The following is a 57671-nucleotide window of genomic DNA, read 5'->3' on the forward strand; positions in this document are numbered from 1 at the left end:
CAGGCGATCCAACAGTGGCGATCGGGTCCCAGCCCCCTGGGCCGCACCGACCTTCGCGCTCTGTCCAGTACCGGTCTCGGTGCTCTCGTTGATCGTCAAGACGATTCGACTTCCTTCTCCTGGCGACGCGCCCTGGCGAGACACGCCGCTCCCTCCGGTGCGCAGGTGGTCCTCAGCGTTGGGGCCTGATAACGGCGAGGATAGCCAAAATCATGAGGAAATCCTCACGTTTGTTCGGCCACCGGAGCACATACTCCCGAGTATTCATGTACGTGCGTACCAGAATCATGGCAAACATGACCCTTCCTCATGTTTGAACACGCTGGTCCGTCGGGTTACTAACACGTACGAAACATGAGCGCTCCTCATGTTGACAGTTATCTAATCGTTATAATCCCTGGTAGGGTTACTGACCAGTACGCCACGCCCGCCCGATGCTTCGCGAAGTCGGTCAAGCCCGGTAGAGTTTGCACGGTCGTACCATCACGCGCGAGTGGCGAAATTGGCAGACGCGCCAGATTTAGGTTCTGGTGTCCACGGACGTAGGGGTTCAAGTCCCCTCTCGCGCACAACTTGTGTCATCCGTGTCGCGTTCGGGGGTTCAAGAGCCCCCGACCGTGACACATATGCCCCCACCAGGGCTCTTTTAACACTTCCCCGCTATCGAAGCCAGCTACCGTGTTCAAGAGCCCTCGAACACGCGCCCTTTGCACACGCGAGAAGTTTGCCCGGACCGGTCCGGAATCTGTCGAGTACCCGACCGTCTGGCCTCTTCGAGATAACAGGGTGATCGCTGGTCCAACACCGACGAAGCCAGCACGTGTCGGCGTGTCTCATCGAGCACGTTTTCCCGAACGCATGCGAAGCCAGCAACCAAGGTGTAGTGGTCCGACAACCGCTTCTACCGCGAAGCAAAGCCGGTCAAACACCCCCGAACCGGACACCGCAACCCAGCAGCTAGCCCTCGCGCGGCATGAGGAGCGAAAGCCCGTCCCGAGACTCCGGATCCCGCAACGGAGTTAATGCCGGCGACATGATCGCCCAGATCACGCCCTTCTTGATTTTCGGGTTGCCCAGCGGCACTCTCGTACATCGGCTGGACTGGCGCCACAGGTTCGCGTGTACGGTCTGGCTGCAGACGCGCTGGTCACCGCAACCAGGACGCATGTCAAGGAGCAAGGCGGTGGACTGGCGACTGGCCATGTTGTTCGGCGCCGCGGGGGGGGTCGTCGAGATCATCAGCCTCTGGGGCAATCTTGCCGCGTGGCAACAGGCACGAAAAGTAGCGAGGCAACGGCGGCGGCGCCGCCTGCCGTCGTGGCGGTCGCACTTCGACCCGTGGCCTGACGCGCTGGTCGCGTGCACCCGACTGATGCTGGGGCGGTGGCCGGATTGGTCTTCCATGACCAGGTGACCAGGGTACGTACGGTGGCAAGCTCAGAACGCCCGGGTCGCGGCAGAATAGCGCGTTTCGTTCTGGATAGCGGTGGTGCTTAGCGGGAGTCCACACTCGTGGACTCCCTCTCGGACTCGGCCCAGCTTGAACGGGCTGCCGTCCTATCCGAGCTCATCGGCTGCGTTTGACGGCCTGGTCGATATCGAGGGTGAGTCGCAGGGCATCCAGGACACTGGCGGGGGCGATCTGGTTGTCGGCTCCCCCTCGTAGGACCGCCAGCACGTGGTCGATCATCGCGCTGTACTGGTCTGCTGAAGCAAGAGCGAGTTCGTGCACGCCGTCGGCGGTGTAGGCGGTGACGGTGCCGGTGGGTTTGCCGTCGAAGCTCATGGTCGAGGTCGCTTCGAGCACGCCGCCGGTGAAGGTGGCGGTGTAGCCGCCGCGCGCACCCCAGGGCATCGGCATGAGCGAGGACACCGTGTCGCGGACGAACGCGTCCGGGTAGGTGAGCGTGGCTTCTATGCAGGCGCTGTCGTCGTCGCGGGCGACGGTGGCCACCTCGATGCCTTGGGGCAGCCCCAGTGTGCGGGCAACGATATCCATGTCGCTGTGCATCGCCTCGAGCGGCAGCGCGGTCAGCCCCAGCGAGGCACCGGGCCACAGCGGAGCCATGCGATTCCAGAGTGTGAGTTGTTCGAGTCGGCCGTAGGCGCCCTCGCGCACGGCCTCGACGAGGGCTTGGTTGGCCGGGATGAAGCGTTCGAACATGTCCACGAAGACCTGTCGGTCGCTGCGGTCGGCGGCCTCGGCTACCCGCTGCGCATCGGCAAGGTTGTCGGCCAGCGGCAGTTCGACCAGGGCGTGCTTGCCCGCGTCCAGGGCCCGCAGTACGTAGTCGGCGTGCAACGGTACGGGCAAGCAGATGTCGACCAGATCGAACGAGGCATCCTCGAAAGCGGTGTCCATGCTGGTGGAGTAGTCGAACCCGAACTGGGCGGCTGCCTTGGCGGTCTTGTCCGGATCGCGTCCGAACATCACCACCTCGACGTCGTCACGCGCGGCATACACCGCGGCGTGGGCTTGCCCGAATCCGGTGCCGAGTAAAGCGATTTTCATTGTTGTCTCCTTCGAATAGACGGTTCGAGCCGCCGCAGCCCGTCCGGCGAGGGCGCCTGGCCGATCCGTCTCGTCAGCGGCCTGCGAGGGCGTCGATCTCGACGATGTCGGCGGCGCTCAGAGTCAGCTGCGCTGCGGCATAGTTCTCCGAGATGCGTTCGCGGTGGACCGATTTCGGGATCACCGCAACGTCGTGTGCGAGGTGCCAGGCCAGCACCACCTGTGCGGGGGTCGCGCCGTGGCGGTCCGCGAGAGCGGTCAGGCTCGGGTGGGACAGTGGTGGTCGCCGCAGCGGGCTGTGTGCTTGCAGAATCACGCCGCGTCGTCGGTGCGCGGCGAGCAGATCCGCGTCGTAGAGCGCCGGGTTGAATCGGATCTGATTGACCGCCGGGGCGCGTCCGGTCGCGGCGGTGAGCGCGTCGAGTTGGTCGAGGCTGTGGTTGCTGACCCCCGCCGCGGTGACGTTGCCTGCGTCGACGGCGGCGAGGAACCGCTGCCACACTGCCAGGTTGTCGGCCGGATCTTTGAGCGGGAAATGCAGGAGCCACAGGTCGATTCGCTCCACACCCAGATGCCGCAGGCTCTCGGTCAGTGCCTGTTCCTCGCCGCCGGGATGATGTTGGGCGTATTTGGTGGTGAGGAAAACCTCGTCGCGGTCGATGCCGCTGTCGGCGAGGGCGCGGCCGACCTGTTCCTCGTTGCCGTACAACCGCGCGGTATCGATGTGCCGATAGCCCACCTCCAGTGCGTAGCGCACTGCACGGTAGGTGTCATCACCCTTGATCTGCCAGGTCCCCAAGCCCATACACGGCAATGCCAGCGGCGCGGTGGACGCAGCGCCCGGGCTGGAAGCGTGGACACTGCGCTCCGTCGATGCGTCGCTGTTCCTCATCGGTTCCGTCACGACGACTTGCCTGCGTTGCCGGGTTGGCTCTGCAGGACGAACCGCAGGCCCTGCGGGTCGCGCACGCGCGCCGAGCTCGTGCCGTCCGCGCCGGTGTTCGGCACGGCTTCTACTGTGCCGCCGAGGGTTTCGGCTGCTGAGGTGACAGCGGCGGTGTCCTCGGTCAGGAAGGTGGGGATCATGTAGTTCAGGCCGTCGTCGCTGCGGTCGTAGAGGGTGCCCGAGGGCCAGTCGTTGCCGGTGAAGATGAGCTGCTGGCCCGACCCGGCGTCGACGAACCTCCAGCCGAAGGCCTGGGCGTAGAACTCGCGGGTGGTCTGCGGGCCGGTGGTGGCGAGTTCGAATCCTCCCATCCAGCCCGGCTTGGGCTGGAACATCGATTCGGTGATGGCCTGCTCGCCGTATTCCATCCGTTCGGAAAAGCGTTCGGACTCCGAGCGCGAGAACAGCGAGAACGGGTTGCCCAGCGGGTCGGCGAGCACCGCGAACCAGGTGACATCGGACACCTGGGTAACCGGAACCTGCACGGTCGCACCGAGTTTCGTCAGCCGGTCGGTGTCGGCGCGCACATCGCTGGACAGGATCGACAAGTTCGATCGGGTCGGGGTGCCGGGAGCTTCCTGGATCGCGCCCATCGGGAACGGTGCGCCGGGGGCGATGATGCGGATGTAGCGGCGGCCCTCGATCGAGGAGCCCGGGTCGAGCTCATAGGTCCAGCCCAGCAGCTCGGTATAGAACTTCTGCACGGGATCGGCGGCATCGGTGGCGATTTCGAACCAGACGACTTGTCCGGGATTCATGAAACCCATGGTTGTTCTCCTTTGGTGTCGGTGTATTCCATTGCTGCGCCGTAGGGGGCGCGAGACTCACGTACGGATTTCGTCGGCGAGCCAGGCGATCGGCTCGTGCTGATGCCGCGCGAACAGGTCTTCGAGCATGTAGGCCGAGGCCAGGGCACGGAAACGGCCGTAGCGGGCGGTCATGTCGGCGATGATGCGATCCGGGTCGGCGGCCTCGGTGTCGTAGAGCAGGCGGGCATAGAGCTTGACGTCCCACGGCGGGACCGTGTCGAGGGCGTCGTAGTGGTGGAAGGTTTGGTACAGCAGGTAGCCCACCGATGCCGGGCCGATGCCGTAGAGCCGCAACAGCGCCTTGCGGGCCTGGCCCCGGTCCATCGCGCGGATCGCGTCCTCGTCGTATCCGCCTTCGAGCATCGACTCCGCGATCCGGACCAGCGATTTCGCGCGGTAGCCGAGCTCGAGTGCCCGCAAGGGTTCCTCGCCGGCAGCGGCGATATCGCGCGTTTGCCAGAACGCGTGCAGCTCATGGCCGTCGAAGCCAACCCGGGTGCCGTAATTATCGAACACCGCGTGCACCATCTTGCTCAGCCGTCCCGCGGTCGCCATTTGCAGCAGGGCGAGAACGCTGACCCATTCGTAGAGGGCGCCGTCGGCGCGCAGGCGCAGGCCCGGCAGCTGTCCGTCCCCGCGGATGGTCTGCCAGTGTGTGCCCGGCTCGTGCCGGGTTGTCGGGTCGGGCAGGGTCGAGGGCTTCGATGTGGTGGTGTCGAAGTCGAACGGTGCCGGCGGGCGCAGTGTGAGGTCGGCGCGCGGGCTGAGGGTGACCGGGCCGCGGGTGCTCGATGCCATTGCTTCTCGCCTTTCGCGTGGTCGTTGTGCGCTGATGTCACCACCGTAGGAAGCCAATAGGTCGGTGAATGTCCTATTACTGCTCGTGGTCGACAGTGCGGTCGAGATCACGCCGCAGGTACTCGGCGGTGGAGGTCTTCGCCTGCAGCAGTTGGGTAGGCGTGCCTTCGAAGACGATGCGGCCGCCATGGCGCCCGCCGTCGGGGCCGAGGTCGTGTTCGATGACCAGCACCGTGTTGGCCGCGTCGACGAGTCGGTCCAGCAGTGCGAGCAGGGTGTCGATATCGGACATGTGCAGGCCCGTGGTGGGTTCGTCGAGGATGTAGATGCCACCGGACTTGCCCAGTTCACCGGCCAGCTTCAGGCGTTGGCGCTCACCGCCGGACAATGTCGACAGTGGTTGTCCCAGCGTGAGATAGCCCAGGCCGACCTCGATCAACGTGCCGATCTTGCGGCGGATCGCGCGGTCGGTGAAGAATTGCGCGGCCTCCTCGGCGGTCAGGGCGAGCACGTTCACGATGGATTTGCCGTGCAGTGTGTAGCCGAGGACGTCAGGGGCGTAACGGTCACCGTGGCAGCGCTCGCAGACGGTGGTGACCGGGTCCATGAACGCCATGTCCGCGGTGACTTCGCCGCGCCCGCTGCACTGGCGGCACGCGCCCTTGCTGTTGAACGAGAACAGCCCGGCCTCAACGGTGTTGGCTTCGGCGAATGCCTTACGGACGGCGTCCATGACGCCGAGGTGGCTGACCGGTGTCGAGCGGGTCTAGGTAACCAAGCCGGTTTGATCCACCACGATCGCCTCGGGGTGCTTGGCGGCGAACACCTCGCTCGCCAACGTCGACTTACCGGATCCAGTACCGATCGTTCTCCCCCGCGAACCGGATTCCGATGTGCCGCGGGAACTACCTTCACCCGCTCAGACGGGCGGTGGCACAACGGGGTCCACGACTGCGTGCAGTGCGTATCGGAACGCGGCGGGCGGCCTACGGTTGAGATGCAGAGCTGTACGGAACACGCAGACCGGGAAACAGTTCGATCGCGCGCAACGCCGTCAGCAGCTCGCCACTGCTGGCAGGGTCTGAGACATCCGACGCGGTGAGCTCGCCGATCCGTAGTAGCCGATGCCGGGCGGTATTGCGGTGGCAGTGCAGCACTTCGGCCGCCCGCGGTGTCGAGCCCGCGCAGTCGAACCACACTCGCATCGTCTCGAGCAACACATCGCGTTCGGCTGCGGGCAGATCCAGGACAGGTCCGAGGCGAGCACGAACCAACTGACCGGCCTCGGCCGGCGCGGCCAGCAACAGCGTGGCCAGCGCATCGTCGCCGTAGTAGGCCACCCGGTGGATGGTGCCCACCAGACAGGCCAGCGCCAATCGAGCCCGGCGTAGTGCCTCCGGCGTTCCGGCAATATCGGTGTATTCAATGCTCACCCCGACACATGCATCGGGAAGCGAGTCCACGACGGCCTGTATCGGTTGACGGTCCGGGCCCGGCAGCGACAAGACCGCGATCTGCTCATCCTTAGAGACCCGCCAAACGCTGCGCACCGGATCGTTCGGGCGATGCCGCACCTCGAAAGTCACTGAATCCTGACCTGGTGGCGTCGATGCCACCAGTACCCGGAACGTGCCGCGGACCGGGAGTCCCAACGATTCGGCAACGGAGCTGTGCTCCGCGGGGTCGCGGCCGCGACCCGCCAACAGTGATTCGACCAGCGCGCCCCGCCGGTGGTGATCTCGTTGGGCCTGTTCGATAGCTGCCTGCTGGTAGCCCTCCAGCAGGTTGCGCGTCCCGACCCCGACCGCGTCGAACATTCGCGTGCTGAGCACGTCGTGCAGCCCGGGCTCGTCGTCCGGAATGAGTGCGGCCGCGGCATCGCGCATCACCCGCGTGCTCTCCACTACCAGTTTGAAGATCGCCGCGAACGGCACACCGGCTTCGGCCCGTTGACGGCCCGCCGCATACGCGTGGTCCACCGTCATCTCCGCACCGCCCAGATGTGCGCAGATCTGCTGCATCGCCTTTCCGACCGAACGCTCCATCCGCGCGAGCTCATCGGCGTTCAGCGCCGCGATCTCCGGGACGGTGTCCGTCATCAGTTCCATCACCGTGCGGGTCAGTTCAGGGACGCGCGCGGGCATGCTCGCGAAAACCTCCGCCGCTCGCTCCGACGTACCGAGCGATCGTTCGGATCGGACATGATTGTCGGTCATTGGGCCTCCGGGAAGTCCGGCGCCATGCGGGCTGCCACACAGGAGCCATCGAGTTCGCTGGTGCCGAGTCAGGCTGGCGGTTCGACGTCTCCGGTGACTTTGTCCAGCGACGCTCGATCGTTGATGCCGATGAGGTAGCCGTTGGGGTCGCGGAAGTAGAACTCCTTGACCCCGTTGTGGTCGACCACGGTGTCTTTGACGATGGTGGCGTTCGCGGCGACGCGCTCGTGCATGGCGTCGAAGTCGTCCACGGCCAGGTAGAACATGCCGAAGAATCCGACGGGACTGTCGGTGAGTTCGGGCAGCCACTGGGTGAGGTTGTTGCCGTCGTAGATGATCGCGCAGTCGTCGCCTTCGTGTTTTACGAGATGGATGTCCTGTCCGTCGCCGGATATGTCGATGACGACGAAGCCGAGGTCGCGGTAGAACGCGGTGGTCGCGGTGGTGTCGGCGACTCCCATGCACGGCATCAGCTTGCTCATGGCATTGCTCCCTTGGTCGGTCGTTCGGCCGCTGATCGCGACCGCCATTTGGTACATTAGTAACAATACATATGCACCTTTACTTTCGTACTATAGTGTGGCCGACGCCATTCACACGCTCGCGGATGGCACAGAAGGGCTGACCATGACATCCACCGACAAACCACGAACCCGCCGGCGTCGCGACCCCGAACAACGCCGCGACGAAGTGATCACCGCCGCCGAAGAGGTCATTACCGAGCGCGGGCTTGCCGCGCTCACCCACCGCGCCGTGGCCGAGAAGTCCGGCGTCACCCTGGGATCGACGACCTACTACTTCAAGACCCTCGACGACATCGTGGTGGCGGCATTGCAACGCGCGGTCGACCGATTCACCACCTACGTGACGGAGTTCCACGATCGCAGCGGCTTCGCAGACATCGAGGAGCTCATCCCCGCCCTGGCCGACGAGCTCGTCACCTCGTATACCGAACATCGCAACCGCACCGCCATGGAATTCGAGCTGTATACCGCCGCCATGCGGGACGCGGCGTTGCGCCCGATCGCCGAACAGCAGATGCAGGTCAGCACCGCTACCTTCGCCCGATACACCGACCAGCTCACCGCCGAAACCGCGGCCGCGTTCGTCAGCGGCCTGACCGTGCGCGCGATGACCGCCACCACACCGCCCAGTCGAGAGCAGGTCATCGCGATGCTCGAACGCGTCCTGCTTCCCACCCGCTCGTCGCACACCTGACGTCCCGATCCGGACCGGCGCGTTGGGCGAGTAAGCAGCGGGAACCGCCCCGCCGACGTGTCGCCGACCACACATCCACTCCTAGTTAAGATACATATGTATCATTACTTGCGTATCACTCACTCGGCCGATCGTCGCCGACTGGAGCACCTATCCGAAGGAGACCACATGAAGATCGCGATTCTCGGCACGGGAGCGGGAGCACGCTGTCATGCAGACAAGCTGACATCGCTCGGTCATGAGGTCACCGTGGGTACTCGCGACCCGCAAACCACCCTCGCGCGCACCGAAACCGATCCCATGGGCACTGCCCCATTCGCCGAATTCCTCTCCGGCCGAAAAGGACTGACGCTTCTCCCGTTCGCTGAGGCCACGGCGGGTGCAGAACTGATCATCAACGGCATAGACGGGGCGAACGCCGTTGCCGCGCTGACTGCCATCGGCAATGACGTCTTGGCGGGCAAAGTGCTGATCGACTATGCGGTGCCCTATCGCTACAACCCCGACATCCCCCGGCCGTGGCCCACACCCTGGGGTGTTATGCCCGCGCTGGATCCGGTCGACTCGGACAGTCTCAGCGAGCAGATCCAGCGTGCGTTGCCCGATGCGAAGGTAGTCAAAGCCTTCGTCACGCAGGAACAGGAAACGGTGGTGGACCCGGCCGAGTTCGGCGGCGACCACACGATCTTCGTTGCGGGCGACCACCCCGAGGCCAAGCAGGCAGCGACCGACCTGCTCCGGTCGTACGGGTGGACCGACATTCTCGATCTCGGCGCCCTCTATGCAGCTCGGGGAATGGAGATGTACGCGCACATGCACTGTGCGATCGGCCTGGCGCTGGGCGGACGTTTCGGTGTCAAGGTCATTCGCTGACCAATGAGCCACAAGACGCCGGTAGCAAGGGGTCGAGAGCCAGCCCTCGACCCCTTGCTCGTTGCGGACGGCTACGGCGACTACTGACGCGCTCACCGCCTGGGCGGCTGACTCGCGTAGCGGGTCAATGAGTACCTCACCCGCTGAACGCGGCGTGTCCGGTGAGGGCTTGGCCGATGGTGAGGGCGTGTATTTCGGCAGTGCCCTCGTAGGTGAGTACGGCTTCCAGGTTGATGGCGTGTCGCAGTGGCGGGTAGTCGGTGGTGATGCCGCTGCCGCCGAAGATGGTGCGGCATTGCCGGGCAATAGCCAAAGCTGCGCGGACGTTGTTGAGTTTCCCCATGCTGATGTGAACCGGTTTGATTTCTCCAGCGTCCTTCAACCGGGCCAGGTGCAGTGCGAGCAGCATGCTGTTGTTCAACTCGATCGCCATGTCGGCCAGCTTCTGCTGGGTCAATTGGAACGCGCTGATCGGCCTGTCGAACTGAATGCGGGAGCCGGCGTAGGCCAACGCGCTGTCCAAGCTGTCTCGTCCGGCTCCGACCGCGCCGAAAAGGATCCCGAAACGGGCTTCGTCCAAACAGGTCAGCGGAGCGCGCAGCCCGTGCGCCTCAGGTAGCCGGGCACTGTCCGGAAGCCGGACATTGTCGAAGCTCAGCTCCGAGGTGATCGAGGCCCGCAGCGCCAACTTGTTGCTGATGTCGCTGGCCGAAAACCCTGGGGTACCACGGGGAACGAGGAAGCCACGCACTCCTTCGTCGGTCATGGCCCACACAATCGCGACGTCAGCCAAGCTACCGTTGGTGATCCACATCTTCTCGCCGGTCAGAATCCAGTCGGCGCCGTCTCGTACCGCGTGGGTGCGCATGCCCGCGGGATTGCTGCCGAAGTCGGCTTCGGTGAGGCCGAAGCAGCCGACCGCGTCTCCTGCGGCGAGCCGGGGCAACCACTCCTGTTTCTGGTTTTCGGATCCAAAGCGCCAGATGGCGAACATCGCCAACGAACCCTGCACCGAAACGAAACTGCGCAGGCCGCTGTCGGCGGCCTCCAGCTCCAGACAGGCCAGCCCGTAGCTGACCGCGTCGACCCCGGCACAACCATAGCCGTCCAAATGCATGCCCAAGAGGCCGAGCTTGCCCAGCTCCGGGACAAGATCGCGCGGAAAGTGATGGTCTTCGGACCATTGCCCGATGTGCGGGCGGACCCGGTCAGCGAGGAACTCGGCCACCGCGCGCTGGATGTCGCGCTGATCCTCGGTCAAGAGCGAGGAGATGTTCAGCAATTCCAGCGCAGCGCCGACCGGCGCGTCATCGACGGTGCTCATCGCAGATCTCCTTTGTCGCGATATCGGATTCAAGCCGGGCGCGGATGTCTGCACTATCCGCCCCGAGAGCTGGCGGCGCAGTCCGGTAGCGCACGGGACTACCGGACAAACCGATCGGGTTGGCGACCGCAGCCGACCGCTCCGGACCGATCTCGAAGTCCGCACGTGGCTGCAGTCCGAGGCGATCCGCGAGCTCGAACGCACCGGCGATGTCGTTGACCGGCCCGCACGGCACACCCAGCGGAGTGAGCAGCTCATACCACTGCGCGGCGGGCCGGGTGGCGAAGATCGCGCCGAGTCGTCCGGCGAGTTCGTCGACATGGGCGACGCGGCCGGTGTTGTCGGCGAACCTTTCCTCGGCCGCCAGCTCATCGGCACCGATCCCCCGGCACAGCGCAACAAACTGATTGTTATTGCCGACAGCCAGCGCCAATGGCCGATCTGCGGTGGCGAATACCTCGTAGGGTGCAATGGACGGGTGACGATTCCCGAGGATGCCCGGCACCACCCCGGCCAGCGTGTAACCCCCGCTCTGATTCACCAGACCAGACAGCAGTGATGGCGGCAAGGTGGGGTGGACGGGTCGCGGCCACGCCGTACTGAACGAGCGCAAGATAGGACACCCCGCTCATGCCGACCTTGCCGTTGCTCCACGCCTGGGTACCCGCCCATTCGACCAAGTCGTATCCATCCAGCGCCTCTTGAAGCGAAAAATAGGTGGCGTTGCCCTCACAGCCCCAACTCCCCCGGGTGTCGGCGTAAACGACCGCGTAGCCGTGGGCGACCCAGTACGCGGCGGCCGGCGCTTCGAAGACGGTGCCCGCGGGCAGCGGTGGATCTATGTCGGCGCCTTCAGCCAAGTTTGGTTGAAAGTCGATGGTGTTGTGTTTGCCGTAGGGGGTGTAAGCCAGCAAGACCGGAACCCTGGCTTCGGTCTCGGGCCGCAAGATATCGACGTAGAGGATCGTGCCATCCCGCATGGACACAGCGACGTCACGTTCGATCCGCTTGCCGTCGCGCACCTCGCTACTGGGGCGCAGCCCGGGATATCCGTTCTGGTGTGGCGATTTGGCTTCGGTCATCAGCAAGGGGAATTCGAACATGGCAACGCCTTCACTCTCGTCGGGAAAACGCGTTCGCAGACTCCATCATCACCGGCATCAATACCAAAATCCCCTGTGCGGCGCCCCTGTGTTTCACTACTTCGACAGTGCCCCCGCACAGGCTGGGTGCCCATTGCAAACGCGATATAGCCGAGCCCTAGGTCATTCGATGACCTAATAGCAGGGCAGAATCAAGACATGCGTGATCCCTCCGGTCGGCTGCTGCGACTGCTGACGCTCCTGCAGTCACCACGCGAGTGGACCGGCGACGAACTGGCCCAACGCCTCGGCGTCACTGCGCGCACCATCCGCCGCGACGCCGACCGCCTCCGTGACCTCGGCTACCCGGTACAGGCCAGTCACGGCAATGTCGGTGGCTACCGGCTCACCACGATCGGTGCTACAGGCCGGTGCTGTGCTCGCCGCAGGCGGCATGGTCACCTTCGGCGTTCTCGCCACCGCGAACGGCCACGACATCACGCTGTGGCAGACGATACTGCCGCTGATCCCACCTCGGCTCCGGCGATCCAGCGACCCAGGCACCCGAGATGCCCGCCGCCTTCGCGGGCTCGCTCTGGTACGTCGCCGCCGCCTTCGCGGCCGCGGGCGTAGTCCTGTTCCTGCTCCCCCGGCGCAGCCGAGAGCCAGAGAACTACACCGCGGAGTCGGCACTGGTTCACTGACCCAGCAGTCGGGAACGCGGCGATCGCCGCGCGGTCATGGGCGCCGCGGCCAATTAGCCTGATGTATAGGCGAACTCGGGCAGTGCCGGGCCGTATCCGGCTTCGCCCCCTGCTGACAGACCGGCTGGATCGCTGGGGCTCGTGCGCGCGGGATCATCGGCAAGTGGTCCGGATGAACCACCACTCCCCGCGTGACCGGATGAACGGTGGCGCCGTGGCGGGGATGAAACTCCCACTGTGCGGCGATGGTGGCGACGTACACCATCAGCTCGGTCATGGCGAAGATGTCGCCGGGGCACTTGCGCGGCCCGAGGCCGAACGGTATCGCCGCGTCGTGTGGGCGCAGTTTTGCTCGTTCAGGTGCCCAGCGCATCGGATCGAAGAGGTCGGGGTTCTCGAAGACCCGCCGATCATGGTGCAGCATATACAAACTGACCGCCAGGGTGGCGTTGCCGGGCACCCGCACACCGGCAATGTCGGTGGGCGCGTCGGTTCGCATGGGGTTGATCCACGCCGCGTACTTGCGGATCGCCTCCTGCACCACCCATCGGGTGTAGTCCAGTGACCGCAGGTCTGCTGCGGTGACGACGCCCGATCCGAGGACGCTGTCGACTTCGGCGTGGAGCCGCCGCGCCACCTCGGGCTGCTCGGCCAGTTCATGAAAGATCCACCCCAGGGTAGCGGCCGGGGTGTCGACTCCCGCGACGAGCAATCCGCACAACTCGTCGACGACCTCTTCCTGGCTCAGCGTTGCTCCGTTCTCCCCGATCGGCTCGAACATCAAGTCCGACAACAAATCCCGCCGCTCTTTCGGGTTCGAACGCCGCGCGGCTATCATCGCCGCGCATACCGTCCGCAACCGTACCGTTGTCTCCTGAAAGCGCCGACCGATCGGCAGCGGTAGTCCGCGCGACCAGCCAGGCATCGTCTGCCGTGCCACCGCGGCGTGCACGGCGACCGGGAGATCGCGTTGAACTGTGTGCACGACCGCGGGTTCGGGTTCGACACCGAACAGCGTCGCCGACACACCGGACAGCGAGAGCGCGAACAACTCTCGGTCCAATGCGACCGGAACGTCTTCGCGCAGTGACCGGGCCCAGTGGCCGGCATGTTCGGCGAGCATCGGCACGTAATCCAGGACTCGCCGATTTCGTAGCGCAGGTGCGTAGAGCCTGCGCCGATCCCGGTGGATCCGGCCGCTCAGGGTGGCTACCGACGACCCGAACAGCTCGCGGCCACCGTCGGCGAGCCCGTCGCGGTTGACGCCGACTACCCTGCCGACCAGCACGTCACGTGTGAGTCCGGGATCGGTCACCAAGTACATGGGTTGCCTGCCGAGGTAGATCCGGACCACGTCGCCGTAGCTTCGGGTCGATTCGAGAAAGCCGAGGGGGTCGCGACTCAGGCGCAGAGCGTGCCCGAGAATCGGTAACCGTCCCGGTGCAACAGGGATTGTGTCCATCTTGGCCTCCGTTGAGAGCGGGTGAATCACGAGTACGCGGCGCCGAGCGCCACCGAAGTGAGACAACAGATTCCGACGAAACCGAGCGCTGTGCCCACGGGCCAGCGACGCTCGATCGGTGCGCCGTCACCGGCCCAGTAGCGCAGCGCACCCAGGAGGGGCAACCCACCGGCCACAATGGGCACCGTTGCCAGAACCGCAGCGCCACCGGAGAATTGCCACGGCCGGACCAGCACGACGTACACGGCGATCGCAGCGAGTGCGCTCAGCAGGGTCGCAGCACCGCTTCCGTTCGCTCCGAGAAAGTTGGTGTAGAGCCGCTTCTCTCGCCCGCCTGTTGCCGTTTTGCGCGCGAGTTCGACGTGCAGGAACAGCAGTGAGTAATAGCCCATCAGCCCCAGGTACGCGCCTGCGTGCTCAACCGCAGCGGTGCCGATCGACGACACGATCAGATACCCGTTGAGCGCAGCCTGAATCGGAAGGGCCACAGCGAGTTCTATGAGCATGTTGTCCCGCACCAGCGCGACGCGGTGCTCCAACCACCATAGGCCGAGGCCATAACTCAGGACCAGCGCGATGATGCCGCCCGAAGCCGCCGACACGAGACCGTTGACGATCAATATCGGCACGCCCAGCATCGCCATCGCGGCGCGCAGTTCGCCTGGGCTGACCGCCCCGGCCACCAGGGGCCGATCCGGATGGTGCACCCGGTCGTAGCCGAGGTCTTTCTGTTCATCGATCATGCGCATGAACAACAAGGTCGCGGCGACCGTTATCCCACGAAGTACGCTGCCCGGTAACGGTTTCCAATCGGAGCCGCCAACGATCACGGCGGTGAGGCTCTCCACCGACCATGCCCACAGGAAGGCGACCGGAAGGTGTATTCGCAGCGGAAACATCACCTCGACGAAGTCGGTGATATGCCGCAAATGCACTCGGCCGTCGTGGATTCGGAGCGTCGTCACGGCGCCGCAACCGTCCAGCGATTCCAGCACATGATGCTGTCGACGTCGATGCGTGCGGCCGGTCGCGGAATCGACCCGCGCAGGTACCCGACCGGCAGCAGCGCGATCTGCGCGACACGATCGAACGGGATGCCGAGCAAAGTCGCGACCTCTCGTTCATACGTCAAATGCACTGTCGTCAGCGAAGTTCCGAGCCCACGGCTGCGGGCAGCCAGCATGAAGCTCCACACGGCAGGAAAGACCGAGCCGTAGTACCCCGCGAGCCGAACCGGCCCCTCGGTGACCGGTGGCCGGCCCGTCGCGCAGGCCAGGACCAACACCGGAACCCGATGCAGGTGCTCGGCGAGAAACTGTGCGGAGCGGGCCGTCGAGGTCGATCGTGCGGCGCTGGGCGCGGCGGCGACGTACGCCTCGAATGCCTGGCGGTAATAACGTGCGACCGCGGTTCGGGTGCCTGCGTCGTCTATCGCGAGGAATCCCCAGCTCTGGCGATTTCCCCCTGACGGGGCGTATCTCGCCATGTCGAGACAGTCCCGGACGACGTCGCGGGAAACCGGCGTCTCGAGGTCGAGCTTGCGTCGGATCGCACGAGTCGTCATCAGTACGGTGTCGATAGCGCTCGCGCTATCCGCCGTCATCGACGGTGCCCGATCGTAGCGTCGATCAGGTCTGTGGTGAATTCGTTTGCGCTGCCGGGCGCCTCGAATTGCCAGGTCAGTTCGATCTCGGCGACCGCACGGCCGGCCTGGGTCAACGAGGCCAAGGTGCGCCTACCTTCTGCACAGATGCTGCTGAGCAGCGGCAGATCCAACTCGGCGATGTCCCGAAACTGGGCATCGATGGCCGTGATCCGCCCCTCGGGCATCGAGTCCTGCTTGGCGAACGCGAGCAGCGCATGCTGGCGGGCCGCTTCGAGTTCGAGCATGCCGGGCACATGGTCGACGTGGTGATCGAACAAGGTGGGGTTGCCGGTGTCGACTACTACGACAGCTTCGTCCGTGTGCCGTGCAGGTGACAGCACGACATTTCGCGGGTCCGCTCGACCCACCTGCGCCGGTGCGATGCGGTGCGCCTGCGCGGGCTTGCTGATTCCGTGCTGAGCGCGCTCGGCGCGTTGACGTTGCCGCAGCACCTTCCAGTGGTCCGTATCCACCCAGCTCGCCGAGATCTCGACGCGGGCCGCAGGGCGCCCGTCGCGGCAAAGAATGTTTTCGACGACGACTCCGGTCAACTGGTCCCCGCGCGCGTAGCGTCGCATGATCCGGCACCTGCCGACGACATCAGCGGGGACGGACCGAACAGCCAGCAGATCTTGCTCGACCTCCCGAAACTCGAGGGTTCGGATCACGAACTGGCTGCCGGTCGGCACACCCAGGTAGCGATGCACCACGGCCAGCGACCCTTGCCGCGCCGTTTCGATGATCAGCAGCGGGTCGTATTCCTGGCGGCCGAGGTCGGTGTCGGAGAAGAACGGATGCCAGCGGGGCAGTTGCGCGCCGAACCGATAGTTATCCTCGGCGACCTGGTCGGTGGAGGTCACGAAGACCTCGCTGTTTGCCCTGCGATGGACCAGATCACATTCGATGGTGTGACTGAAATTCAACATGAGATGTACCCGCTTTCATTGTCAGAGAAGGGTTTTGACCCCGGGTTCGCTCATCGGGAACACGGCGGCCCCGGCGACGACGACGTTCCATGGATCCAGCGACACTCGGTGGCGGTGGGCCAGTCGCAGGAAGCAAGCCAGTCGGGCTGTCCGGTCGCCCGCGCTGGTCGCCCAGCTCGTCCGCAGCTCGGCGGCCAGGCGCGGCGGGCCCTCCGCCAGAATCTCGCGAGCTTGGGCTTCTATTGCCCGCGCGGCGTCCTCGAAGCGCAGGCTGCGCCGCGGTGTGCCGAAGTACAGCTCGTCGATCAGCCGCTGTGCGGCGTCGGCGCGGTCCACACCGCGGGATGCGGATCGGAACAGCTCAGCTCGCTCGTCACGGTCGAAGTAGATGCCGAGTTCGCGGATCACATCGGCCGGCTCGTCGGTGCTGTGCACCAAGTTCAGCAGATAGCCGTAGCGTCCGAGCTCATAGCGCAGTTGTCCGGGTCGACGCCGCTCCGGGTCGGTCGGCCCCTTCCGCTCGGTCAGTTCCACCGACACCGGCCTTGCATCCCCAGCCCGGGTGACCACCAGCACCAACGCATCGGCGAGGGTACCGAGTAGATCCGCCAGGAGTCGCCGCTCGGGCGAAGCGGCGTTCCACTGGAAGTACCACACGGCGCGCACGATGTGCGGAGTCATTCGTATCCGGCGGGCTGCGACGATTCGAAAGCCGTTGTCCGTCAACCAACTAACAGTCTGATCGAGGACGTGACCCAGTACCGCGTCGGGCTTGCACAGCAGAATGGCGTGCCGGTATGCGAACCCGGTCGGGTCCTCGGTCTGGGCACAGAGCTGCTCGAAGCTTTCCCGGAAGTAAACGTCCTCGCTGTAGCGGCGCAGTTTCGCCGCGCTCCCCGAAAGGCGCGTGGACAATACTGCGGCCGAGCCGATTTCGGGTGTGGCGTCAGTCGTTGCGGTCATGGTTATCGGCTCCGCGCGGGTAGGTGGGGCTGGGATCCGGTGGTCAGGAGGTCGAGGGCCTCAGGGAACAGGACATCAAGGCCGAGAGCGGAGTTCAGGCCGACCCAAGCTCGGACGATGGCATTGAGCCGATGGAGTCGATCCGGACAGCTCAAGCTCCCCGCTGCCTGCCCGCTCCCGGCCTCGGCTCGGACGCGGCCGATCAGATCGTGCAAGGTCTGTGTCAGCTGCTCGGACGTGACCGGAAGTTGCAGTGCCGCTATACATTCAGCAGCGATGGTCCGATGTTCGCAGGCCAGACCTCCCAGGTAGCGCACGATCTCGGTATCTTGTGGGAGTGGCTCGACACCATGCGCGGACAGCAGGCTACGGCAGGCGAACATGACCATCCGGTGCGCAGCGGTGCGGGCAAGTGGCCAGTCCCGGCGTTGCAGCGCACCGGTCAGATCCTCACGAGTGATCTCGAGGAAAAGATCCGACCAGACCAGGCTCATGCCGGCGGCGGCGAATCGGGTCGCGGGCAGCGCCGATAAGCCGATCCGGGCGATGTCGACAACCCCGCCACGCATCGTGACCGCGATATCATTCTTGGACGGCGGCGGCGTTACCGGCCGCACCGGGGCACCGATCAATTGCCAAGGCCGCAACGGCGTGTCCTCGGCCCAGCCCACCGTAAGAAACCCCAGGCGCAGGAACTCGGCCACAACGCCGGTGGCCTGCCCATCCACTCCGTCGGAGGTCACTTCGGTAAGTAGTTGGGTGCGGGACAGCGACCGCCATCCCTCCGCGGCCGATCCCTGCAGGACGAAAACATCGAGCCTGTCCCGAAATACGTGCACCACATCGTCTGCTTCCCAGGTGAGCAGGTTGTCCGCGACGTCGAGCCGGACGTCATCACGGCCGGTGGTGATCCGGGACAGACCGGCCTGGCGGGCCAGATCCAGGACGTCTGTGAGAAATCCGGATCCGCTGGCGCCGGATTCGCTGTCAGCGGGCAGCCCTCCCGTCAGCGCGCGGTACTGCTGGATCAGATCCGTTTCAGCGCCGAGCCGATCGAGTTGGTGGTCAAGCCATTTCGGTTCCATGTAGCATTCGCCGCGTCGTGCCGCCCAGTACTTCATCGCCTGCATCGCACCGTTGCGGGCCCAACCGTCGGCGTCCTCGCGCGCACCCAGGGCGGCGAGCACCACCGCATACCGTAACGACAGCCGTGCCTGCCGAGCCCACCACCGAGCGGTGATCGCGTCGAACTGCGGCAATGGCAGTCGTTCGCGGATCCGATCGATCAGCTCGCCACACCACACCGGTACCGCATACAGGAATCGCTGGCAACGGTCCAGCAGATCTTCGGAGAGTTCGTCCGCGCTCGCCGCCACCACCTCGAGCAGCTGTGTGGTCAGTTGTGCCACCGACTGGGAACGGACCTCCACTCGATGTGTCGCCAGGTGCAATGTCGTCCGCAAGGTCGGCTGGATGGTCGAGTCCGGGTAGATGACCAGGAAGTCCACGTCGGAGCAATCGTTTCCGAATCCCTCGGCGTGCGATCCCTCCAGTGCCAGTGCGGTGCCCGGCGGCAGATTGAGCTCATCGGCCAGCAGGTCGGCGAGGTGGTCGATCTCGGCACGCGGCAGTGACGTATTCGAGCGTGGGACAACACGATCGGCACTACGCGTCATGGCTGTTCCCGTCGGCCAGTGCGAAATCCGCTGTGGCGTCGGCCGGTACGCCCAGCACCGTGACGGTCCCCCCTGTGCCGTCGACCCGCACCCGCGTGCCGGTAACCAGGCGTTTAGTCACGTCCGCGATCTGCACGACGGTCGGCACACCCAACTCCCGGGCCACGATGGCGACGTGGGTCAACGGGCTGCCGCGCTCGATGATCAACGCCGACGCAGAGGCCAGTGCCGTCACCCAACCGGGATCGGTGCGGTACGTGACCAGCACTCCACCGTCGACGTCGCTCGGCGTGCTCGTCACTACCGCGATACCCTCCGCGACTCCGCCGCCGGAGGCGACGCCACGCAATACCGTGCCCGCACCGGACGAGCCGCCTCGACTGCCCGCCGCGAATCCGGCGCGTGTCAGCTCGTCGCCTCGGTAGGGGAAACCCGTGGTGCGGAACCGCGGTGGCGCCTCCAGCACCTCGTCCTCGGCCCGCTGGCGCTTGCGCGCCGTCACAGTCGAGCGCAGATCAACATCGGAAGCGCTACCGTCGAAAAGCGCACGCACCTCATCGAGCCGCAGAAAGAACACGTCGGTGTCCGACTCGAGCACCGATTCCCCGGCAAGACCGCGTCCGAGCGCTCGGATCATGGCCTTTCGGAGGCCGAACGACCGGGTCCGAGTGAATCGCAGCCGCTCACGGTAGGCGAGGCCGCGCTGTGTCTTTCGGCGGAGCAGTTCGTAGATGCGGCGCCGGAACCCGTGCAGATGGTCGTTGAGGAAAGCATCGGCCGAGTCGGTGCTCGCCCGGTATGCGGTGGTGGGTGCCTGCCGCAGCATGGTGAAGAACTCGCGCGGGTCGTCGCGTAGGTCCGGGCTTTCCAGTTTGAGTTCATTCGGGCTCCGGTCGCCGAACGCTGCCAGGTAAGCATCGATTCGCTCGATCAACGTGTTCTTTCCGGCGTCACGGAGCGCCTGACGGAAGGCTTCCGGCGGGGTTTGGTCGAGGAGTTCAGCGGCAACGACATCCGCGCGCACCGCGGCGGCGAGTTCCACCAGCGCGGAGGCGGGGTTGATGGATTCGATGTCAGGTCCCGGACTGATCACCACCCAGTCGAACCAGGGTGGCGGTTGCGGTAGCCATCGTCGCCCGAGTGCGTATAACAGCCCCGCGGAGCTCAGCAGTGTCGCGTCCAGGATCAGCATGGGCCCGGCATGCTCGACCTCGTCGTTGTCGAACTCGCGCCACAGCTCGAACACCTGCGCAACGGGCATGGTGTCGTAGTCGATGGCTTGGTATCGGCTGTGGCGCTCGTAGAAGTCCTTCAGGAATCGCTCACAGGCCCGCGACACCGTCGCATACTTGGCCAGGTATATCGCTGAAGCCCTTGCCCGCCACAATAACTCGCGGAGGCGGGACTCGAACCCGAAGGCGCGCAAGGACTCTGCCTGCGCCGCCGGTAAGGTTTCGGATACACCCAGCGACAGTTCGAGCATTGCTCGACTACTGCGGTACCCCGGTGCGATCCACACCATCCGATACCAATGCAGGAGGTTGTAGTAGACGCGCCCGTGGAAGTAGCCGAGCATCGAGGGCAACCAGCGGTCCATCTGGCGCAGTTGCGGTTCCCGCACACCCAGGACACGCGCGTACTCCCGGTACATTCGACCGTAGAGGTCCGCCGCGACAGTGAAGGTCAATGGTGCGCAGACATCACCGTAGCTCTCGATGATGTTGGAGTTATCCCAGATGCGCTGGGCACCAACGCTTTCCTTGTGGACCGGTGTGGTGATCGCACGGCTCTGCAAGATCCACAGCCGGTCGTTCTCGAAGGCCCATTCGATGTCCTGATCGGCGCCGAACGCCTCGACGATCGCGGCTCCAGTGCTGCGCAGCCGCTCGATGTCATCGTCGGTGATCGATAGACGAGCGCGCGCCGCGGTTTCGACGGAGACCGTATCGACGCCACCGCCGGAATCAGCTACCCGAAAACGGCGCTCCTTCGCACCGATGAGCCGGTGGACTATCTTGCCGGTCGATCGGTGCACCAGTACGGTGTCGGCGTCGACGGCACCGGAGACCAGTCCCTCGCCCAATCCGTATACCGAGCTGATCACAAACTCTTCGCCGCGCCCGGCGCTGGGATCGCGGGTGAACAGCACACCACTAGCGGTGGCATCGACCATCCGCTGCACGATCACCGCCATCGCGGCGGTGCCCGCGCACTGGTGCTGCCCGCGGTACGCGAGAACGCGCTCGGAGTATGCCGAAGCCCAGCAGTCGATGATCGCCGTGACCACCGCCGAAACTCCCTCTACCCCCAGGAACGACTCGAACTGCCCGGCGAACGAGTATTGAGCCCCGTCCTCCTCGGCCGCCGAGGATCGCACCGCCACCCGGCCGCTGCCGACCGACGCATACGCGTCCGCGGCAACCTGGCGCAGTTCCAGGGACGAATGAAATGCTTCGGTGACCGTGCGCAGCCCCACAGCGATCTCGGCCGGTTCGAGGTGGGCGATCGAGGAACGCAAGGTCTCCACCTCGCTTCGCACGCCGGTTTGCTCGGCAATGCTGTCGAACGTCTCGCCACTGATAACCGTCCACTCCGGCACCGCGAAGCCATGACGGTCGAGCAACCACAGCGCGCGGGCCTTACCGCCGATCGACGACACCTGTGGTGCACGTTCTTGATCCTTGGAGAATCTCATTCCGCTCCTTCCACCAGGCCCCCCGCTTACAGGATCATCGGCATCGCGCGCAGCGCCGATGGTCCACAGCAACCCGTTTGCGGAGGCGAATTGGGCCGCGGCACACTGCATGCCTACCGTGGAGCGCCGATAGCGTCGCCGACTGCGGGTCGGTGGGATACAGCCGAGAAATCTGAGCCGCATACCGGCTGTCACCGGCGCGAAACCAACGGCGGGCACTACACAAACGCGCAGAGGCAGCGATGCACCCCTCGGAAACCTGGCGGGACCATCGGTTCACCGAGGCGGCGCTACTCGCGAGCGCATTGAAACAGCGCTCGAAACGTGATGCTGCAGCAAGGCCTGGTGCACTCGCGGGCCAGCCGATGGACGAGAAGAATTTCCAATCCAGGCGAAACGCTGCAGCCTCCAATATTGGGCAACTACCCGCAGTCAGAGACGCCAGGTCCATTCATCACCAAAGGCACCGACCACTTGTGCTCAGTTGAAAAAGAACGCGCTGAAATTCTCGATATCCGACACGAAGGTCTCGTCTGCCGCGATCCGGCCATTCTCTAAAGTGCAGACATGGACTACGTATTGGTCGAGAGTTCTGCCGTTGTGTTGCGCGGTATTGTGCTGGGTTGTAGCGACATTGCCCATGCTGACATGGCTGTGCAGGAACCGGACACTAATGCCGAACTCGTTGTTGAGCTTGTGCATCCGAGCGATCATCGCGTCGACTCCCACGGTTATCCCGGATATCGGGGCATCACCGGGCAAGGTCCATGCGACAAATCGACACGCCGAAGGTCTACGCAAGCGACCCATCACAAGACTAACGCCAGGGTTGTCGGTGGCCGCGATGGCTATCGGGCGGCTGTTGTGCGACGGCACAGCACGGTTGGCAGCAGTCGTGGCCGTCGACCATCGTTTCGGGAACGCCGCCGCATCAAGCTGGAACCGAGCGGGACTCGTCCGCCTACATCGAGGAGGAAACTGTGCACTCGTTGAGCGATCGTGGCCGGGTGGTGCGTCGTTTTGATGCCGAATACGCAGAACTGCATGCAGGCTGGAACGGCAGGTTCCGGACAGAACCCGTAGAGGTCGTGTTCCCGAGCAGCGCACGAGAAGTCGCGGCGGCTCTGCTGAATGCTCGTGATCGCGGGTTGCCGTTCCGAGTTCGCTCGGGAGGCCATTCGGTGGACGGGTTCTCCAGCGTCGAGGGCGGGATCGTCATCGATCTGGGCAAGCTCGACAGCATCGAGGTTTCCGACGATATGGCGTATGCCACCATCGGTGTCGGCACCCAGATCCACTGCGTCTACGAGAGATTGGCCGACGTCGGCCGCGCGGTTCCCGGCGGTATCGGCCACACGGTGGGGGTGGGCGGGTTCACCACTGGCGGTGGGATGGGGACGCTGGCGAGGTGGCTAGGTGCTATGGCGCACAACGTCGTGTCCCTCGAGGCCGTTGACGCCCAAGGGCGCATCGTGCATGCCGACCGCGAGCAGAACTCCGATCTGTTCTGGGCCTGCTTGGGAGCGGGCGGTGGGAACTTCGCGATCATTACCTCGCTGCGGTTCCGCATCACTCCCCTGGCTTTTGTGACCACCTATCGGCTGTCCTGGTCCTGGGAGGATTTTGAAGACGTTTACCGGGTTTGGGAGAGTTGGGCGCCCTATACCGACAATCGGCTCACCGCCTACATCGCCCTGTGGCCCACCACCTTGGCGAACCGTGTCGACGTCGGCGGCGTGTTCCCCGGCACCGAGACCGAGCTTCAATCCCTACTGCGGCCACTGCTGCGTGAGGTCCCGCGCCCTATCGACCGCCGCGCGCGACGATCCAGCTTTCCGGAAGCAATTCGCACGCTACTCGCCGGCATCGCCGAGGAGAGTTTCGATATCGGCGCTCGCGCTATCACTGCCTCGCCGACCTTCGACGCACCTCTCGACGACACGGCGGTACAAGCGCTGCGGGAGTGGCATACCAAGGCACCGTGTAATTCATTCACGTGGAGTTTCCCCGGCGGCGGGGCACTGACGACCGAAACCGAGACCGGGGCAACCTCGTTCGCGCACGGCGTTTCGGCTCAGAACATGCTGTTCCGCTCCGATTGGACTGAACCCGCTGACGATGCCGCGTGTGTCGCATGGGCGCAGGGGATTTACAACGATGTCCGGCATCGAGTCACCGGCGCTTACCTGAACTGGACCAACGTTGAGATCGAGGCCCGCCCACACATGTTGTATGGGGATGGGTTTCCGCGATTGATGCAGATCAAGCACCGGTACGACCCACAAGGAGTTTTCGGTTTTTCCCACTCGATTCCGGCGACGTTGTCCCGCACGGAATGCGTCAATCTGGAGCTCCCCGGAACGATGGTCGCCGAGATCGAACGACGTGGCCTGCTACGCGGCTGACGATGTCAACTAGGGAGAACTCGATAGTGCTGAGGAAACGCTTGCCCGCCGCGATAGCCCTCGCGGCAGCACTAGTCTTTGGTATTACGAAGAGCCATGCCTTGGCTGCGCCGATGACGTAATCCGAACAACTCAAACGGGCGACAACGATCCTCAATTTTGTCTGCAAGGACGGCGGCACAAAAGAGTACAGCGAGTCCTGGTACCAGGAGTACTCGGAGATTAAACGCGTTTTCCATACGACTTGAAAAGTGATGAGCAGCCCTTTTATAAGGCACTGAATCTCCTCTACGGTTCCGTCGGGTTCAATCCGTATAGCAGGCAGGCGATGTGCGGGGACCTGGAGAACTGGGCCGTAAAATTCAAAGAGGTAGTGACGGCGTCCAAGGGTAAGCTCAAGACGTGCTGTACGACCGCCCAAGGAATATCGGACTTCCTCGAGGAGAATTTCGACGACCTCGACGACCTCAACTCTCGGGAATACAGAGGTGAGGGAAAGTACGAGAAGAAATGGCCCTGTCGCGAAAAAGACGGAATCTGCCAGGAGGGGAAGCTGGCCGGTTAGCTCTGGGCGAGGCCCGTGCACACGCTGCGATAGCCCACTGCGCGCCATCCCGGTAGCAGCCCCTGAAAGAATTCGCCAGGGATAGGAAGTTAACCAATAGATCTCGCAGGATGCCGTGTACAGCGGAACCTGAGAGGGCCCAGTAGTCGAGGCCTTCGCCGACCTCGCCAGGTGGCTTGAACAAGAGGCGTCGGTCGAGGAGTGTTGGACGTTTCGGAACGGGTGAGCCGCTAACAGCTGGGCGTACGTTGGTCATGTGTCCAAATCAGTTGGCTGGCAGCACTTCTCAACGCACTATATTACCGAAGTGCGTGCACTGGCCGCCGGCGAGAAGTCCGAATCGGAGGCTGGCCCCCGGAACACTGATGGGCTGGGGGTACCGGTGGCGTGTGCATAGGTTACGGGGGTTCCTGGCGGCACCGGTGCATCCAGAGCATTCATGACCTGGCGCTGTTAATCGCTCAGATCAGCTACCGGAAACTCACGTAGCAGGTACCTGCAACTCCCGGGCGCGACGCCGAAGCGCGGGAGTGGGCCCATGCTTCGGCGACGCTCGTATCCGAACGCGGCGCATCGGTGTGACTCGTGCGAAAATGATGCACCACCCAGAGATTCGGAGCCGCAGGCTAATTGGATGGGCCCGATCTCATCGGGGGCCGAGATATTTCTTCAGCCGGTTCAACCTGTCCCGGATGCGGGCATTGCCGTGGGCAAACCGACAGAGGGACTGGATCAGGGGTGAAATGGGTTTGTATGCACACCCGACTCCTACAGGCATCCTCTGGTCGGCAGTCACCGCTTTGCGGCGGGACCCGACTAGGAATTCCGGCACCAACTCGACGCCACCGAAACCAACGCCGTCTTCGAGCCGACCATCGAACACCACCCCCTGGATCGTGACCCACGTCGGCTTATCCGCGTCATGCCCGAAAAGCCGCCGCCATCGCGCGCAACGCGGATCACGGTGCGGCGCGCCCGCGGATCGCCTCACGAAAGGCTATCGGCGTCTGTCCGGTGCGCTGATGGAAGTACTTGCTGAAGTGGGTCGCGCTGGCGAAGCCGAGCCGGTCGGCGATGCGGGCTGAGCTCTGATCGCTGTGCGCCAGCAAGCGTTTTGCTTCGAGTACGACGCGGCGGTCGATCAATTCCTTGGCCCCGATTCCGGCGGCGGTGAGGGTGGCGCGGGAGAGGGTGCGGGTCGAGTAGCCGAGGGTCCGCGCGTAGTCCTGCACCCGTCGGGTGCGGGTGAAGTCCTGCTCGACGGCGTCGCGGAATCGCAGGTAGGTGGGGTCGGGTTCGGTGGTGGGTGCGTCGGCGGGCGCGGTGAGGTGGGCCAGGCGAAGTACTAAGACGGACAGCAGATGACGCAGGGCCGTGGCGTGGACGTCGAGGGGCAGGTGCCCGAACGCGTGGAACTCGGCGGTGAGGTGCTCGGTGGCCAGGTGCAAGGCGGCGGCGTCGCTGGGGGGTGCGTGGTGCAGGACGGAGGCATGGGGGTCGTCTATGCGCGCAGTGGTGACGGTGGCCGGGGTGAGAAAGCTCTGCTGGAACAGGATCAGGGTGCCCTCGGCGCGGGTGAGGTCACCCCACTGGTTGACCTGGCCCGGGCGTATCCACAGCCAGGAGCCGGGTTCGAGGGTGTAACTGGCGAAATCCACCGTGTGTCGCAGAGTGCCGCCGGTGAGGGTGAGCAGGTGGTGAAATTCTGGTCGCTGAGGGATCGCTAGCTGTTCGCCCGACACGCGACTTCGCAGTTCATCGAGGGACAGCACCTCGACCCCGGCGGGGGTTCCGACGGGTGCGACGAACGAGATCGGACGGATCTTCACGGCGAGGGTATGTCGGTTTTTGACCATCAATAGTCGTCAGCGTATCTCGTCTCAGCAGCAATTTCCTCGTAAATTGAAGTTGTTGAACCCCTCCGGCACCGTATTGGTGTCGGAAAATAGCAAGACACAGCCAGGATGTCGACTCCAGCTAGCAGATCCCTTTCGGCCTGAATCTACGACGTGTGCCGCATTGTTTCCACAAATTTGCTATGTGCCGGAGTTGCGGCTGTCTGTCTCGTTGATCCAGAAGTGGAGCCGACCAATGCAGATCAGCAAACGCGGCAGTGCGACGGCCGCCGTCGCCCTGAGCGTGATGCTCAGCCTGACCGTCACCGCGTGCGGTGACGACACGACAACCTCTGTCCCCCGCACTTCCCCTTCATCTGTGAGGAGTACTGACATGAGCGCCAAGAACATTGTGCTGACCGCCACCACCGAGCTGTTCGCCAAGAAGGACCCGAGCGCGGTGGACCACTGGGTCGCCCCCAACTACATCCAGCACAGCTCCCTGGCCGCTGACGGTCCTGAGGCCTTGCGCCAGCTGGTCGCGGGTCTCGGCCCCGACTTCCGGTACGAGGGCGCGCGGGTCATCGCCGACGGCAACCTGGTCGCGTTGCACGGTACCTACTACGGTTTCGGTCCTGACCCGCTGGTCGGCTTCGACATCTTCCGTGTCGATGCCAACGGCAAGCTCGCCGAACACTGGGACGCCCTGACCCCCGTCGTGCGGAACACTGCTTCCGGGCGCACTCAGACCGACGGTCCCACCGAGGTCATCGACACCGGCAAGACCGAGGCCAATCGCGCGCTGGTCACCGAGTTCGCGCAGCAGGTCTTCGTCGACGCGGACTATTCGGTGCTGACCGACTACATCTCCACCGAGACCTTCAGCCAGCACAACCCGGAAGCCGCCGACGGCCTGGCCGGATTCGGCGCGGCCGTGGCGAAGTGGGGCGAACAGGGCAAGAAACTGGTCTACCAGAAGGTCCACAAGGTCATCGCCGAGGGCGATTTCGTCCTGCTGCAGTCCGAGGGCGAATTCGGTGTCCCGGCGGCCTATTACGACCTGTTCCGCGTCCAGGACGGCAAGCTCGTCGAGCACTGGGACGTCATCGCTCCCGTCCCGGCGCAGCTGCCACACCACAACGGCCTGTTCTGATGAGCATCCTCACCTACGCCGGCCGGACCCTGATCTTGCGAGTCGACAACGGAGTCGTCTTCCGCAATACCTACGCGGCCGATGGCGCCACCCTGCATTACGAAACCCTCGAGGGGTCGGCCAAGGGTGCACAGGAGACCGTCGTACTGCACGCCGCCGAGGTCGGCCCCGGCCTGTTCATGCTCGGCTGGGTCGAGACCTCCGGCATGACGATCACGCACGTCATGAATCTCACCGCCCGCACCGTGCACGCCTTCTGGACTTACGAAGCTGGTGGCAACCGCGTCGCTGAGCTGCACACGGGAACCCTCGAACCCGCGTGAACACCCCTGGGGCTGTGATGACGCACGCGGTCGCGGCGGTGATCGAACAGGCCGGTGCGCCGTTCGTCCGGGTTGATATCGATCTCGACGAACCGCGCGCCCACGAGGTTCTGGTACGGATCGAGGCGGTGGGCATGTGCCACACGGATCTTTCGGTGCGCACGGGCAGCATCCCGTTTCCGTTGCCCGCGGTGCTCGGCCACGAAGGTGCCGGGGTGGTGGAAGCGGTCGGGGCCGGGGTCACCAAGGTCGCTGCCGGTGATCGCGTGCTGATGAGCTTCACCTCGTGTGGGCAGTGCGTGCCGTGTCTGACCGGACGTCCGGTGCAATGTGTGCATTGGCCCGCGCTCAACCTGCTGGGCGGGAGCAGGCTGGATGGCTCGGCGACGGTTCGCCGCCGCACTGGTGAGGCACCGCTGCACGGGCATTTCTTCGGGCAATCGTCGTTCGCGAGTCATGCGCTGGCGAGCGAGCGCAACGTGATCAGAGTCGACGCGGACGCGCCGCTGGATCTGCACGCGCCGCTCGGTTGCGGAGTGCAAACCGGTGCGGGCGCGGTCTTCAATGTACTTGCACCGCAAGCTGGTTCGACCTTAGTGGTGTTCGGGGCAGGCGCGGTCGGCCTTTCCGCGCTGCTCGCGGCGGTGAACACCCCGGCGACGCGGGTCATCCTGGTCGACCTCAACGAATCCCGGCTGGCGCTGGCCAGGAAGCTGGGCGCCACCGAGGTGATCAACGGCAAGGACACCGCCGTGGTGGCGGCGATTCGAGACCTCACCGGCGACGGCGCCGACTACACGTTGGAGACGACAGGTAATACGCGAGTCCTGCGTCAGGCGGTGGACGCGCTGGCCGTCGGAGGTGTCTGCGGGGTGGTCGGCGCACCACCGTTCGGCAGCGAAGTGCACTTGGACGCCGCGCAGATGCCGGTGCGCCACCCCCGGATTGTCGGCATCAGCATGGGCAACGCGGTGCCCGAGGCGTTTCTGCCCGCCCTGATCGAACTGCGCAGACAAGGCAGATTCCCGGTGGACGAGCTGATCACCCATTTCGCGTTCGACGAGATCGAATCCGCGGCCGCGGCGATGCACGGCGGCGAGGTCATCAAACCGGTACTCCGGCTCTCTTGAACAGGAGATCTCATGTCCGAAATTTCCCGAGGCCTGATCATTGGTGGTCGCGAACGCCCGGCCGAAAACGGAAACACGGTAGCCGATATTTCGCCGTGGACAGGTGAGACGTACGCGACAATTGCCGCCTGCACCCAGGATGATGTGACCGCCGCGGTCGATGCCGCGGCCGAAGCATTCACCGCCTGGTCGAAGACGCCACCAGTCGAGCGAAGTGCGATCCTGCACCGCGCGGCCGACATCTTGACCGCCCGGACCGACGAGGCGATCGAGATCATGGTGAGTGAGGTCGGTGCGACGCGACGATGGGCGCGGTTCCAAGTCGGTCTCGGCATCGACCATCTCCATGGGGCCGCCGCCCTGCCGAGCGCCCCCCTCGGCCGCGTGGTGGCCACCAACGCGGCGACGACGACATACTCCATGGAGATTCGGGAGCCACTGGGTGTAGTGGTGTCGCTGTCACCGTGGAACGCCCCGTACGCCTTGGGAATTCGAGCGATCGCCATTCCTTTGGCGGTCGGTAACACGGTCGTGCTGAAGCCCAGTGAAGACTCGCCGATCGCCGGTGGACTGTTTCTCGCCGACGTGCTGACCGAAGCCGGGCTGCCCACGGGTGCGCTCAACGTACTCACCAACGATCCACACAGCGCGGCCGATATTGTGGCAGCTCTTGTTTCGGATTTTCGCGTTCGGATGGTCAACTTCACCGGATCCACGAAGGTGGGGCGCATCATCGGCGCGCTGGCCGGGGAACGGCTCACACCGGCGACGCTCGAACTCGGCGGCAAGAACTCGCTCATCGTACTGGAAGACGCCGACATCGAATTCGCCGTTCGCGCAGCGACCTTCGGCTCCTATATGAACTCCGGTCAGATCTGTATGTCGTCGGACCGCATCGTCGTGCACAAGAACCTAGCTGCTGAATTCCTCGAGAAGTTGGTCGCCCGAGTGGACTCGCTACCGTACGGCGATCCGACCGATCCGGCCACGGCCATCGGCCCGGTGGTCAACACCAAGGCCGCACAGAACTTCAGCGAACTTATCGCGGATGCCATCGCCAAAGGCGCTGTGCCCCTTGTCGGTTCCGGCAAAGCCGAAGGCGCGAGGGGTGTGTTGTTCAAGCCGGTGCTGCTGACCGGGGTGACCAAGGATATGAGAATCTATTACGACGAGATCTTCGGTCCGGCAGCGGTCGTGCACATCGTCGATTCCGTCGACGCGGCAATAGAACTCGCCAACGACACCAGCTATGGCCTGTCTTGCGGGGTGATCACGGAAAACCTCACCGAGGCATTCGCGGTGGCAACCCGCATCCAGACCGGCGTCGTGCACATCAATGATCAGAGTGTCGGTGACGAGCCGACGGCCGCGTTCGGCGGCATCAAGGATTCCGGCTACGGCAAATTCGGGGGGCAGCCAGGTGCCGACGACTTCACCACGGCCCGTTGGGTGACCGTCCACGCCGAAGCGAACCATCCCACCTATCCCCTCTGAAAAACCTTGCACCGCAAGCATTTCCGCACGAACGAGAGGTGCGTCATGAGAATCGTCGTTGGTATGACCGGCGCGAGCGGTGCGCCGCTGGGTGTCGCGGTGCTGAAAGCGCTGCACCGGATGCCAGACATCGAGACGCATCTGGTGATCTCGAAATGGGCACGCGCGACCATCGGACTCGAAACGAACCTCACGATGCAGGAAGTGGCCGCGCTGGCCGACGTGGTCTACCAGCCCGGTGACCAGGCCGCGCCGATCAGCTCGGGCTCGTTTCACACCGATGGCATGATCGTCGTTCCTTGCAGTATGAAGACGCTGGCCGGCATCCGTACCGGCTACGCCGACGGGCTACTCGCCCGGGCCGCCGACGTCATACTCAAGGAAGGCCGCCGCCTGGTACTGGTGCCCCGTGAATCTCCGCTGAGCGAAATCCATCTCGACAACATGCTCACCCTCTCTCGCATGGGTGTGCGAATCGTGCCGCCGATGCCCGCGTTCTACAACGACCCGCACACCATCGACGACATCATCGACCACATCGTGTCCCGGGTACTCGATCAGTTCGGCCTGCGATCCGACAAGGCGAAACCGTGGACCGGACTCCCGGCTGCGCGCCGCAACACTGTGGACGCAGCCCCCGTATGCCACGACGAGTTCCTGCCTGACGGGTTTGTACCCGCTCCCTGATCGTCTTTCGACTCCAGGAGGAATAGTGTTGTCCGACAACGACGCTCGTCCCGGCGTGCACGACCTGCGCTCAGCGCTGCAACGGCTGCAAGCCCGTCCGGACCAGCTCATCGAGACCGATCATCCGGTCGACCCGCACGCCGAGCTCGCCGGTGTCTACAAACGTGTGGGCGCGGGCGGCACGGTGGCCCGGCCGACCCAGATCGGTCCAGCGATGATCTTCAACAACGTCACCGGCTACCCCGGCTCACGGGTGCTGGTCGGACTGATGGCCAGTCGCGAACGAGTCGGGCTGCTGCTGGACACCTCGCCGCGCGAGCTCACCCAACGCATGGCCGAGGCGGTCAAGGACGCGATCGAACCGATCACCATCGACCGGGACAAGGCGCGCTGCCAGGAGATCGTATACCGGGCCGACGACCCGGATTTCGACCTGCGCACCCTGCTGCCCGCACCGACCAACACCGATCAAGACGCCGGACCGTACTTCTGCCTCGGCCTGGTGCTGAGCAGCGATCCCGACGACGGCACCGACGTCACCATCCACCGGCTGTGCGTCCAGGGCCGCGATGAGATGACCATCTTTTTCGCGCCCGGCCGCCACATCGATGAGTTCCGGAAAAAGGCGGAGGCCCAGGGCAATCCGCTGCCGGTATCGATCAATATGGGTCTGGACCCGGCTATCCCCATCGGTGCCACCTTCGAGGCGCCGACTACCCCTTACGGCTATAACGAACTCGCCATCGCCGGTGGTCTGCGGGGCAGGCCGGTGGAACTGGTCGACTGCGTGTCCGTGCCGCAGCGCAGCATCGCGAACGCCGAGGTCGTGATCGAGGGGGTGATCCTGCCCGGACGGCGCGACGCCGAAGACCAGAACACCCACACCGGGCATGCGATGCCCGAATTCCCCGGCTACAACGGTGCCGCCCATCCCGCGTTGCCGGTGCTGAAGGTCACCGCCATCACGACCCGGCGCGACCCTATCCTGCAGACTCTGGTCGGGCCGGGTGAGGAGCACACGACCCTGGCGGGCATCCCCACCGAGGCGAGCATCTATAACGCCTGCGAGGCGGCGCTGCCCGGCTTCGTCAGCGAGATCTACGCGCATACCGCCGGCGGTGGAAAATTCCTGGCCGTCATGAAATGCGTGAAACGCAATGCCACCGACGATGGGCGGGTACGGCAGGCGGCATTGGTGGCATTGGGCACCTACCGGGAGTTGAAGAACCTGATCATGGTCGATGAGGACGTCGACATCTTCGACAGCGACGACGTGCTGTGGGCGATGACCACCCGCATGCAGGGAGATATCGACATCATCGTCATCCCCGGCGTCAGCGGCCACGTCCTGGATCCGTCGCAGTCCCCGGCCTACAACCCCAGGCTCGCGGCGCGCGGGGTCACCGCCAAAACCATCTACGACGCCACCGTGCCGTTCCACTTGCGTGCGGAATTCGCGCGCGCGCAATTCCGTGACGTCGATCCGCGGCCGTTCGCTCCCGACCTCGATCTCGAATACCCGGTCACGTCGTAACTCACCCCGAAACGAAACTCACCCCGCCACGAAAGCAGGACGATATTTCATGATCACCCCCAAATCGTGCACCGTCGCCAACCGAATCGGCGGCCATCGCGTGCCTGCCTCACCGCGACCGGGGCCACCCAACGATAGCCTTCAGTCATGACCGGACTCACAGCGATATCCGGAGCGAGCGGGCACATCGGCGGCCAAGTCGCGCGCATGCTGTCGGGCACGGGCCTATCGACACGGTTACTGAGTCGAGATCCCGATCGGATACCACCGCTGCCCGCAGCGGTCCCGGTCCGTGCCGACTTCGCCGATCCCGCCTCCGTGCGCGCAGCACTCACCGGGGTGCAAACCTTCCTGTTCGTCTCCGCTACAGAATCAGCGGACCGCGCCGCACAGCAGATCGCCGTAGTCGAGACCGCACGCCGCGCCGGGGTCGAGCGCATCGTCTACCTCTCGTTCGTGGGCGCGGCACCGGAGTGCACCTTCACCTTCGGGCGCGACCACTGGCACACCGAACAGGCGATCCGCGCCTCCGGCATGGACTTCACGTTCCTGCGCGACAACCAATATCAGGACCTCATCCCGCTCCTCGCCGACGAGAACGGCGTCATCCGCGGTCCCGCCGCGGACGGCGCCGTAGCAGCGGTCACCCGCAGCGACGTCGCTGCCGCGGCGGCTGCGGTACTCACCGGCTACGGGCACTGCACAATGACCTACGACCTCACCGGCCCACGGGCTTTCACGCTGACCGAGGCCGCCGAGATGATGACCGCAGCCCACGGTCGGCAGTACACCTACGTGCGCGAGTCCATCTCCGAGGCCTACGCTTCTCGATCGAAATACGCTGCACCGCAATGGGAACTCGACGGATGGGTCAGCTCCTACACCGCGATCGCGACCGGCGAACTAGAGACCGTCACCGACTCGATCGAACAAATCACCGGACACCCCGCGACAGACTTCCGTGATTTCCTCACGGAGCCGCCTCCGCACGAAACTAGGCGACATTCGGCAAAAGTCATCTGACCGCGACATCAGCCTGGTCTAATGCTCCTCAACCGGCGGCTCGGAGTCCTGCTGTTCTTTCAGGGCTGCCTGCATACAGTCCTTGAATTTGGCGTAGGTGGCAGACTTTTCGAAGCAGTTCTGCAGTGTGGTCTCGATGGGGTCCGGGTGTATCGGCAACGGTTTAGCCGCAGTTGTCGGGACGGCCAGAGCCACGCCGATGAATGCAGCCAGCGTTGCACCTGCTACACCGAAAACTTTACGGTTCTGGTTGCGCACGGTCGCTCTCCAATTCGCTCGGTGGAACCTCAACGGGCGATGCACAGAACTTCGATGGAGCCCGACGAAGTGTAGCCGTGCACCACCGCGGCCCAGGTTCGGCCGCCGTGGCGGTTACGGACGCCACGCCGCCTACCGAAACGGGTGCTGCGTTGCGCAGCGGTCAGAACATGCCGTTGTCATGGGCGAAGGTGGTCGGGATTTCGTTGACGATGTCCCAGTGCTCGACGATCTTGCCGTCTGCGATACGGAACAGGTCGTAGAAGGCGGTCGGTGTGCCGCCGAGACCGCCTTCGGACTGGCTCAGCACGAACTCGCCGTCAGCGACCACGTGGTGCAGCGTGGTGTAGGCCATTGTGATGCCCTGTTCGGCGAACGTGGTGAGCAGTGCGGCGAAGCCGTCGAGACCGTCGCCGGCCTGGGGGTTGTGCTGGTGGTATTGCTCGGTGCTGATGTAGTCGGTGATCTGATCGGTGTGTCCACCGATGAGTACTGTTTCGACGAAACCGGCGGCGATCTTGTGGCGTTGGTCGGTTTGTTCAGGGTGCGCGATGCGGGTGGGGCCGTCGACCTGGCTGCGTCCGCTCACGGTGTGCTCGACGAGAGGAGCCAGCACGTCCCAGTGCTCGGCGAGTTTGCCGTCGCGCCATCTCACCGGCAAGCGATCCCCTCACCACGCGTCGCCGAGATCTGCCACGTCACCTCCATCACCGGCGACGACCGCGAACTCGACACCCTACTGCTGCGTTTACACACCGAAACCGCCTGCCGACGCAGCGGCGCCCTGAACCTCCGCCCCCGCGACCTCAACCCACACCAATGCCTGATCCTGCTCCGCGAGAAAAACAACCTCGACCGCTGGCAACCGATCTCCCCCACCCTCATGGCCCACCTACTCCACCACGCCGCACAACGCCACAGTCCAGCCGACGGTCAGCTCCTGCGCTACCGCAGCGGTAAACCCATCACCCGCCGACGCTACGACCACCTCTGGAACCGCCTCGGCCACCATCTCCCCTGGGTCGCTACTCAACACATCACCACCCACTGGCTACGACACACCACCCTCACCTGGGTCGAACGAGCCTTCGGCTACGCCACCGCCCGCGCCTACGCAGGCCACCACACCCGAACCCACGGCACCACCGCCACCTACGTCAAAGCCAACCTCTACGAAATCACCACAGCCCTAGCAACACTCACCCAAGAACCCCACCCACTGCTCACCGACGCCCCTCTCGCGGCGCCAAACAGCTACTGAGTACGGCCCGGTCGCTGCCATGCAGCGACCGGGCCTGCAACTACCACATATCGAGAGACGTTGAGACGGCACCGATTACGCACCCAACACAGGGGTCGCAGCCGACGTACCGGACGTGTTACCGAGCCGATCGCACTGCGGCGACCAGCACCACCAAACACAGCACCCAGCAACCGATTCCGCTCTACCGCGAATGCCGACTGGACCACCTCGTAAACAAGTGACCGTCAGATACTTTAAGCACGCGGCAAGCCAGCTACCTCAGAAAGGAGACCGAAACCCACTACAGCTCAACACAATACCAAGCATGGAGAACTCCACAACATCTCCGTGCTACGCTTCAGCGACGTATCTGAACAGTGCTTAAACACACCCATGTGTCATCGGTGTCGCAACGACGGGGTTAAGTCCCCTCTCGCGCACAACTTTGACACGTATACGTGTCACGAATGTCGGATTCAGGGGTTCAAGGGCTCTTGAGCACGTCGCAGATGCGCCATTCAGGCCTCTTCCAGCGCACCTTCAGGTCACCGATGACGCTTCGGCGTGTTCGAGTGGACCCTTGCACGCTCTTGAACACACGCCACGACGCACTTGAGCCACGCGAGATGTTTGCTGAAGCAAACGAGCAACCCGCTCCATACCCGACCGACTGGCCTCTACCGGATAACGGGTTGATCGCTGATCCAACACCGACGAAGGCCGACGAGCCCGGCGTGTCTCACCGAGTCGATTTCCGCGAATCCATGCGAAGCCAGCAACCATCGGTGTAGTAGGGCCACAACCATCCCTACCCCGGCACTCAGCCCACCGAGAACTCCCCAAAACGGGCACCGCAACGCAACAGCTAGCTCCTAGCCGTTGCGCCCGCCGAGCACGGGAATCACCCTCTGGTTCTGCGGATCCCGTAACGGCGCCAGCAGCGACGACAACGCCTGCTCCACCAGCCACGAGCCCATCACCCCGACCAGATCGACATCGGGCATCGCGACCAGCAGCACCGGATCCCCCGGCTCGATCTCGGCCTGACGTCGCCTCTCGACCGGCAAACGGACATGCCCCCGACGATCGATCAGCGACCGACTCCGCTCTACTGAACCGATCGTGATCACCGAGCCGACCAACCCGAACCCCACCGCTGTCCCCGGCGGCCACCCCATCGCCTCGAACACACGCTGCCCACACACCCGCGACCGATCATTGATGATCGATACTGCCAACTCCGGCAACCGCAACGGATCCGAGGAAGGCGAAACCGCCGACTCGAGCAGGGACTCCGACTCATCCAGGTAGCGGTCCAGTAGGACATGGAACTGCAGACGATCGAATCTGGGCATAGGTCATCACTCCTCAGACCTGCCGCTGATCGCCTCGTCTCCCAACACCATCAAAGCCGAACCCGACCACGCGCGCCACCCTGAAACCGACCGCGAACGGACTGAAGTGTCGACCCTTGCGGTGAAAACCTGCCGGGCTGCTCCCAGCGCTGCGCTTGGCCGCCGTACTGCCGCCCGGTGTCGTCCGCGTGTGACGTCGCGCAACCGAATTCGAGGATTCCAGCTCCCACGAAGCAAGAGTCCACGCCCATAGCACTACTGACCCGACCATCCGGATCCCCTGGACTTCCTACCTATTCGGCTACCATGACCACCCGACCCCCGCCGCCCAAGAGTCCTGGAGATACCTTCTATGGCACGCCAAGTTGTCGTCACCCTGATCGATGACTATGACGGCAAGTCCTCCGCCGAAGAGACCGTCACCTTCGGACTCGACGGGGCGAGCTACGAAATCGATCTGTCCGTGCTCAACGCCAGCACACTGCGCGGCATCTTCGAACACTGGACTCCCCACGCCCGCAAGGTCGGACGCGCACCGCGCGGCAAAACCACCAAGGCCCGCCCAGCGGCCTCCCGTGAGGACTCCGCCGCCATCCGCGACTGGGCAACCAAGAACGGACACAACGTGTCGGCACGAGGGCGGATCTCGGCCAAGGTCACCGAGGCATACAACAAGGCGAACGCATAGTCCGCACCCCGGCGCGCTGACGATCAGTGATCCATTTCCCGTCGCAGCGTCGACGCCGCCTGTTCACCCGACGCTGATCCGGCACAGTGGATTCGGGCGAACCGTGCTGAAACCCGGAGTACTCAGTGGTGCCTGCGCGACTGGGACTCGGTCATATGCCATCTCGGCGTCGCGGCGAAGTCAATCCGTCCATCCTTGCCGGTTTCGCTGTTCGAAACAGGCGTCGTCGGCCGCCTGGATCTCCGCATCAGTCATAGGTCCGGGAACGGCGCATGCGGGTCGGCCTGGCCCGAATACTGCTCGGACAGTTCGTATTCCGGCCTCGACGCGGTGATCGCTGGTGAGGGGCCGCATCGCGGCCTCGGCTTTCGCGGCTGCGTCCTTTTCCGCGAGCGCGGTGGCGTGAACGATCATGCTGGCGAGTCGGCTGCCGTGCTGGAGGGCTTGCTGGGCAAGTTTCAGGTCTCGCAGGTGCCCGGCCGAGTCGACGACGGCGACGATCGTGCCGTTGCCGTCGGTGCAGCCGCCGCGGATGTCGAGGACCGCAAGGTCACCCTACGAACCCCTGAGCGGACAGCGCAGACGATTCCGAGCAGCTTGCTCGGGCCCCGTCGAACCAAGTCGAGACGCTGCGCGCGGTCCTGGCGCAGTTGAAGCAGAGCCGGGCGGCCTCAGAGACAGGTGCCCGAACGGCTCGATTCCCTTGGGGCACTGGCTGATTTGGTGCCGCGAACGATGTCGTTGGTGTCGGCGGCGCGACCGTCACGAGCAGCGTGCGAGCGCCTGCGCCAGCGCAACCGGGGTCCGGCGGGCTTTCAACCACCGCCACATGGTCGGCTCGCTAACCCCGACCGCCTCGGCAGTCAGCGCGACATGCTCGCTGCTCACCTCTAGGTCGTCCGCAATTCACGCTCGCCGTTGACGAAGCTTGCCGATCGACGGTCATCGCTGATCGAGTTCCTCGGCGGCGTACCGCTCGAGTTCGCGGTGGCGGAACATGTAGACGGCGCCGGATTGGCGGAGGACGCCGCGGTCGTGGGCGTCGTCGAGGAAGGACAGCAGCCGCCAGGGGAGTTTGCCTTGGATCGCCAGGATGCCGCGGGTCAGGACAGCCCATCGTGCCCATGCGTTGTTGCCGATGCCTGTCGCCAGTCCGAATACGGTGCCGTAGACGATGCCACCGGCCGGCCCGATCAGGGCGCCGAAGATGACACCGCAGGCGGTGCCGATCGTGAGCCAGAAATACAGAAAGTGCCTGCGGCTCAGGACGACCATGCTTTTCGGCGTGACCACTTCGTCGACCGCGATGGGCGCGTGCGGCCCGAAGGCGAGCAGCAGGAAGAACGCATAGCAGCCAGCGGCCTCGATCCAATGCCCAATCGACCCGGCCGGCACGCGCGCGACGAAACCTACGATCGCCGTCGTACCGCCGAGCAACGTCCCGCCGCCCGCAGCGATGGCGATTTCGTGCCAGAACGGCTTTCGGTCGGGCTGGTCGAAAATCTTCTGCACGATGCACGGGGGGAAGGCGGCGACTATGCCGATGAAGAGCAGTAGAAACCATGACCCGTAGCCCAGCAGAGGCCATCCGACCAACGCAACGAGTATCCAGCCGGTAATGGCTCCTGTGCCGCTGTAAAGGGGTGCCTTGAGCATCTCGATTAGAAAATTTTTACCGCTGGAGCGGGTGAGAAGGCGCACCGCGATCGGTGGCTCACCGAGATATACCCAACCGTAGAGCCCGCCCATCAGAGCGCCGGCGATAGCTCCCAGCGAGATGGCCCGCAGATCGAAACTGAAGTGGGCCGCTGCCGCACCGCAAGCCCCGCCCGCAATGGCTGCCAACAGTCCGAAGACCAACGCGCTCAACGGTTTCGGGACGCCGTATGCCAGCTGCCACCACCTGAGTTCATGGCCGCCCAGATTCCGGGCGAGATAGTTGAGCCAGAGCAGAGCCTTGCGGTTCGGATAGTGGGTGCGCCTGCGTGTCGTGACCGTCCCGTCGGTCGCGTAGGAAATATCGACATCGCGTTCGTGGGGCACCGGGAAAACGGTATTGAGAAATCTGGAGAAGAGTTTCTTCTCGAGTTCTTCCTGGCTGTCCCATTTTTGGTCGATGAGGGCGTGCGGATCGCCGTCGTCGACGCCGGACGCATAGATCGTGCGCGCGAGGAAGATCATGAGCGGCACCTTCAGCACCTCGCGCAGCACTCTTGTCGACGGCTCACCTTTCTCCATTTCCGCCAGCACTTCGAGCCATTGCTCACCCGCCTCCTCCGTATTTCCTGTGAAGGGGAGATATGCTTTCAGGTCGGCAATGGTCAATTCCTCCAATTCAATGGTCCATGCGCCCGTCAGCGCACCGGCCTTCCGGGCGCTCGTCGCGTATTCGTCGACCCGTCCGGTGAGTATGAGAGGGTCGTCCTCATGATTCGTGTTCAGTTGAACCAGAGCCGATTCACGATGCGTGGGAACGCCCGTTCCCAGCATTTCGTCCAGTCCCTCGAGAAGGGGCAGAATCCGATCCTCTTCGACCATCCGGCGCGCGATGCCATGACTCAGGCCAGGGTGATCACGCACGAGGATCGAGGACAGCCACTCGTTGAATGACAACTTGCTGTTGGAATCCCAGGAGGCGAGGTTGAAGATCACCGGCACGCGCCCTTTGAAGTTGCCGTTGCCCAGTACCTGATTCGCGAACTGCCGCGCGTAGATCGTCTTGCCCGATCCTGGCTTCCCGAGGATCGCAAGCCGGTTCAATCCGATCTCGTTGAACAATGGAAAGAGGTCTTTCAACTCGCCCCGAGTCATCGATTTCCCGGCCGGGCTGATTCGCACATTCTCGGCATTTACCCGCAACGACTTTCCCGCGACATGCCAGCGCACTGGCATGGGCACGGGACGATCCACCTGCCAACGCCGGGCCTCGTTCTCCAATTCCTTCCGGATGGCATGCGCGAGTTGACGGACTTTACTGTCCAGAACCGGATCGCCCGGCGGATGACCGAGGCGGTTCGCCTCGGATCGTGTTTCCGCATGGGTTTGTCTCGGTGTCGCCGCGAGTTCGGCGAAGATCTCGTATGCCTGTGCCCTCGGATCAGCCGCGACCACCTCGATCAAGCGGCGCAGCAGCCCGCTGTTCGCAGCTCGCTCGCATACCTCGAGCCAGACGCTCGATGCGCTGCCTTGCCAGGCGATCTGGTGACGTGGAATTCCGGCTTTGGCCACCGGTTCGCGGATTTCGGGCAACGTCGAATAGCTGTGCGCGAGAGCCTCGAGCATCTCCTGGCTCGTCGGATCATCGGCCTGGAAAGGGGACCGGTCGAGAATGGACATCGCTATCGGACTTCGCTCTCTCTGAGTCCCGACGACCGCGCTGTTTTCGGTCGGTGCGGAGCGCCTCTCCGAGCTGGTGGTCGGCACAGCATAGCCAGCGGCGCATCGTCCTGTATGGCGATTACCGCGATGCGCGAGCAGGATTCGCCTTGACACCGCACCGGCAGCACGAGCAAGCTGGTCGCGAATACGATACGGCACATCAGGATCTCTCCGCGAAGGCGGCCGCGTTGTCACATATGCATGATTCGCGCGGATCCGCCGATTGCAAACTGGGCGGTCGAATAGATAGTGCGGCATCGGTTTTCGACACCGGCGGGGTCAACTGAAATGGATCTCCGGTCGCTGTGGCGCCAGGGACATCTCGCCGAGACGCCCCGCTTGGCCGACGCCATGCCCGTCCCGGGTGCCTTGTCGCTGCGCTGCCGGTACGAAGCATTGCGAGAGGGTGGGACGGTCGGTCGCGCGGCATCGGAATTCGATGTCTCGGAACAGCTGTGGGAGCGGCAGATCGAATTGTTCGACGCGGGCGACCTGGCGCTCAAACGCAATGACACCGTCACCGCGGCGCAAGCGTTCGAAGACCTCGCCCGGATGCACCACGAGGCACATCATCCGATCGATCGGATCGACGCGTGGATCGGATCAGGGGACGCGCACCGTCAGGCCGAGCGCATCGATGCGGCGATCACCGAGTACTCCCGCGCCTTGACTCAGGCGCGAGCCTGCAAGTATGGATACGGTCAGGTGCGAGCGGGGATTCCGCTGGGCTATCTACATCTTCGCAGTGGGAGCGCCGCTCGCGCGGCGCAGGAATTCGAAATCGCCTCGCGGATAGCGAGAGACAACGATTGGCGTCTCGATATCGCGAATGCGCTGACCGGGCTCGGCGAGGCCTTCGGGCGACTGAGAAATCCGCTGGCGGCCATGAAGTCCTTGCTGGCGGCACTGACGATATTCGAGACACTGCAGTCCGGTGAGGGCGTCACGAATGCCACGGTGCAGCTGGGCGAGCTGTGCCGCCGCCATAGCTGGCTCGCCGAAGCCGCCGGATGGTACGACCAAGCCGTCAGCGGCGCCCGCGCCGGTGGTCTGTCGATCGGTCTCACCAATGCACTCGACGGCCTGGCGGAAGTTCAGCTCGCGCAGGGTGATCGCGCGGCCGCGGTCGCCAACCATCGCGCCGCGCACGAAGCCGCCGGCCCGGCCAATGCGCGCGGCCGCGCACACGCGATCAACGGACTGGCGCGCTGCGCGGTCGACGCCGGTCAGTGGCCGACCGCGATCGAACTGTTCGGCCGAGCCCGCCAGCTGTATCTGTCTGTCGACGATCTCACCGCCGCCGCGACGTCCGAGACCGGCATCGCACGTTGCCAGGAGGCGCTCGGCGATATGGAAGCAGCTGTGCGCCACCGTGTTTCGGCCGTCACCCTGGTGGAGACCATGCGGGCGGCACAGTTCGAGCACGCCCACCAGTCGGAGTACTTCGATCGCTTCGGCACCGCGCACGCGATGGCGCTGCGCACCGCCGTTCGCGCCGGTGACCCCGCGGCGTTCGTGGCGGTGTTCGAATCGATAGCCGGCCGCCGCCTGGCCGGACTGATGACCGCCGCAACCAAGGACACCGCAGATGCGCGCCTGCTGGCCCAACTGCTGCTGGAAGCGAACGCACGGGCTGGGGAACGACGCGAGCGCACCCGGGCACTGGGCGGCCTCGCACTGTCCGGTGCGCTGCCCGAACGGGCAAGGCGATCCTTCGACGACACCGTTGCCGGGCTTTATTCCCCGTTCGATCCGAACGAGACCGAAAACCTCTGGGCACAGACCGATACCGGCGCGGCGCATTTGCTGCTGGTGGTCATGTTGCGCGATCCCGACGAACTGGCCTGGCTCCTGCGCCCGGCGGAGGGGCCGCTGCACATCGGGCTGCACGATCTGCCGCGTTCGACGCGGGAGACGGTCGACACTCTGCACACCGACGGACTGCCGCTGAACGCCCGGCCGGACTTCGTCGCCCCGCTGAACGCGCTGATCTACGAGGAGCTGCTCACACTGCTGCCACGCGATGTACCCATCGTCATCGTCCCGGCCGGACGGCTCTGGGCCGTGCCGTGGACGGCCGTACCACTGCCCGGCGGGGAATTCTTCGGCGAGCGAAATCCATTGTGTCTCAGCCCTTCGCTGACTTCGGTCGCACACACCAGCGGAGGAGGGCGACAACCGGTGGGCCCCGGATCGCCCACTGGACCAGCCCAGTCGTCGACCACCATCGCGTGGCCGCCTACGACGGCCGCGCCGACTTGTCGGTAATGCCGATTGCCGACGCGATCGGCTGTCGCAACGTCATCCTCGCGGCCGAGGGGATCGATTTGGCGGTGGTGGTCGCCCACGGTCGGCCGGTTCGTGAACTGGTGCACTACCTCGAACTCGACGAACACACCGCGCTCACGCCCGCCGACATGCTGCGCGCCGCGCCGCCGCCCGCGTTGATCCTCATTTCCTGTTGGGGCGCACACGCCCCCGCCCGCGGATCCGGGGATCCTATGACCATCGCCACCCTGGCATTGACGCGGGGCGTGCGATCGGTTGCGGCCACGACGTCCGAAATGCTCGACGATCCCGCGAGTGCTGCCTTCGTGAACCAATTCCTCAGCGCCGCAACCGCTCACCCGATACCCCAGGCTCTGCACATCGCGACACGCCGGTGGACGGCACGCCCGGACCTTCGGGGCGGATTCTTGTCGCGCTGGGCACCTCTTGCCGCACTGTGCTCTTGGTGAAAGGAACCCCTTGTCCGGACCCACCGCCGACCTGCCCTACGAGTTCGCCCGCCCCACCGCCTATGAGTGGACGGAGAAGGCGTATGACCTGATGGTCACCGATAATCTGACGGTCACCCTCATCGTTCGCGATGCGATGCGGACCGCGATCGCGAGCGGCGAGTGCCCTCGGTGCACACACGACGTCGGCTTCGTCATGGAACTCGTGGCGCCCATTCCCGCCGATGTCTCCGGACTGGGCGACGAGTCCGGGCCGATCGATCCAGAGTATGTCCCGATCGATGTCCAATGTCGTTGTACGGGAGAGCATCCCGGTCGCCCGTCGAACGAGAGCAAAGGCTGCGGGATACTGTTCCGGGCCGAAGTGCTGCGGGCCGCTCGGTGACCGCCACCCCGCCGCCCTTCCGCAGGCCCGCGCACGGCCCCGCACTCTCGGCGGCGCGTGATATCGCCGAATGGGATGCCCTGGTGGCCGGGAGCCTCGACCGCGCCACCGCCACCGCCGAGAAATGGCGAGCCGGTCTCGCCGGGTTCGTCACCATCATCACCTCCGTGCTGCTGCTCAAGGGACCGGACGCCCAGAAGATCGAACGCCCGTGGAATTTGCTGGTCATCGCCTTGCTGATCATCGGCGTGGCGCTGCTGGTCGCGGGCCTGTGGAAGGCGCTCGCGGCCAGTGCGCCACAGAGCCGTTCGCAGACCTACGCTGCGGTGATCGACCACCACGGAACCGTGCGCGGCTACTTGATCGCCGTCGCGAACACCATCTATCGCTCACTCGACCACGCGAAACTGTTCGTGCTGGCGGCACTGGTGGTGTTCGGGCTCGGCATCACGGCCTGGTGGCTGGTTCCGCAGACGCCGGAGAAGCCCAAGGCCGCACTCGTTTCCGTCACTATGCCCACTGGTGTCAGCAGCTGTGGCACGCTGGTCGACTCCAGCAACGGCACGATCACCGTCCAGCCCGTCGGCGCCGCGGCCGTGTCGATTCTGTTGCGGGACACGGCATCCGTGACCATCGTCGACCGCTGTGCAGCCAACAACGGAGTGGGGTAGACCTATGACCGATCTGCTCGACACGCTGCCGTTCGACTGGGCGCGCCCGGAGGCCGGCGAATTGCTCGACATCCTCGCCCGCACGTATTATCGCGCGAACCCGGTCATCCGGTTCACCACGAAGGCGGGCATATCCCCGGCGGACATCGACTGGGAGCAGCCGATGGCGCAGGTGTGGCACGAATTGCTGACCACGGCGCGCAATCAGAATCGCATCCGGGAACTGCTCGACGCGGCGTCGCGAGACACCGCCATCGCACAACGCGTGCGCGAACTCATCGGGCCCGCACCGATCATCGAAGCACCGGTGGACGCAGCCGCCGAACCGCAGTGGCACGGATTCGACGATTCGGGCGAGCTCGAGGCTCAGCTCTTCGATGAGCCCTCATTGCTGGATGTCGCCTTCCTGGCACGTGGATTCGCGCTCACACCGGCGGTGTGTCGAATGCTGGTGACGAATCGGACGGGGGGCCGGCGCGTCGGGACAGCTTTCCGGATCGGCCCCGATCTGCTGCTGACCAACCACCACGTCCTGTTCGACCACAAGCCGCCCGGCATGCCTGCGGTCATCGCGGCCGAAGCCTGGTTTCATTACGAACTCGGACTCGACGGGCTGCCGCGCACCCACGACAGGGTCGCGTGTGCACCGGAGACAATAGTCGGTGACCCCCGGCATGATTGGGCGGTCATTCGGGTCGGCCAACCGCTGCCTGAGGACATTCCGATGATCGAACTGGACGCGGCCGCGACGGTCGGCATCAACGACCGAGTCAACATCATCCAGCACCCGAGCGGTGAAAGGAAAAAGATCGGCGTGCACCACAACCTGGTTCGGCACGTCGACGACGACGTCATCCAGTACTGGACCGATACCGAATCCGGGTCCTCGGGATCGCCGGTATTCGACAACGAATGGCGGCTCGTCGCACTGCACCATCGCCACGTGAAGGAACGCGGTCGCAACCAGGGCATTCGCATCTCTCGAGTGATCGCGGGCCTCGAAGCCGCAGGCCTCCGATAATCCGTCGCCGACATGAACGACATATCGGTGTCATTCCTCGATCGGTGCCCTTTCGACGCCGCGGATCCCGCCGCGCGAAAATTGCTCCGGACCCTGGGCGAGGCCTACCCCATGTCCCGGGACGCACAACGACTCCTCGCGAGCGTCGGAATTCCACCGCAGAATATCGATTTCGGCCATCCCATGACCGACGTGTGGTTGTCCATCTGCCAGCAGGCTGCTGACCGGAACCTCCTTCGTAAGCTCGTTGTCTGCGCGGCCGACGATCCGAGGGCGTCCGCCTACACGGTATTTCAGAGTTTGGCGGAGATTCCCTACGTTCCGCCGACATACACGAGCCCTGAGGAATCCTCCTCCTCTGGATACCAGAGCGCAACTCTTGGGACCGCAGTGGTCACCGCGATCATATTAGCGATTGGTGGCGCCGCAACCTGGTCCAGAATTCCGTACGCGGCCGGTTTCTGGCTTTATCTCGTCAGCTTCCTACTCTTCTTCGGATGCGCTCTCTATGTGATAGCGACAGTGCGGGGCCGGGCCGCCTCGTTGGGCGAGGAAGACCTGTTCGAACGCCTGCTGGAACTACGGCGCGCCGTCACCGATCAGTGGGTCGGTGAAGAAAAGATCAGAAAAGTGCAGGAGCCGCGACCGCTCAACGTTTCGTGGCGAGGTGTGCCTGAACTCATGGAATGGAGCGACCAGCCTGATATCGCAGGAGATCTCCGACTCGACGGCGAGCTGGCGACCATCGCTGATTCCTACGATGCTGTTCCTGGTGGCCGATTGATATTGTTGGGAGCTCCGGGATCCGGTAAAACTATTCTAGCCATGCGGCTGTTACTCGATCTGATAGACGAGGATCGATGGCAGCGTGGCAAGCCGATTCCCGTATTGTTTTCGGCCGCATCCTGGGACATCGAGAATATGCCGAATTTCGATGATTGGCTCGAACATCAACTGGAGCGCAATTATCCAGGATTGAATCAGGCGGCCGGTAGAAAATTGGGCATCGCGCGGGCGTTCCTCGACCGGAGAGATATCCTTCCTGTCATAGACGGCTTCGATGAAATGCCCGCCACGGCTCGGCAGAAATTCGTTGCAATACTCAACGATGACGTGCGACGGCCGTTCGTGCTGACGAGCAGAATCGATGAATTTCGCGAATATTTCGGCGACGAATACCTCAGATGCGCCGGTGTCGTCCAGCTCGAGCCGCTGGAGTTCGATGATGTGACTGACTACCTACCAACCATTTCCACCGCAGACAGCACCGCGTGGAATGAGTTCGCGAGCAGGGTCGATGACGACGCGAGCGTTGCATCTTCGATACGACAGGCCTTCGCCACTCCGCTGATGGTGTACTTGGCTCGAACACTCTATACGGACGCAGGCGAGCGCGTGCCCATGGAATTGCTCGAACATGATCGATTCCCGTCCAGTAATTCTATCTGCGGTTACCTCTTCGACGGATTTCTCGATACGACCTATCGGAATTCCCCGTATCGTGTCGACGATGCGAGGAAGTGGCTGACGTTCCTCGCACGAAACCTCGATAATGGTCTGGACATAGCTTGGTGGAAGTTGGCAGATGTCGTTCCCCGGCATTGGCGCGCCGGTGTTCTCGGAGCTCTCGGCGGAGTCCTCGGGATGGTCTTCAGCCTGGCACTGATCTTGGCCGGATTCGGCAGTCCGACCTTTCTTGCCGTAAGCGTGATCGTCGGCGTGGTCGTCGGCACCGCAATCGGACTGTTCCCGGGCATGCCGCCGCTTCGAGTGAGCTGGAAGGTGCCGGTGACCTGGAAGGAATCGATCACCAGCCCGATGTGGGTGACGATTTGCGTATCGTTCAGCTGGCCATTCGTACAGCATTATCACAACTGGTGGCCATTGCTGCCGGGTGCGGCACTCGGCGGTATCGCACCCGGCCTCGTTGTGAGTTACCTCCGCCGTGATTCGCCGAAACCGGAACCGAAGTCGGTGTGGGCGGAGGTTCGCGACTCAAGCGCGGCATGCACCGCGGGCGGGCTGGTCGTGGTCGCCGTCGGCACACTCACCACTTCTCCCCGAGGTTCGTTGACATCCTGGATCCTCATCGCCCTGGCTTTCGCATTCTTCATGAGCATATCGTATATTCCAGCAGCACCCACCTCGATCGAAAAAGCGAATTCCATGGTGCCGATGATCCGCGATAATCGCGTATACAACCTGTTTTTCATAGTATCCGTCAGCATCGCCTACAGTGTCATGTTAAGCTTTGTGATCGGCAATATGGCCGGCATCGTCGGCGGCGTGGCGGTCGGCCTCATATTCGGCACCGCGACGAACATGTGGGGTCGTTGGTTCATATTCTGCCGATGCTTCCTCCCTATCACAGGTAGCCTCCCATGGCGCATTGTCGGGTTTCTCACCGACGCACACCAGCGTGGCGTCCTACGTCAAGTTGGTCCGGCTTATCAATTCAGACACGACCTATTGCGCAAGAGAATTGTTGGTGAAATTAGCGGCGGCCACGAGTAATAGGAGAAGCGCTGAGCGCCGTACGCCGAGTGTGTGCGGCGGTACTTGAAACTCACCCCGGCTGTCGTCGTCGGGGCGCTTTTCGCTACGCCTGTTGACTACTGCTGTAAGATCCCGGCCGACCACCTCGTTCCCGCCGCTGAGCGTGGTCCGTTACCCGGCGTCCTCGCCCGCAGCCAGATTCTCGCGAGCGACTTGTCTTCGTCCACGGCACCAACCTGCACCGTCCACCTATTGTCAGGTCACTCGGTAGACATCGCACCAGCTTGGGCGCAGATCGCGGGCTGGAAGCCATAGCCCCGCGAACGCGGAGCCCTATTCCCGCACATCGCGGCGTCGATCTCCAGTCGAGTAATCACGCCGCGGTCCAACAGATAATGAAACCCCGAGAGTTCCTCCATCACAGCGGCCACAGCCCGACGCTGCTCTGGATCCGAAATGCCAGTCATCTCGAAGCAATGCGTCGTCGACAACGGGAACAGCGCTGTTCCGGCGTGACGGCTGCGCTGACACGCATCCAACAGTTCGGGGTATCCCGAGGGACCCGTCCCCTGGGACGCCCGAGCCAGGTTGATGAAGTGATTGAGATCGAGGTAAACCAGTGCAGGAGGTCGTTTGGGTAACGCAAGGTGGGGCGAGAAGATTACGCTGGCACTGCTCGTAGACGCAGTGCCTGGCTCAAACGGCGGGGAGTCAGTCTCCATATTGAGAGCCTATGGGACCGCCAGACCATTCCATTGGTTAATGCGATAGCCGGTACCACGGCCGAGGCGTCGCCCAAGCAAGCTCAGAAACGGCCGATTTGCTAAAGCGAACTTGTGCAGTCGGAGGTTCACTTGTTCGGCGCGGCGAGGTCGAGTGCGGGATTCCTGTCGAAGAAGCCCGATGGCTTCAGCGTGAAACCGATGTAATCGCAAGGCATCACCGGGAAATCCTCGGGCCGAGCGAAGTGTGTACTACCAGCGGTGTGCCAGAGCACAATGTCTGTGTCGACCAGTTCGCGGTCAGCCACTACCCATCGAGGCAGGCCGTCGCCACCCGCGTGCTGGTTGGGAAAGTCGCCTGCCGGCCGCCGCTCGTTTCGGTCGAACGCAGTCACCCAGAGGTGGCGCGTGGCGAATCCTGCTCGTCGACTAACCGGCGACTCAGGTTGAGCGAGCAATGCAGCTGCATGGGTGGGTATCAGTCGGTATCCCACCGGCTCGCCACAAACATTGCGACTGCTCTGATTCGTCACAAGCCAGCTACGGGCGCGCTCCGGCGCGGCGAATCGCGCGGCACCCGATTCCCGGTCCAGCCGCGTTCGTCGCTCGACAAAAGCAGTGCCATAGGGGTTTCCTTCGCTGAAAGGTTCAGCGACGGCGTCGACTTCGTACACCGTGTTGTTCGGACCGTCGAGGAAGAAGTCCATACGAAAGCCGAACAGGTGTTGATGATGTGGGCCAGCAAGCCCCGGCGCCACCGGGTTGGCGTAGCGCGGCCGAGCATCGGGCGCGCTCGCCTGAGTGAGGATGACACCGGTCAGCTTGACCTCGGCTTGAATCGTCCCGTCGAGGTAGAAATACCAGAAGAATCCGTAGTCGTAATTGCCGACTGTCGAGAAGGCGGACAACACCAAACGCCGGGAACGACGTACCTCGGTTACCCCTGTCACAACATCTTTGTGCCGCCACAAGACACCGTAGTCCTCTTCGTGCAGACAGATCGCCCGCGCCATTGTGTAGATGCTTCCGTCCTCGTCGAGCATGTCGACATCGACGTAGGTGATCTCACCCAGACAATCGCACCCGAGCTCCAGACTGGCAGCGGCCTTACCGAGCCCGCACTCCCCTATGTCGAAGGCGTTCTTCCACCAGTGATTGATACTCGTCGAGCTGTATGGGACAACCATTTCTGCCACGCTCGCGCGATAGATTATCGGACGTTTCCTGCCCGCATCATCGTATCGAATGTCGTGCAGCACTAGCCCTTCCAGCGGATGCATAGAGACCCGGAGCCGCCAAGGACCCCATCGGACGTGCCCGTCGGACACATCGAAACCGACCCCGGACGGCTGGGTAATCCTGAGCGGGGCCAGGTGGCGGACGGAACCGGTACCGTCATATCGGCCGGGATCGGCTGGCAGCGGTATCGCCTCTCCATCAAGGAGTTCCACGATCTCGCCCGTGTCTCGATCGATGACCGCCACCAGGTTCTCTATGGGCCGGGTATACGGATTATCGCCCGGGCGCTCGACAACGTAGGCCACACCACGACCCAGTCGGCGCCCGGTTCGGTCGAGATCAGTACCAAAGTTGCCGGCCGGCCACGGTTCGACGCGCACCGTGTCGAGATCCGTCACGCCGCGGCGGAGCAGGGCTTCTTGAAAATTGGGATCTCGCTTGATTGCGGCAGCATCGTTGAACCATTCCGCATTGAGGATCTGCGCTTCCCCCCTACTGACTAGTTCGACGTGTACGACCTTCTGGTCGGTCAGCGAGACAGTAACCAGTTTCGTCTGGCGCTCTTTTCGGTCATAGATGGCGCACAGTGCCCTGCGCTCGAGCGGCGTTGCTATCGTGTCGAGTTCGAGCACTTGCTGCTTAGTCGGCTCATCGAGCGCGCACCACACGAACAGTCCGTCCATGGCCACCGCCTCAGCACGACGCACAATAGCTACCGTGTCCCGCAGTTCTGTGGCTGTCAGCGGCGCCAACGGATGGCGATCGTGCGCAGTCATGACACCCGAACAAGGGTGCAACCGCGGGCCCCACCGAAGCCTTGGCTGACCAAAGCCGCGACGTCGCCGGAGCTCAGTCGGCCGTCGTCGATCGCTGCGATCATATGCACGACAACATCATTGGAGTTCAGATGACCCGTCTCGCTGATCCCCTGGTCGAGAATTCGGTCGCGGGGAAACTGGCAGAGTTGCGCGATCATGTCCCAGATTGTCCGGTAAGGGGTGTGTGGCACGATCGCGCTCAGATCGCTCCACGTCAGGTCAGCCTTTGCCAGCGCGTCGGTGATTGTCTGCCGGATCGCGGTCGGGTTCTCCGCACGGAAGCGCGCGATGTCATCAGCGGACGATGCGGCCCCGTCGGCCGCAACCACGTGCCACGACGAAGACGTCGCCAAGATATCACCGAGCACCGACACGCCACCAAACATCATCCCCACCACCGCATCCCCCATCGCCGATCCGAAAAAGAAACGGGCGTCATGATTCTCGGCCACATCGCCACCGAGTAGCAGGACCGTTCCGTCGGGTTTGCGACGCCAAAGTCTAGCGGCCAACTCCACTCCGAGATGGATTACGCTGCACGGCCGCCCCGAGAGCAACAATGGCGCTTGCTCGAGAGATGGAATCGCGTCCTTCAGCAAATCGACCAAGTGTCCGCAGACCGTATCGTCGAGCTCAAGAGAATGCGCGAATACCACAGCCCGGCAGTCGGTTTGCGCTAAACGCTCAACTACTTCGCGAATGAGACTGGCTAAATCCGACTTCGCAATCGGCACCGCGCGCAGACCGCCGTCTCGCAGCTTGCGGCGTTCGGCCTCGGGCAAGCCGACATCGAACGCGAGAGCTTGGACATCACACATCGAGGTGGCAGCCGCGGCCGCCGCCGCTTGGAGTGGTACAGCGCCGGTCATGTGAGGTTCGCCTTCTGCTTGACGGCAAGTTCGGTGAGGTGGTCTTCGATGTCGGCGGCGATCCGTAGTTGGTTGGTCATCGACTCACCGGTCAGCAGGCGTCCGTGCGCAAGCGCGAGGGCCTCGACCTGCCGATTCCACAATTCCGATAGTCCTCGCCACCGATTCGAGTCCGGGAGCAAAGTCGATGCCAGCCCAGCGAACCGGCCCGCCAAACGGGCACGGACTGCGGCTGCGGGCAGCAGCAAACTCAGGGCCCTCTGACCACTGGGGGCAAGATCGAGCGCAGCCAAAGTACGATAGGCCGCTGCGCCACCGTCCACCGCGCGGGACGCACTTTCCAGATTGCTGATGGCGGCGTCGGCAATGCGAGCAACGATGCTCATCGGTTCCAGCGCGGCGCGGCCAGGGTGGACTCGCCTCAGCATGAAGCTGCCGCGACCTTCTGGAACGTGCTCGGCTGACCAAGCACGCACCAATTCATCCCGATCGATCTCGACCTGTGTGTAGCCCTCGGGGTCGATCAATACAATTGCGCCGCGGACAGTGCAACCAACGGCGACAACGTAATGATCGCAGCCACACAATGTCTCGGCCAGGCCGTGATAAGTGAGCCATCCCAGATCCAGCGGACCGAGTAAGACAGGCCCCGTACCGAGCCACTCGACCAGTTCCGTGGTTGCTGGATCCCCGTCTTCGTGCCAATGGACCTCGGTATGAAATCCGTATGTCTCGCCAGCCCGATCCAGGCCGATATCTGGGTCGAGCCATGGCGTCAGAAGCCGGTTCATATCTGCCGGTCGGCTCCTGGTGCCGAACGGAACCGTCGTGGCCAGCTCGAACAACGCCGGGTCCGCCAGCCGCTCAGGCAAGCGATAAGCGCTCAAGAACGCCTGGGTGTGACAGTTGATCAGGTTACTCGAGCGTGGGAACGTGGACGCGGCAACCAGTATCCCGACTGAAGGCTCGGCCGCATCGATCTGATCGGAGCTGCACTGCCCGTTCGATGCTTGCAGTGACACGCGATCGATCTTGCCGTGCAGCGTGCGAGGTAGCTCCACCGAACTGATCTCGATTTCAGGAATCGCCCAGGCCGGTAACAAGGCACGCAGAGCGCGAACGAGTGTGTCGTGTCCGGTCGCTGACTGGATACCCGCGCACAGCCGCACTCGAAGCATCGGCGTCTGGCCACGTGTTCGGTCTGGCCTGCCGTAGGCACCGGACTCGATGACGACGCCGGAAAGAGCTGCTGCACTCTCGATTTCAGCAGGATCGACCCGATAGCCAGAAGTCTTGATTAGGTCGTGGCTACGACCCGCCCAGTGCAGCCAACCCTGCCGATCCATTCGCAGCCGATCCTCGGTGCGGAGCACTCGGTGCCCGTTGCGGCGATCAACAACGAAGCGCCGCGCCGTGGCGGATTCATCTGCCAGGTAGCCGAGAGTGAGATGCGGGCCGCTCACGACAAGCTCGCCGGCTTCGCCAAAAGCTGTGTGGACGCCGCCAGTGTCGAGGATCGCGACGTCGGTACCCGGGAGCGGGCGCCCTACCGCGCCAGCTGGACGCACAGCATGCAGCGGTGTGATAGCCACGCGTTTGCATTCCGACAAGCCGTACATCGGCGTGATGACCGCGTTGGGAAACGCGGCCGCCGCAGCCTGAGCATCCGCCTCGGTGAGAACGTCGCCCGTCGTAGTGACGAGCCGTATGGACGAACGGTCCACCCTGTCGATGAATGGTGAATTGACGATGGCTCGCAGCATGGTAGGCACCAAGGGCAGGATGGTCGCGCCCGCGCGGGCAACCGCCGCCAATACATTCGCCACTGTGCCGAGTTGGGGATCGACGATCACCGTGCAGCCGCTACGGAACGCCAGGAACAGCTGGTACAGGCCGTAGTCGAAGCACAATGGCGAGATCACCGGAACGACATCGTCATTTCGATATCCCAGATTGCACTGGATCAGCCCGGCCGCCATTGCTACTTGTAGATGCGGGGCCGCGATCACCCGTGGTCGCCCAGTTGTGCCGGAAGTCGGCACGCACAAGGCGATCGCAAGGTTTGGCCGAGACGACGGCGGCGCCCAGAGTTGACCCGCCGGCCCGCACGGCTCGGGATCAACCCGGAGTCCGCTGTCATGAACCTTGATCTGCGCGATCGGTCGAGGCCAGCCAATTCCGGTGTCAGCGGCTTGGATCGGCATCTCCGGATGAACCACTAGCAAAGCGTGCCGACTACGCAGCACACCGACAACGGCAACGATCGCAGCCAGGCAATTGGGTTCCTGAAGCAGGACCAATCCACGTCCTGACAGCTCGTCGAGTTCGGCCGCGAGACTATCGGCGCTGCGGTCCAATTCGCCGGCCATCAGCACTCCGCCGTGAAGATCGACACCGACAACGCTATCCGGATCGACCTGCGCTCGGCCCCGGAGTGGCTCGGTGACTCTCACATTTCCCAGATCAATATTGCCGGACGCCTCGTCAAATTCTCGGGGCACTATCGCTACTCGGGCGCGACAGCGTGACCCCTGTCGGACGGCCTTTGAACCGCGCGCTTCGCTTTACCACCAGCTCGACCTTTGCGATCAGGTCGGGCGGCAACGATGCCTCGCCGACATTGCCTCCCACACTCAGAATCAGTAGCAACTCGTCGAGGGCGGTCTCGTCCAACTTGCGGCTGAATTCGTCGGCCTGCGCCACCTCGCCGTCACTGAATTCACGCTCCCGTTGGATCGGCCCCTCATTGACCAACCAGAAACCGAGGTCCTCGCGATCGGTCTGATCTACCCAGAAGCCAGCCGAGGGCGGCTGACCCAACACCGACTCTGAGGTTCCTACCGCAGCCGCGATCAACCGCACCTCGGTCTTGTACAGATGAGCTATAGGACCGATATGCCAGATGCCGTCGCCGAACGGCAGGAAGAACCCCAGCTCGGATTCTGTGCGGTTGCCGGTACCGATCACAACGTAACCGCGGTCCTGGTAGGTGGATGTCAAGACGGTCCGCAACGAACACTTCATCCGCGCCGGGTCGAGCAGACCGAGCGGATCGAACACCTCTTGCTGATCCGCGACCGCCAGCCGATAGAGCACCTCGAGCGGCAAACCACGCAAATCGATTTCAACCAGCTCGACACCCAACTGTGTGGCGAGGCAGCGCGCCTGCTCAAGATGAATCGGGCTCATATCGTCTTGGATAACTGTCAACATCTTCACCCGCGACACCCCGAGTGCGCGGACCGTAAGGCGCGCGACGACATCTGAGTCGAGACCGCCGGAGACAAACACAAGTCCGCGGTCGTCGCCGACACCAGACCGGATGAGATCGATCAAGCGGGCGACTTCCTCATCGATGTCGCTGACCTGCAGCATTTTCCACAATTTCTTACTCCATCACGCGTAAAGCTTGCGGTGATCATCGGAGGCGGCCTGTGCCACCAGATCAAGGAATCCGTTGCCGAGCGGCCCCGGTGGTGCCGCGTCCGGGCGCGGGAGACATCGCCGTCTTGGACCGGCGCCCCGCCACAGAACGGCGCTCCCCACGTTCACCGAGCCCGTCGCGCCAACCGCGATCAGCAATGCGCATCGGTCGAGCGGCAGTTCCGAGGTGAGGAGATCGAGTGCGTCCCATGCATTCTCAGCATCTCGGGTCCAGCACGCCACTGGCTCGGCACGAACCAGCCCTAAGGCGCGCAATAGCCGATAGGTACTGGTCGAGCTCGGGCGAGCGACGCCGGCTCTGCCATCGATCACCATGACCGGCTCAGGCTCATCAGCCAACCGAGTGTGAAGCAGCTCAGCGATCCGGGATTCTCCGGGTAACTCATCGATACGATGCACCCCAACGCTACTGGCCCACATCGACAGTCACCCCCTTGGCTGGATACGACGCAAATGCACGATGTATCGCCGGCTCCAGCCGCGGTCGCCGGGCCCGCCATACAGATTCCAGACCGAGAGATCTCGCAAGATGGTCATAGTGGTCGACGATGCAGGCTGCAATCTGTGGTCCGCTGGTGGGCGGTTGCGCCAATGCAGGCGGCGGAGCGCACGCGCACCGAGCGTCGTTCAGGTCAGCGACTATGCCGAAATCCATTGTCGCCCGGTAACGATCAAGTTCGCCGATCAGCCGATCGTGGCATGTCGGACAGCCGCTGGGCGACACCGATATCTTCTTCGAAGTGTCGTAATAGCTCTTGTACCAGGCGATTTCGGTGCGTCGCCCGAGCTCGGGACCAAGCCCAAACAACGCCTCAACCAAGTCCCATAGGGAGACCGGTTGGTAGCGGCCGTGATCACTGAGCAGCGCCAGTAGCGTGTACGGCTTGATGTGCAGCGGGAACAGCACGGCGGTGTCCGCACCGTGATCAAGCGCCCAACGCACCGTGTTCACTGCGTCATGAACTGCGGTGGCCCGATCGAGAAACGCGGTACCAAGACTGACGTTCGCATACATGTCAGCCCCGCAAGCGTGCACAGCGCGTGCGGCAGTGGTGAACGCAGCTACATCACTGCCCTTGTTCACGCAATAGGCAAGCACGGAGTCGAACGCGGACTCCAGCCCAACCTCCACCCCCAGCTGGATACCAGGAAGTGCTGCCCGCATCTGGTTCAGGCGTTCGGACCCGACCGTCTCTGCGCGAGTCTCGACGAGGAACCGACCCGGCGTAGCCGTTGCAGCCAAGGCATACACCGGAGCCAGTGCCGTAGTGGGGACCTCACCTGGATCCCACATCCCCCCGGACGGCGATATCATCAACTCGTCGGGAGGCTGCTCCAGCTCATCGAGCGCAGCCCGAACAGCATCGGTGATGTCGGCCGAAGTCACGGCGCTGCCGAAGCCGTAGTTGCACATCGTGCAGCCGCCGGCGTGGTCCCAGGTGCATCCACCTGTACGGAACCAAATTTCAACGTAATTCCCAGCGGGGACGTGCTCGAGGCGCGTGTAGAACGGCTGGTCCGCGGGAAGGATTGGCCGACCGACCCGGATCGCCCTCATGACCGCTCCCAGGAAGGGATTCGTATCGCTCAACATCAGTTGTCCTTGGCTGCGAGATAGTCGATATAGGCCGCGAGATGGGCCGTGGTCTGAAATGCCTCGACCAACTGCTCGTCGAACGGATCGAATACGACGTGAAAGTGCTCCTCCACGGCAACCTGCAGCTCGACCAAGTGGACGGAATCGAGCCCGAGATCGCTACGGAGGTCTGCGGTCTGGGTGGGGTGACGGTTCCAATCGAAACGGTCCTGGACGATCGAAAGGACCCGCTGTTCGGTCGCGGATACCGGCGTCGACGTCATCAGCGTGCGCTCCTAACGTACTGGTTACTGGGACATTCCGAACGGCGCAATCTGGATCTGGGAGGTATCGCCGACCTGAAATCCACTGGTAGCCAACGCTCGCAACGCAGGATGAAAGGAGCGTCCGCGGTCAGGCGCGATCACGACAACTTGCTCGTCGTACTCTGCGGCCAGCATCGCTGCGACCGAAACCGCCGCACCGGTCGTCGCGCCTACCTCGAGCCCGAATCGGTGCAGTAGATGTTGGGTCCAGGCCGCCGCGATCCCATCAGGGACTTTGGCAAACAGGTCCACCAGATCACGGTGCCGCGCAACAATTTCCCCCATTCCGCGCATGCCGGACCCAGCCGGGAGGTAGTCGCCCTCCTCGCCGCCGGAGATGGTGGAACCCACTGGTTCGACACCCACGATCAGCGGAGCGCGGCTGTAGCCGCGCAACGCCGCACTGATCCCGCACAGTGTGCCGCCCGTACCGACCGAGGCGACTA

General features: G+C 63.8%; 53 protein-coding genes, 1 tRNA gene and 1 pseudogene (2 of these 55 cut by a window edge). 23 read left to right on the forward strand and 32 right to left on the reverse strand.

Features of this window, described 5'->3' with window-relative positions:
• On the reverse strand, positions 1-99 hold the beginning of the coding sequence (locus ACIBK2_RS17465; protein WP_396968349.1) for a fatty acid synthase subunit beta domain-containing protein. The gene continues 9279 nt to the left of window position 1, outside the view; 99 of the gene's 9378 nt are visible here — the first part of the coding sequence; the start codon lies at positions 97-99; its stop codon lies off the left edge, out of view.
• A gap of 388 nt (positions 100-487) precedes the next feature.
• On the opposite strand from ACIBK2_RS17465, the gene ACIBK2_RS17470 reads away from it, so the two are divergent.
• Positions 488-569: transfer RNA gene (locus ACIBK2_RS17470), tRNA-Leu, on the forward strand.
• 998 nt (positions 570-1567) lie between these two features.
• On the opposite strand, the gene ACIBK2_RS17475 is transcribed toward ACIBK2_RS17470, so the two are convergent.
• The 7 genes from ACIBK2_RS17475 to ACIBK2_RS17505 form a co-directional block, all read right to left on the reverse strand.
• A complete protein-coding gene (locus tag ACIBK2_RS17475) occupies positions 1568-2512 on the reverse strand; it encodes a Gfo/Idh/MocA family protein (RefSeq protein WP_396968351.1) in 945 nt (314 codons plus the stop codon).
• Positions 2513-2585: 73 nt separating this feature from the next.
• Complete coding sequence (locus tag ACIBK2_RS17480) at positions 2586-3317, reverse strand: aldo/keto reductase (RefSeq protein WP_396968353.1); 732 nt, start codon at positions 3315-3317, stop codon at positions 2586-2588.
• Positions 3318-3412: 95 nt separating this feature from the next.
• A complete protein-coding gene (locus ACIBK2_RS17485) occupies positions 3413-4225 on the reverse strand; it encodes a VOC family protein (RefSeq protein ID WP_396968355.1) in 813 nt (270 codons plus the stop codon).
• A gap of 57 nt (positions 4226-4282) precedes the next feature.
• On the reverse strand, positions 4283-5065 hold the full coding sequence (locus ACIBK2_RS17490) for a hypothetical protein (protein WP_396968357.1): 783 nt from the start codon (positions 5063-5065) through the stop codon (positions 4283-4285).
• Positions 5066-5141: 76 nt separating this feature from the next.
• Complete coding sequence (locus ACIBK2_RS17495) at positions 5142-5798, reverse strand: ATP-binding cassette domain-containing protein (RefSeq protein WP_396968359.1); 657 nt, start codon at positions 5796-5798, stop codon at positions 5142-5144.
• A 253-nt stretch (positions 5799-6051) separates the two neighbouring features.
• Positions 6052-7281 carry a PucR family transcriptional regulator gene (locus ACIBK2_RS17500; RefSeq protein ID WP_396968361.1) on the reverse strand — a complete coding sequence of 410 codons (1230 nt, stop codon included), beginning with the start codon at positions 7279-7281 and terminating at the stop codon, positions 6052-6054.
• 68 nt (positions 7282-7349) lie between these two features.
• Positions 7350-7763 (reverse strand): VOC family protein, encoded by a 414-nt coding sequence (locus tag ACIBK2_RS17505; RefSeq protein ID WP_396968363.1) that lies wholly within the window; start codon positions 7761-7763, stop codon positions 7350-7352.
• Positions 7764-7908: 145 nt separating this feature from the next.
• Between ACIBK2_RS17505 and ACIBK2_RS17510 the strand changes: the two genes are divergently transcribed.
• Positions 7909-8499: a TetR/AcrR family transcriptional regulator gene (locus ACIBK2_RS17510; RefSeq protein ID WP_396968365.1), complete on the forward strand. Its 591-nt coding sequence runs from the start codon at positions 7909-7911 to the stop codon at positions 8497-8499.
• Positions 8500-8667: 168 nt separating this feature from the next.
• Entirely contained in the window at positions 8668-9372 is a 705-nt protein-coding gene (locus ACIBK2_RS17515) for an NADPH-dependent F420 reductase (RefSeq protein WP_396968367.1), read from the forward strand.
• A gap of 136 nt (positions 9373-9508) precedes the next feature.
• On the opposite strand, the gene ACIBK2_RS17520 is transcribed toward ACIBK2_RS17515, so the two are convergent.
• From ACIBK2_RS17520 to ACIBK2_RS17530, 3 genes are read right to left on the reverse strand one after another with little or no spacing between them, the layout of a single operon-like run.
• Positions 9509-10696: an acyl-CoA dehydrogenase family protein gene (locus ACIBK2_RS17520; RefSeq protein WP_396968369.1), complete on the reverse strand. Its 1188-nt coding sequence runs from the start codon at positions 10694-10696 to the stop codon at positions 9509-9511.
• The gene (locus ACIBK2_RS17525) at positions 10680-11204 is read right to left on the reverse strand and encodes a CoA transferase (protein ID WP_396968371.1); all 525 of its coding nucleotides are present in this window, start codon (positions 11202-11204) and stop codon (positions 10680-10682) included. The genes ACIBK2_RS17520 and ACIBK2_RS17525 overlap by 17 nt, the downstream gene beginning before the upstream one ends.
• Positions 11107-11799 (reverse strand): CocE/NonD family hydrolase, encoded by a 693-nt coding sequence (locus ACIBK2_RS17530; RefSeq protein ID WP_396968373.1) that lies wholly within the window; start codon positions 11797-11799, stop codon positions 11107-11109. The genes ACIBK2_RS17525 and ACIBK2_RS17530 overlap by 98 nt, the downstream gene beginning before the upstream one ends.
• Before the next feature lie 198 nt (positions 11800-11997).
• Between ACIBK2_RS17530 and ACIBK2_RS17535 the strand changes: the two are divergent.
• Positions 11998-12186, forward strand: a pseudogene (locus ACIBK2_RS17535) (helix-turn-helix transcriptional regulator); the annotation flags it as partial.
• A 161-nt stretch (positions 12187-12347) separates the two neighbouring features.
• The gene (locus ACIBK2_RS17540; protein ID WP_396968501.1) at positions 12348-12482 is read left to right on the forward strand and encodes a hypothetical protein; all 135 of its coding nucleotides are present in this window, start codon (positions 12348-12350) and stop codon (positions 12480-12482) included.
• A gap of 34 nt (positions 12483-12516) precedes the next feature.
• On the opposite strand, the gene ACIBK2_RS17545 is transcribed toward ACIBK2_RS17540, so the two are convergent.
• The 8 genes from ACIBK2_RS17545 to ACIBK2_RS17580 form a co-directional block, all read right to left on the reverse strand.
• Entirely contained in the window at positions 12517-13944 is a 1428-nt protein-coding gene (locus ACIBK2_RS17545) for a cytochrome P450 (protein WP_396968375.1), read from the reverse strand.
• A 26-nt stretch (positions 13945-13970) separates the two neighbouring features.
• The gene (locus tag ACIBK2_RS17550) at positions 13971-14909 is read right to left on the reverse strand and encodes a hypothetical protein (RefSeq protein WP_396968377.1); all 939 of its coding nucleotides are present in this window, start codon (positions 14907-14909) and stop codon (positions 13971-13973) included.
• Complete coding sequence (locus tag ACIBK2_RS17555) at positions 14906-15508, reverse strand: nitroreductase family protein (protein WP_396968379.1); 603 nt, start codon at positions 15506-15508, stop codon at positions 14906-14908. Before ACIBK2_RS17555 ends, ACIBK2_RS17550 begins: the two co-directional genes overlap by 4 nt.
• Positions 15509-15543: 35 nt before the next feature.
• On the reverse strand, positions 15544-16515 hold the full coding sequence (locus tag ACIBK2_RS17560; RefSeq protein WP_396968381.1) for a ScbA/BarX family gamma-butyrolactone biosynthesis protein: 972 nt from the start codon (positions 16513-16515) through the stop codon (positions 15544-15546).
• 21 nt (positions 16516-16536) lie between these two features.
• A complete protein-coding gene (locus ACIBK2_RS17565; RefSeq protein ID WP_396968383.1) occupies positions 16537-17478 on the reverse strand; it encodes a nucleoside-diphosphate kinase in 942 nt (313 codons plus the stop codon).
• A 2-nt stretch (positions 17479-17480) separates the two neighbouring features.
• Complete coding sequence (locus ACIBK2_RS17570) at positions 17481-19154, reverse strand: hypothetical protein (protein WP_396968385.1); 1674 nt, start codon at positions 19152-19154, stop codon at positions 17481-17483.
• Complete coding sequence (locus ACIBK2_RS17575; protein ID WP_396968387.1) at positions 19144-21849, reverse strand: phosphoenolpyruvate synthase; 2706 nt, start codon at positions 21847-21849, stop codon at positions 19144-19146. The genes ACIBK2_RS17570 and ACIBK2_RS17575 overlap by 11 nt, the downstream gene beginning before the upstream one ends.
• 480 nt (positions 21850-22329) lie before the next feature.
• Positions 22330-22551 (reverse strand): hypothetical protein, encoded by a 222-nt coding sequence (locus ACIBK2_RS17580; RefSeq protein ID WP_396968389.1) that lies wholly within the window; start codon positions 22549-22551, stop codon positions 22330-22332.
• A gap of 386 nt (positions 22552-22937) precedes the next feature.
• Here ACIBK2_RS17580 and ACIBK2_RS17585 point away from each other — a divergent pair, with 386 nt between their 5' ends.
• On the forward strand, positions 22938-24254 hold the full coding sequence (locus ACIBK2_RS17585) for an FAD-binding oxidoreductase (protein WP_396968495.1): 1317 nt from the start codon (positions 22938-22940) through the stop codon (positions 24252-24254).
• A 244-nt stretch (positions 24255-24498) separates the two neighbouring features.
• Positions 24499-24819 (forward strand): hypothetical protein, encoded by a 321-nt coding sequence (locus tag ACIBK2_RS17590; protein ID WP_396968391.1) that lies wholly within the window; start codon positions 24499-24501, stop codon positions 24817-24819.
• A gap of 959 nt (positions 24820-25778) precedes the next feature.
• On the opposite strand, the gene ACIBK2_RS17595 is transcribed toward ACIBK2_RS17590, so the two are convergent.
• On the reverse strand, positions 25779-26648 hold the full coding sequence (locus ACIBK2_RS17595; protein WP_396968393.1) for a helix-turn-helix domain-containing protein: 870 nt from the start codon (positions 26646-26648) through the stop codon (positions 25779-25781).
• A gap of 400 nt (positions 26649-27048) precedes the next feature.
• Between ACIBK2_RS17595 and ACIBK2_RS17600 the strand changes: the two genes are divergently transcribed.
• From ACIBK2_RS17600 to ACIBK2_RS17630, 7 genes are all read left to right on the forward strand, one after another.
• Complete coding sequence (locus ACIBK2_RS17600; protein WP_396968395.1) at positions 27049-27807, forward strand: nuclear transport factor 2 family protein; 759 nt, start codon at positions 27049-27051, stop codon at positions 27805-27807.
• Complete coding sequence (locus tag ACIBK2_RS17605) at positions 27807-28130, forward strand: MoaF-related domain-containing protein (RefSeq protein WP_396968397.1); 324 nt, start codon at positions 27807-27809, stop codon at positions 28128-28130. Before ACIBK2_RS17600 ends, ACIBK2_RS17605 begins: the two co-directional genes overlap by 1 nt.
• 17 nt (positions 28131-28147) lie before the next feature.
• Complete coding sequence (locus tag ACIBK2_RS17610; protein ID WP_396968399.1) at positions 28148-29260, forward strand: NAD(P)-dependent alcohol dehydrogenase; 1113 nt, start codon at positions 28148-28150, stop codon at positions 29258-29260.
• Between the two features lie 12 nt (positions 29261-29272).
• Positions 29273-30754 carry an aldehyde dehydrogenase family protein gene (locus ACIBK2_RS17615; RefSeq protein ID WP_396968401.1) on the forward strand — a complete coding sequence of 494 codons (1482 nt, stop codon included), beginning with the start codon at positions 29273-29275 and terminating at the stop codon, positions 30752-30754.
• 45 nt (positions 30755-30799) lie between these two features.
• A complete protein-coding gene (locus ACIBK2_RS17620; protein WP_396968403.1) occupies positions 30800-31441 on the forward strand; it encodes a non-oxidative hydroxyarylic acid decarboxylases subunit B in 642 nt (213 codons plus the stop codon).
• A 28-nt stretch (positions 31442-31469) separates the two neighbouring features.
• Entirely contained in the window at positions 31470-32975 is a 1506-nt protein-coding gene (locus tag ACIBK2_RS17625; protein ID WP_396968405.1) for a UbiD family decarboxylase, read from the forward strand.
• 147 nt (positions 32976-33122) lie between these two features.
• Positions 33123-33998 (forward strand): SDR family oxidoreductase, encoded by an 876-nt coding sequence (locus tag ACIBK2_RS17630; protein WP_396968407.1) that lies wholly within the window; start codon positions 33123-33125, stop codon positions 33996-33998.
• Positions 33999-34016: 18 nt separating this feature from the next.
• Here the strand turns inward: ACIBK2_RS17630 and ACIBK2_RS17635 are convergent, their stop codons facing one another.
• Both ACIBK2_RS17635 and ACIBK2_RS17640 read right to left on the reverse strand, forming a co-directional pair.
• Positions 34017-34256 (reverse strand): hypothetical protein, encoded by a 240-nt coding sequence (locus tag ACIBK2_RS17635; RefSeq protein WP_396968409.1) that lies wholly within the window; start codon positions 34254-34256, stop codon positions 34017-34019.
• 163 nt (positions 34257-34419) lie between these two features.
• Positions 34420-34911 carry an ester cyclase gene (locus ACIBK2_RS17640; protein WP_396968411.1) on the reverse strand — a complete coding sequence of 164 codons (492 nt, stop codon included), beginning with the start codon at positions 34909-34911 and terminating at the stop codon, positions 34420-34422.
• Here ACIBK2_RS17640 and ACIBK2_RS17645 point away from each other — a divergent pair.
• On the forward strand, positions 34879-35517 hold the full coding sequence (locus tag ACIBK2_RS17645; protein ID WP_396968413.1) for a tyrosine-type recombinase/integrase: 639 nt from the start codon (positions 34879-34881) through the stop codon (positions 35515-35517). The two genes, ACIBK2_RS17640 and ACIBK2_RS17645, sit on opposite strands and share 33 nt — an antisense overlap.
• Before the next feature lie 854 nt (positions 35518-36371).
• Here ACIBK2_RS17645 and ACIBK2_RS17650 read toward each other — a convergent pair.
• Positions 36372-36854 (reverse strand): AbrB/MazE/SpoVT family DNA-binding domain-containing protein, encoded by a 483-nt coding sequence (locus tag ACIBK2_RS17650; protein WP_396968415.1) that lies wholly within the window; start codon positions 36852-36854, stop codon positions 36372-36374.
• A gap of 352 nt (positions 36855-37206) precedes the next feature.
• Between ACIBK2_RS17650 and ACIBK2_RS17655 the strand changes: the two genes are divergently transcribed.
• On the forward strand, positions 37207-37542 hold the full coding sequence (locus tag ACIBK2_RS17655) for an Lsr2 family protein (RefSeq protein ID WP_396968417.1): 336 nt from the start codon (positions 37207-37209) through the stop codon (positions 37540-37542).
• 180 nt (positions 37543-37722) lie between these two features.
• On the opposite strand, the gene ACIBK2_RS17660 is transcribed toward ACIBK2_RS17655, so the two are convergent.
• Positions 37723-38043 carry a hypothetical protein gene (locus tag ACIBK2_RS17660; protein WP_396968497.1) on the reverse strand — a complete coding sequence of 107 codons (321 nt, stop codon included), beginning with the start codon at positions 38041-38043 and terminating at the stop codon, positions 37723-37725.
• Here ACIBK2_RS17660 and ACIBK2_RS17665 point away from each other — a divergent pair.
• Positions 37945-38196 (forward strand): hypothetical protein, encoded by a 252-nt coding sequence (locus ACIBK2_RS17665; protein WP_396968419.1) that lies wholly within the window; start codon positions 37945-37947, stop codon positions 38194-38196. The genes ACIBK2_RS17660 and ACIBK2_RS17665 overlap by 99 nt on opposite strands.
• A gap of 288 nt (positions 38197-38484) precedes the next feature.
• Here ACIBK2_RS17665 and ACIBK2_RS17670 read toward each other — a convergent pair whose 3' ends face one another.
• Entirely contained in the window at positions 38485-40878 is a 2394-nt protein-coding gene (locus ACIBK2_RS17670; protein WP_396968421.1) for an NACHT domain-containing protein, read from the reverse strand.
• 330 nt (positions 40879-41208) lie between these two features.
• Here ACIBK2_RS17670 and ACIBK2_RS17675 point away from each other — a divergent pair, with 330 nt between their 5' ends.
• From ACIBK2_RS17675 to ACIBK2_RS17700, 6 genes are read left to right on the forward strand one after another with little or no spacing between them, the layout of a single operon-like run.
• On the forward strand, positions 41209-43188 hold the full coding sequence (locus ACIBK2_RS17675; RefSeq protein ID WP_396968423.1) for a tetratricopeptide repeat protein: 1980 nt from the start codon (positions 41209-41211) through the stop codon (positions 43186-43188).
• Positions 43152-43658, forward strand: a complete 507-nt coding sequence (locus tag ACIBK2_RS17680; protein WP_396968425.1) for a hypothetical protein — start codon at positions 43152-43154, stop codon at positions 43656-43658. Before ACIBK2_RS17675 ends, ACIBK2_RS17680 begins: the two co-directional genes overlap by 37 nt.
• 10 nt (positions 43659-43668) lie before the next feature.
• On the forward strand, positions 43669-44043 hold the full coding sequence (locus ACIBK2_RS17685) for a hypothetical protein (RefSeq protein ID WP_396968427.1): 375 nt from the start codon (positions 43669-43671) through the stop codon (positions 44041-44043).
• Positions 44040-44714, forward strand: a complete 675-nt coding sequence (locus ACIBK2_RS17690) for a hypothetical protein (protein WP_396968428.1) — start codon at positions 44040-44042, stop codon at positions 44712-44714. Before ACIBK2_RS17685 ends, ACIBK2_RS17690 begins: the two co-directional genes overlap by 4 nt.
• A 4-nt stretch (positions 44715-44718) precedes the next feature.
• Positions 44719-45735, forward strand: a complete 1017-nt coding sequence (locus ACIBK2_RS17695; RefSeq protein ID WP_396968430.1) for a trypsin-like peptidase domain-containing protein — start codon at positions 44719-44721, stop codon at positions 45733-45735.
• 12 nt (positions 45736-45747) lie between these two features.
• A complete protein-coding gene (locus tag ACIBK2_RS17700) occupies positions 45748-48249 on the forward strand; it encodes an effector-associated domain EAD1-containing protein (protein ID WP_396968432.1) in 2502 nt (833 codons plus the stop codon).
• Between the two features lie 832 nt (positions 48250-49081).
• On the opposite strand, the gene ACIBK2_RS17705 is transcribed toward ACIBK2_RS17700, so the two are convergent.
• From ACIBK2_RS17705 to ACIBK2_RS17735, 7 genes are all read right to left on the reverse strand, one after another.
• Positions 49082-50968 carry a primary-amine oxidase gene (locus ACIBK2_RS17705; protein ID WP_396968434.1) on the reverse strand — a complete coding sequence of 629 codons (1887 nt, stop codon included), beginning with the start codon at positions 50966-50968 and terminating at the stop codon, positions 49082-49084.
• Positions 50965-51879, reverse strand: coding sequence for a 3-oxoacyl-[acyl-carrier-protein] synthase III C-terminal domain-containing protein (locus ACIBK2_RS17710; protein ID WP_396968436.1), 915 nt, complete (start codon positions 51877-51879; stop codon positions 50965-50967). The genes ACIBK2_RS17705 and ACIBK2_RS17710 overlap by 4 nt, the downstream gene beginning before the upstream one ends.
• Positions 51876-54380, reverse strand: a complete 2505-nt coding sequence (locus ACIBK2_RS17715) for a class I adenylate-forming enzyme family protein (protein WP_396968438.1) — start codon at positions 54378-54380, stop codon at positions 51876-51878. Before ACIBK2_RS17715 ends, ACIBK2_RS17710 begins: the two co-directional genes overlap by 4 nt.
• Entirely contained in the window at positions 54364-55254 is an 891-nt protein-coding gene (nadE, locus tag ACIBK2_RS17720; RefSeq protein WP_396968440.1) for an NAD(+) synthase, read from the reverse strand. The genes ACIBK2_RS17715 and nadE overlap by 17 nt, the downstream gene beginning before the upstream one ends.
• A gap of 475 nt (positions 55255-55729) precedes the next feature.
• Entirely contained in the window at positions 55730-56917 is a 1188-nt protein-coding gene (locus ACIBK2_RS17725) for a hypothetical protein (protein ID WP_396968442.1), read from the reverse strand.
• Positions 56917-57183 carry an acyl carrier protein gene (locus ACIBK2_RS17730; protein WP_396968444.1) on the reverse strand — a complete coding sequence of 89 codons (267 nt, stop codon included), beginning with the start codon at positions 57181-57183 and terminating at the stop codon, positions 56917-56919. The genes ACIBK2_RS17725 and ACIBK2_RS17730 overlap by 1 nt, the downstream gene beginning before the upstream one ends.
• Before the next feature lie 24 nt (positions 57184-57207).
• On the reverse strand, positions 57208-57671 hold the 3' end of the coding sequence (locus ACIBK2_RS17735) for a PLP-dependent cysteine synthase family protein (RefSeq protein ID WP_396968446.1). 535 nt of this gene lie beyond the right edge of the window; the window shows 464 of its 999 coding nt (coding positions 536-999); the start codon falls outside the window, past its right edge — the gene reads right to left on this strand; it ends in the stop codon at positions 57208-57210.

The organism is Nocardia sp. NPDC050175 (assembly GCF_044459885.1).
In the GTDB taxonomy this organism is placed as follows: Bacteria; Actinomycetota; Actinomycetes; order Mycobacteriales; family Mycobacteriaceae; genus Nocardia.

What these genes read in the sequence shown, in the direction of transcription:
- ACIBK2_RS17610 (WP_396968399.1), top strand. Translation starts at nt 28,148, where the DNA reads ATGACGCACGCGGTCGCGGCGGTGATCGAACAGGCCGGTGCGCCGTTC.
- ACIBK2_RS17480 (WP_396968353.1), bottom strand. Translation starts at nt 3,317, where the DNA reads ATGGGCTTGGGGACCTGGCAGATCAAGGGTGATGACACCTACCGTGCA.
- ACIBK2_RS17700 (WP_396968432.1), top strand. Translation starts at nt 45,748, where the DNA reads ATGAACGACATATCGGTGTCATTCCTCGATCGGTGCCCTTTCGACGCC.
- ACIBK2_RS17605 (WP_396968397.1), top strand. Translation starts at nt 27,807, where the DNA reads ATGAGCATCCTCACCTACGCCGGCCGGACCCTGATCTTGCGAGTCGAC.
- ACIBK2_RS17510 (WP_396968365.1), top strand. Translation starts at nt 7,909, where the DNA reads ATGACATCCACCGACAAACCACGAACCCGCCGGCGTCGCGACCCCGAA.
- ACIBK2_RS17485 (WP_396968355.1), bottom strand. Translation starts at nt 4,225, where the DNA reads ATGGGTTTCATGAATCCCGGACAAGTCGTCTGGTTCGAAATCGCCACC.
- ACIBK2_RS17710 (WP_396968436.1), bottom strand. Translation starts at nt 51,879, where the DNA reads ATGACCGGCGCTGTACCACTCCAAGCGGCGGCGGCCGCGGCTGCCACC.
- ACIBK2_RS17495 (WP_396968359.1), bottom strand. Translation starts at nt 5,798, where the DNA reads ATGGACGCCGTCCGTAAGGCATTCGCCGAAGCCAACACCGTTGAGGCC.
- ACIBK2_RS17565 (WP_396968383.1), bottom strand. Translation starts at nt 17,478, where the DNA reads ATGACCGCAACGACTGACGCCACACCCGAAATCGGCTCGGCCGCAGTA.
- ACIBK2_RS17575 (WP_396968387.1), bottom strand. Translation starts at nt 21,849, where the DNA reads ATGAGATTCTCCAAGGATCAAGAACGTGCACCACAGGTGTCGTCGATC.
- ACIBK2_RS17475 (WP_396968351.1), bottom strand. Translation starts at nt 2,512, where the DNA reads ATGAAAATCGCTTTACTCGGCACCGGATTCGGGCAAGCCCACGCCGCG.
- ACIBK2_RS17650 (WP_396968415.1), bottom strand. Translation starts at nt 36,854, where the DNA reads ATGCCCAGATTCGATCGTCTGCAGTTCCATGTCCTACTGGACCGCTAC.
- ACIBK2_RS17630 (WP_396968407.1), top strand. Translation starts at nt 33,123, where the DNA reads ATGACCGGACTCACAGCGATATCCGGAGCGAGCGGGCACATCGGCGGC.
- ACIBK2_RS17530 (WP_396968373.1), bottom strand. Translation starts at nt 11,799, where the DNA reads ATGTTCGAATTCCCCTTGCTGATGACCGAAGCCAAATCGCCACACCAG.
- ACIBK2_RS17730 (WP_396968444.1), bottom strand. Translation starts at nt 57,183, where the DNA reads ATGACGTCGACGCCGGTATCCGCGACCGAACAGCGGGTCCTTTCGATC.
- nadE (WP_396968440.1), bottom strand. Translation starts at nt 55,254, where the DNA reads ATGCTGCAGGTCAGCGACATCGATGAGGAAGTCGCCCGCTTGATCGAT.
- ACIBK2_RS17580 (WP_396968389.1), bottom strand. Translation starts at nt 22,551, where the DNA reads ATGCACAAGCTCAACAACGAGTTCGGCATTAGTGTCCGGTTCCTGCAC.
- ACIBK2_RS17675 (WP_396968423.1), top strand. Translation starts at nt 41,209, where the DNA reads ATGGATCTCCGGTCGCTGTGGCGCCAGGGACATCTCGCCGAGACGCCC.
- ACIBK2_RS17505 (WP_396968363.1), bottom strand. Translation starts at nt 7,763, where the DNA reads ATGAGCAAGCTGATGCCGTGCATGGGAGTCGCCGACACCACCGCGACC.
- ACIBK2_RS17570 (WP_396968385.1), bottom strand. Translation starts at nt 19,154, where the DNA reads ATGACGCGTAGTGCCGATCGTGTTGTCCCACGCTCGAATACGTCACTG.
- ACIBK2_RS17500 (WP_396968361.1), bottom strand. Translation starts at nt 7,281, where the DNA reads ATGACCGACAATCATGTCCGATCCGAACGATCGCTCGGTACGTCGGAG.
- ACIBK2_RS17725 (WP_396968442.1), bottom strand. Translation starts at nt 56,917, where the DNA reads ATGTTGAGCGATACGAATCCCTTCCTGGGAGCGGTCATGAGGGCGATC.
- ACIBK2_RS17520 (WP_396968369.1), bottom strand. Translation starts at nt 10,696, where the DNA reads ATGAGCACCGTCGATGACGCGCCGGTCGGCGCTGCGCTGGAATTGCTG.
- ACIBK2_RS17555 (WP_396968379.1), bottom strand. Translation starts at nt 15,508, where the DNA reads ATGACGACTCGTGCGATCCGACGCAAGCTCGACCTCGAGACGCCGGTT.
- ACIBK2_RS17705 (WP_396968434.1), bottom strand. Translation starts at nt 50,968, where the DNA reads ATGACTGCGCACGATCGCCATCCGTTGGCGCCGCTGACAGCCACAGAA.
- ACIBK2_RS17540 (WP_396968501.1), top strand. Translation starts at nt 12,348, where the DNA reads ATGCCCGCCGCCTTCGCGGGCTCGCTCTGGTACGTCGCCGCCGCCTTC.
- ACIBK2_RS17515 (WP_396968367.1), top strand. Translation starts at nt 8,668, where the DNA reads ATGAAGATCGCGATTCTCGGCACGGGAGCGGGAGCACGCTGTCATGCA.
- ACIBK2_RS17545 (WP_396968375.1), bottom strand. Translation starts at nt 13,944, where the DNA reads ATGGACACAATCCCTGTTGCACCGGGACGGTTACCGATTCTCGGGCAC.
- ACIBK2_RS17600 (WP_396968395.1), top strand. Translation starts at nt 27,049, where the DNA reads ATGAGCGCCAAGAACATTGTGCTGACCGCCACCACCGAGCTGTTCGCC.
- ACIBK2_RS17670 (WP_396968421.1), bottom strand. Translation starts at nt 40,878, where the DNA reads ATGTCCATTCTCGACCGGTCCCCTTTCCAGGCCGATGATCCGACGAGC.
- ACIBK2_RS17695 (WP_396968430.1), top strand. Translation starts at nt 44,719, where the DNA reads ATGACCGATCTGCTCGACACGCTGCCGTTCGACTGGGCGCGCCCGGAG.
- ACIBK2_RS17560 (WP_396968381.1), bottom strand. Translation starts at nt 16,515, where the DNA reads ATGTTGAATTTCAGTCACACCATCGAATGTGATCTGGTCCATCGCAGG.
- ACIBK2_RS17620 (WP_396968403.1), top strand. Translation starts at nt 30,800, where the DNA reads ATGAGAATCGTCGTTGGTATGACCGGCGCGAGCGGTGCGCCGCTGGGT.
- ACIBK2_RS17655 (WP_396968417.1), top strand. Translation starts at nt 37,207, where the DNA reads ATGGCACGCCAAGTTGTCGTCACCCTGATCGATGACTATGACGGCAAG.
- ACIBK2_RS17615 (WP_396968401.1), top strand. Translation starts at nt 29,273, where the DNA reads ATGTCCGAAATTTCCCGAGGCCTGATCATTGGTGGTCGCGAACGCCCG.
- ACIBK2_RS17490 (WP_396968357.1), bottom strand. Translation starts at nt 5,065, where the DNA reads ATGGCATCGAGCACCCGCGGCCCGGTCACCCTCAGCCCGCGCGCCGAC.